70 protein-coding genes (1 of these 70 cut by a window edge) are annotated in these 56,797 nt (G+C 34.9%); 65 read left to right on the forward strand and 5 right to left on the reverse strand.

Annotated features, from left to right (window positions below):
• Positions 1-75: 75 nt before the first annotated feature.
• Positions 76-1,374, forward strand: a complete 1,299-nt coding sequence (locus Q0F04_RS01300; RefSeq protein ID WP_295749239.1) for an AAA family ATPase — start codon at positions 76-78, stop codon at positions 1,372-1,374.
• A 203-nt stretch (positions 1,375-1,577) separates the two neighbouring features.
• Here Q0F04_RS01300 and Q0F04_RS01305 read toward each other — a convergent pair whose 3' ends face one another.
• Positions 1,578-2,237 (reverse strand): alpha/beta fold hydrolase, encoded by a 660-nt coding sequence (locus Q0F04_RS01305; protein WP_295749241.1) that lies wholly within the window; start codon positions 2,235-2,237, stop codon positions 1,578-1,580.
• A 59-nt stretch (positions 2,238-2,296) separates the two neighbouring features.
• On the opposite strand from Q0F04_RS01305, the gene Q0F04_RS01310 reads away from it, so the two are divergent.
• Positions 2,297-3,022 carry a hypothetical protein gene (locus Q0F04_RS01310; RefSeq protein WP_295749244.1) on the forward strand — a complete coding sequence of 242 codons (726 nt, stop codon included), beginning with the start codon at positions 2,297-2,299 and terminating at the stop codon, positions 3,020-3,022.
• Positions 3,023-3,068: 46 nt separating this feature from the next.
• Here Q0F04_RS01310 and Q0F04_RS01315 read toward each other — a convergent pair whose 3' ends face one another.
• Positions 3,069-3,941, reverse strand: a complete 873-nt coding sequence (locus tag Q0F04_RS01315) for a class I SAM-dependent methyltransferase (protein ID WP_117570886.1) — start codon at positions 3,939-3,941, stop codon at positions 3,069-3,071.
• Positions 3,942-4,027: 86 nt separating this feature from the next.
• On the opposite strand from Q0F04_RS01315, the gene Q0F04_RS01320 reads away from it, so the two are divergent.
• From Q0F04_RS01320 to Q0F04_RS01360, 9 genes are all read left to right on the forward strand, one after another.
• Complete coding sequence (locus Q0F04_RS01320; protein WP_295749246.1) at positions 4,028-5,209, forward strand: hypothetical protein; 1,182 nt, start codon at positions 4,028-4,030, stop codon at positions 5,207-5,209.
• Between the two features lie 241 nt (positions 5,210-5,450).
• The gene (locus Q0F04_RS01325) at positions 5,451-7,628 is read left to right on the forward strand and encodes a UvrD-helicase domain-containing protein (RefSeq protein WP_295749249.1); all 2,178 of its coding nucleotides are present in this window, start codon (positions 5,451-5,453) and stop codon (positions 7,626-7,628) included.
• A gap of 9 nt (positions 7,629-7,637) precedes the next feature.
• A complete protein-coding gene (gene ligA, locus Q0F04_RS01330; protein ID WP_295749433.1) occupies positions 7,638-9,632 on the forward strand; it encodes an NAD-dependent DNA ligase LigA in 1,995 nt (664 codons plus the stop codon).
• Entirely contained in the window at positions 9,619-10,689 is a 1,071-nt protein-coding gene (locus tag Q0F04_RS01335; protein ID WP_117570890.1) for a CamS family sex pheromone protein, read from the forward strand. The genes ligA and Q0F04_RS01335 overlap by 14 nt, the downstream gene beginning before the upstream one ends.
• A 9-nt stretch (positions 10,690-10,698) precedes the next feature.
• Complete coding sequence (gene gatC, locus Q0F04_RS01340) at positions 10,699-10,992, forward strand: Asp-tRNA(Asn)/Glu-tRNA(Gln) amidotransferase subunit GatC (RefSeq protein ID WP_117923679.1); 294 nt, start codon at positions 10,699-10,701, stop codon at positions 10,990-10,992.
• Position 10,993: 1 nt separating this feature from the next.
• A complete protein-coding gene (locus tag Q0F04_RS01345) occupies positions 10,994-12,367 on the forward strand; it encodes an amidase family protein (RefSeq protein WP_295749252.1) in 1,374 nt (457 codons plus the stop codon).
• A gap of 2 nt (positions 12,368-12,369) precedes the next feature.
• Entirely contained in the window at positions 12,370-13,791 is a 1,422-nt protein-coding gene (gatB, locus tag Q0F04_RS01350; RefSeq protein ID WP_117570893.1) for an Asp-tRNA(Asn)/Glu-tRNA(Gln) amidotransferase subunit GatB, read from the forward strand.
• A 74-nt stretch (positions 13,792-13,865) separates the two neighbouring features.
• The gene (locus Q0F04_RS01355) at positions 13,866-14,504 is read left to right on the forward strand and encodes a hypothetical protein (protein WP_295749255.1); all 639 of its coding nucleotides are present in this window, start codon (positions 13,866-13,868) and stop codon (positions 14,502-14,504) included.
• Positions 14,505-14,536: 32 nt separating this feature from the next.
• Entirely contained in the window at positions 14,537-14,731 is a 195-nt protein-coding gene (locus Q0F04_RS01360; RefSeq protein ID WP_295749258.1) for a hypothetical protein, read from the forward strand.
• A 525-nt stretch (positions 14,732-15,256) separates the two neighbouring features.
• Here Q0F04_RS01360 and Q0F04_RS01365 read toward each other — a convergent pair.
• Together Q0F04_RS01365 and Q0F04_RS01370 are read right to left on the reverse strand one after the other, a co-directional pair.
• Positions 15,257-15,454: a hypothetical protein gene (locus Q0F04_RS01365; RefSeq protein WP_295749261.1), complete on the reverse strand. Its 198-nt coding sequence runs from the start codon at positions 15,452-15,454 to the stop codon at positions 15,257-15,259.
• Positions 15,455-16,013: 559 nt separating this feature from the next.
• Positions 16,014-16,472: a helix-turn-helix transcriptional regulator gene (locus Q0F04_RS01370; protein ID WP_295749263.1), complete on the reverse strand. Its 459-nt coding sequence runs from the start codon at positions 16,470-16,472 to the stop codon at positions 16,014-16,016.
• Positions 16,473-16,621: 149 nt separating this feature from the next.
• On the opposite strand from Q0F04_RS01370, the gene Q0F04_RS01375 reads away from it, so the two are divergent.
• The 53 genes from Q0F04_RS01375 (at position 16,622) to Q0F04_RS01635 (ending at position 55,076) form a co-directional block, all read left to right on the forward strand.
• Positions 16,622-16,831: a helix-turn-helix transcriptional regulator gene (locus Q0F04_RS01375; protein ID WP_295749267.1), complete on the forward strand. Its 210-nt coding sequence runs from the start codon at positions 16,622-16,624 to the stop codon at positions 16,829-16,831.
• A 2-nt stretch (positions 16,832-16,833) separates the two neighbouring features.
• The gene (locus Q0F04_RS01380) at positions 16,834-17,436 is read left to right on the forward strand and encodes a helix-turn-helix transcriptional regulator (protein ID WP_295749270.1); all 603 of its coding nucleotides are present in this window, start codon (positions 16,834-16,836) and stop codon (positions 17,434-17,436) included.
• Positions 17,437-17,509: 73 nt separating this feature from the next.
• Complete coding sequence (locus Q0F04_RS01385) at positions 17,510-19,438, forward strand: Mu transposase C-terminal domain-containing protein (RefSeq protein ID WP_295749273.1); 1,929 nt, start codon at positions 17,510-17,512, stop codon at positions 19,436-19,438.
• Positions 19,431-20,378, forward strand: coding sequence for an AAA family ATPase (locus Q0F04_RS01390; RefSeq protein WP_295749276.1), 948 nt, complete (start codon positions 19,431-19,433; stop codon positions 20,376-20,378). The genes Q0F04_RS01385 and Q0F04_RS01390 overlap by 8 nt, the downstream gene beginning before the upstream one ends.
• 85 nt (positions 20,379-20,463) lie before the next feature.
• Positions 20,464-20,721: a hypothetical protein gene (locus tag Q0F04_RS01395; protein ID WP_295749279.1), complete on the forward strand. Its 258-nt coding sequence runs from the start codon at positions 20,464-20,466 to the stop codon at positions 20,719-20,721.
• A gap of 68 nt (positions 20,722-20,789) precedes the next feature.
• Positions 20,790-21,053: a hypothetical protein gene (locus Q0F04_RS01400; protein ID WP_278464028.1), complete on the forward strand. Its 264-nt coding sequence runs from the start codon at positions 20,790-20,792 to the stop codon at positions 21,051-21,053.
• 21 nt (positions 21,054-21,074) lie between these two features.
• A complete protein-coding gene (locus tag Q0F04_RS01405) occupies positions 21,075-21,446 on the forward strand; it encodes a hypothetical protein (RefSeq protein WP_295749286.1) in 372 nt (123 codons plus the stop codon).
• Positions 21,447-21,456: 10 nt separating this feature from the next.
• The gene (locus Q0F04_RS01410) at positions 21,457-21,636 is read left to right on the forward strand and encodes a hypothetical protein (RefSeq protein ID WP_278464026.1); all 180 of its coding nucleotides are present in this window, start codon (positions 21,457-21,459) and stop codon (positions 21,634-21,636) included.
• Position 21,637: 1 nt separating this feature from the next.
• On the forward strand, positions 21,638-21,856 hold the full coding sequence (locus Q0F04_RS01415) for a hypothetical protein (protein WP_278464025.1): 219 nt from the start codon (positions 21,638-21,640) through the stop codon (positions 21,854-21,856).
• Between the two features lie 54 nt (positions 21,857-21,910).
• Positions 21,911-22,516, forward strand: coding sequence for a transglycosylase SLT domain-containing protein (locus Q0F04_RS01420; protein ID WP_295749292.1), 606 nt, complete (start codon positions 21,911-21,913; stop codon positions 22,514-22,516).
• Positions 22,476-22,643, forward strand: a complete 168-nt coding sequence (locus tag Q0F04_RS01425; RefSeq protein ID WP_295749295.1) for a hypothetical protein — start codon at positions 22,476-22,478, stop codon at positions 22,641-22,643. The genes Q0F04_RS01420 and Q0F04_RS01425 overlap by 41 nt, the downstream gene beginning before the upstream one ends.
• An 85-nt stretch (positions 22,644-22,728) precedes the next feature.
• Positions 22,729-22,986 (forward strand): AbrB/MazE/SpoVT family DNA-binding domain-containing protein, encoded by a 258-nt coding sequence (locus Q0F04_RS01430; protein WP_295749298.1) that lies wholly within the window; start codon positions 22,729-22,731, stop codon positions 22,984-22,986.
• The gene (locus tag Q0F04_RS01435) at positions 22,976-23,608 is read left to right on the forward strand and encodes a hypothetical protein (RefSeq protein WP_278464021.1); all 633 of its coding nucleotides are present in this window, start codon (positions 22,976-22,978) and stop codon (positions 23,606-23,608) included. Before Q0F04_RS01430 ends, Q0F04_RS01435 begins: the two co-directional genes overlap by 11 nt.
• Before the next feature lie 17 nt (positions 23,609-23,625).
• A complete protein-coding gene (locus tag Q0F04_RS01440) occupies positions 23,626-24,075 on the forward strand; it encodes a phage protein GemA/Gp16 family protein (RefSeq protein WP_295749301.1) in 450 nt (149 codons plus the stop codon).
• On the forward strand, positions 24,063-24,395 hold the full coding sequence (locus Q0F04_RS01445; RefSeq protein ID WP_256267945.1) for a Mor transcription activator family protein: 333 nt from the start codon (positions 24,063-24,065) through the stop codon (positions 24,393-24,395). Before Q0F04_RS01440 ends, Q0F04_RS01445 begins: the two co-directional genes overlap by 13 nt.
• A 106-nt stretch (positions 24,396-24,501) precedes the next feature.
• Positions 24,502-24,858, forward strand: a complete 357-nt coding sequence (locus tag Q0F04_RS01450) for a hypothetical protein (RefSeq protein ID WP_278464019.1) — start codon at positions 24,502-24,504, stop codon at positions 24,856-24,858.
• Between the two features lie 2 nt (positions 24,859-24,860).
• Complete coding sequence (locus Q0F04_RS01455; protein WP_256267943.1) at positions 24,861-25,202, forward strand: hypothetical protein; 342 nt, start codon at positions 24,861-24,863, stop codon at positions 25,200-25,202.
• Between the two features lie 4 nt (positions 25,203-25,206).
• Positions 25,207-25,755, forward strand: coding sequence for a phage protein Gp27 family protein (locus Q0F04_RS01460; RefSeq protein WP_278464018.1), 549 nt, complete (start codon positions 25,207-25,209; stop codon positions 25,753-25,755).
• Between the two features lie 2 nt (positions 25,756-25,757).
• Positions 25,758-26,273, forward strand: coding sequence for a transcription termination/antitermination NusG family protein (locus Q0F04_RS01465; RefSeq protein ID WP_295749309.1), 516 nt, complete (start codon positions 25,758-25,760; stop codon positions 26,271-26,273).
• 238 nt (positions 26,274-26,511) lie between these two features.
• Entirely contained in the window at positions 26,512-28,278 is a 1,767-nt protein-coding gene (terL, locus tag Q0F04_RS01470) for a phage terminase large subunit (protein WP_295749312.1), read from the forward strand.
• Between the two features lie 3 nt (positions 28,279-28,281).
• Positions 28,282-29,634, forward strand: coding sequence for a phage portal protein (locus Q0F04_RS01475; RefSeq protein WP_256267939.1), 1,353 nt, complete (start codon positions 28,282-28,284; stop codon positions 29,632-29,634).
• Positions 29,627-30,643 carry a minor capsid protein gene (locus tag Q0F04_RS01480; protein WP_295749319.1) on the forward strand — a complete coding sequence of 339 codons (1,017 nt, stop codon included), beginning with the start codon at positions 29,627-29,629 and terminating at the stop codon, positions 30,641-30,643. Before Q0F04_RS01475 ends, Q0F04_RS01480 begins: the two co-directional genes overlap by 8 nt.
• A gap of 38 nt (positions 30,644-30,681) precedes the next feature.
• Complete coding sequence (locus tag Q0F04_RS01485; protein ID WP_295749322.1) at positions 30,682-31,287, forward strand: DUF4355 domain-containing protein; 606 nt, start codon at positions 30,682-30,684, stop codon at positions 31,285-31,287.
• A gap of 15 nt (positions 31,288-31,302) precedes the next feature.
• Positions 31,303-32,163: a hypothetical protein gene (locus tag Q0F04_RS01490; protein ID WP_295749325.1), complete on the forward strand. Its 861-nt coding sequence runs from the start codon at positions 31,303-31,305 to the stop codon at positions 32,161-32,163.
• Positions 32,164-32,174: 11 nt separating this feature from the next.
• Positions 32,175-32,405: a hypothetical protein gene (locus Q0F04_RS01495; RefSeq protein WP_295749328.1), complete on the forward strand. Its 231-nt coding sequence runs from the start codon at positions 32,175-32,177 to the stop codon at positions 32,403-32,405.
• A complete protein-coding gene (locus tag Q0F04_RS01500; RefSeq protein WP_295749331.1) occupies positions 32,344-32,733 on the forward strand; it encodes a hypothetical protein in 390 nt (129 codons plus the stop codon). The genes Q0F04_RS01495 and Q0F04_RS01500 overlap by 62 nt, the downstream gene beginning before the upstream one ends.
• Positions 32,726-33,088: a hypothetical protein gene (locus Q0F04_RS01505; RefSeq protein ID WP_278736446.1), complete on the forward strand. Its 363-nt coding sequence runs from the start codon at positions 32,726-32,728 to the stop codon at positions 33,086-33,088. Before Q0F04_RS01500 ends, Q0F04_RS01505 begins: the two co-directional genes overlap by 8 nt.
• Positions 33,085-33,489, forward strand: a complete 405-nt coding sequence (locus Q0F04_RS01510) for an HK97 gp10 family phage protein (protein ID WP_295749339.1) — start codon at positions 33,085-33,087, stop codon at positions 33,487-33,489. The genes Q0F04_RS01505 and Q0F04_RS01510 overlap by 4 nt, the downstream gene beginning before the upstream one ends.
• Complete coding sequence (locus Q0F04_RS01515) at positions 33,482-33,937, forward strand: DUF6838 family protein (RefSeq protein ID WP_295749342.1); 456 nt, start codon at positions 33,482-33,484, stop codon at positions 33,935-33,937. Before Q0F04_RS01510 ends, Q0F04_RS01515 begins: the two co-directional genes overlap by 8 nt.
• Before the next feature lie 5 nt (positions 33,938-33,942).
• Positions 33,943-35,004 (forward strand): phage tail sheath subtilisin-like domain-containing protein, encoded by a 1,062-nt coding sequence (locus Q0F04_RS01520; protein ID WP_295749345.1) that lies wholly within the window; start codon positions 33,943-33,945, stop codon positions 35,002-35,004.
• An 18-nt stretch (positions 35,005-35,022) separates the two neighbouring features.
• Positions 35,023-35,457, forward strand: a complete 435-nt coding sequence (locus Q0F04_RS01525; RefSeq protein WP_295749348.1) for a phage tail tube protein — start codon at positions 35,023-35,025, stop codon at positions 35,455-35,457.
• 11 nt (positions 35,458-35,468) lie between these two features.
• Entirely contained in the window at positions 35,469-35,909 is a 441-nt protein-coding gene (locus Q0F04_RS01530) for a hypothetical protein (protein WP_295749351.1), read from the forward strand.
• Positions 35,910-36,137: 228 nt separating this feature from the next.
• Positions 36,138-38,396, forward strand: coding sequence for a hypothetical protein (locus Q0F04_RS01535; RefSeq protein ID WP_295749354.1), 2,259 nt, complete (start codon positions 36,138-36,140; stop codon positions 38,394-38,396).
• Between the two features lie 13 nt (positions 38,397-38,409).
• Positions 38,410-39,120, forward strand: coding sequence for a LysM peptidoglycan-binding domain-containing protein (locus Q0F04_RS01540; RefSeq protein WP_295749357.1), 711 nt, complete (start codon positions 38,410-38,412; stop codon positions 39,118-39,120).
• Positions 39,120-40,076 (forward strand): hypothetical protein, encoded by a 957-nt coding sequence (locus Q0F04_RS01545; RefSeq protein WP_295749359.1) that lies wholly within the window; start codon positions 39,120-39,122, stop codon positions 40,074-40,076. Before Q0F04_RS01540 ends, Q0F04_RS01545 begins: the two co-directional genes overlap by 1 nt.
• A gap of 12 nt (positions 40,077-40,088) precedes the next feature.
• Complete coding sequence (locus Q0F04_RS01550; protein WP_295749362.1) at positions 40,089-40,445, forward strand: DUF2577 family protein; 357 nt, start codon at positions 40,089-40,091, stop codon at positions 40,443-40,445.
• On the forward strand, positions 40,442-40,900 hold the full coding sequence (locus Q0F04_RS01555; protein ID WP_278736460.1) for a DUF2634 domain-containing protein: 459 nt from the start codon (positions 40,442-40,444) through the stop codon (positions 40,898-40,900). Before Q0F04_RS01550 ends, Q0F04_RS01555 begins: the two co-directional genes overlap by 4 nt.
• Positions 40,901-41,022: 122 nt before the next feature.
• Positions 41,023-41,997 carry a baseplate J/gp47 family protein gene (locus Q0F04_RS01560; RefSeq protein ID WP_295749366.1) on the forward strand — a complete coding sequence of 325 codons (975 nt, stop codon included), beginning with the start codon at positions 41,023-41,025 and terminating at the stop codon, positions 41,995-41,997.
• Positions 41,987-42,874 carry a putative phage tail protein gene (locus Q0F04_RS01565; RefSeq protein ID WP_295749369.1) on the forward strand — a complete coding sequence of 296 codons (888 nt, stop codon included), beginning with the start codon at positions 41,987-41,989 and terminating at the stop codon, positions 42,872-42,874. Before Q0F04_RS01560 ends, Q0F04_RS01565 begins: the two co-directional genes overlap by 11 nt.
• Positions 42,875-42,885: 11 nt before the next feature.
• Positions 42,886-43,194, forward strand: a complete 309-nt coding sequence (locus tag Q0F04_RS01570) for a hypothetical protein (RefSeq protein ID WP_295749371.1) — start codon at positions 42,886-42,888, stop codon at positions 43,192-43,194.
• A 1-nt stretch (position 43,195) separates the two neighbouring features.
• Complete coding sequence (locus Q0F04_RS01575) at positions 43,196-43,696, forward strand: hypothetical protein (RefSeq protein ID WP_295749373.1); 501 nt, start codon at positions 43,196-43,198, stop codon at positions 43,694-43,696.
• Complete coding sequence (locus tag Q0F04_RS01580) at positions 43,696-44,028, forward strand: hypothetical protein (protein WP_295749376.1); 333 nt, start codon at positions 43,696-43,698, stop codon at positions 44,026-44,028. Before Q0F04_RS01575 ends, Q0F04_RS01580 begins: the two co-directional genes overlap by 1 nt.
• Positions 44,028-45,107: an SUMF1/EgtB/PvdO family nonheme iron enzyme gene (locus Q0F04_RS01585; RefSeq protein ID WP_295749379.1), complete on the forward strand. Its 1,080-nt coding sequence runs from the start codon at positions 44,028-44,030 to the stop codon at positions 45,105-45,107. Before Q0F04_RS01580 ends, Q0F04_RS01585 begins: the two co-directional genes overlap by 1 nt.
• A gap of 128 nt (positions 45,108-45,235) precedes the next feature.
• The gene (gene avd, locus Q0F04_RS01590; protein WP_295749382.1) at positions 45,236-45,736 is read left to right on the forward strand and encodes a diversity-generating retroelement protein Avd; all 501 of its coding nucleotides are present in this window, start codon (positions 45,236-45,238) and stop codon (positions 45,734-45,736) included.
• A 492-nt stretch (positions 45,737-46,228) separates the two neighbouring features.
• Positions 46,229-47,383, forward strand: coding sequence for an RNA-directed DNA polymerase (locus Q0F04_RS01595; protein WP_295749385.1), 1,155 nt, complete (start codon positions 46,229-46,231; stop codon positions 47,381-47,383).
• Between the two features lie 90 nt (positions 47,384-47,473).
• The gene (locus Q0F04_RS01600; RefSeq protein ID WP_256267914.1) at positions 47,474-47,845 is read left to right on the forward strand and encodes a hypothetical protein; all 372 of its coding nucleotides are present in this window, start codon (positions 47,474-47,476) and stop codon (positions 47,843-47,845) included.
• A gap of 84 nt (positions 47,846-47,929) precedes the next feature.
• Entirely contained in the window at positions 47,930-48,907 is a 978-nt protein-coding gene (locus Q0F04_RS01605) for an N-acetylmuramoyl-L-alanine amidase (RefSeq protein WP_295749389.1), read from the forward strand.
• A gap of 76 nt (positions 48,908-48,983) precedes the next feature.
• Positions 48,984-49,739, forward strand: a complete 756-nt coding sequence (locus Q0F04_RS01610) for a DNA adenine methylase (protein ID WP_295749392.1) — start codon at positions 48,984-48,986, stop codon at positions 49,737-49,739.
• Positions 49,740-49,819: 80 nt separating this feature from the next.
• Positions 49,820-50,029 (forward strand): helix-turn-helix transcriptional regulator, encoded by a 210-nt coding sequence (locus tag Q0F04_RS01615; protein ID WP_256267911.1) that lies wholly within the window; start codon positions 49,820-49,822, stop codon positions 50,027-50,029.
• Between the two features lie 135 nt (positions 50,030-50,164).
• Positions 50,165-50,770, forward strand: a complete 606-nt coding sequence (locus Q0F04_RS01620; RefSeq protein ID WP_295749396.1) for a Type 1 glutamine amidotransferase-like domain-containing protein — start codon at positions 50,165-50,167, stop codon at positions 50,768-50,770.
• A gap of 156 nt (positions 50,771-50,926) precedes the next feature.
• A complete protein-coding gene (locus tag Q0F04_RS01625; RefSeq protein ID WP_117570896.1) occupies positions 50,927-51,445 on the forward strand; it encodes a winged helix-turn-helix domain-containing protein in 519 nt (172 codons plus the stop codon).
• A gap of 60 nt (positions 51,446-51,505) precedes the next feature.
• A complete protein-coding gene (locus Q0F04_RS01630) occupies positions 51,506-53,920 on the forward strand; it encodes a glycogen/starch/alpha-glucan phosphorylase (RefSeq protein ID WP_295749401.1) in 2,415 nt (804 codons plus the stop codon).
• A 67-nt stretch (positions 53,921-53,987) separates the two neighbouring features.
• Entirely contained in the window at positions 53,988-55,076 is a 1,089-nt protein-coding gene (locus tag Q0F04_RS01635; protein WP_295749404.1) for a GGDEF domain-containing protein, read from the forward strand.
• An 8-nt stretch (positions 55,077-55,084) separates the two neighbouring features.
• Here the strand turns inward: Q0F04_RS01635 and Q0F04_RS01640 are convergent, their stop codons facing one another.
• Positions 55,085-55,723, reverse strand: a complete 639-nt coding sequence (locus tag Q0F04_RS01640) for a cyclase family protein (RefSeq protein WP_295749406.1) — start codon at positions 55,721-55,723, stop codon at positions 55,085-55,087.
• Between the two features lie 75 nt (positions 55,724-55,798).
• On the opposite strand from Q0F04_RS01640, the gene dxr reads away from it, so the two are divergent.
• Positions 55,799-56,797: the 5' portion of a 1-deoxy-D-xylulose-5-phosphate reductoisomerase gene (dxr, locus tag Q0F04_RS01645; protein WP_295749409.1), read on the forward strand. It continues 138 nt past the right edge of the window; only the first 999 of its 1,137 coding nucleotides appear in the window; the start codon lies at positions 55,799-55,801; its stop codon lies beyond the right edge, outside the window.

Genomic DNA, 56,797 nt, shown 5'->3' on the forward strand with positions numbered 1-56,797 from the left:
AAAGTAATTTAGCCAAAGATCCTTTATTTATAAGGTTTATAAGCTTTACTTTACATTATTCTCAACTTTACATTATTGCCGTTATGTAAAGCTTTACATAATGGGAAAACATATCTTGTTAAGGATATATTTGCCGAAGAATATTATTCAAATTCTTATATATATATTGATTTTAAAATTGAAGATGAAATACGCGATTTTTGTGATCATACAGCTAATGCAGAAAAAATAATTGAATATATTTCCTTATATAAAGGTAAAGATATTACTAAGAATACACTTTTAATATTTGATGAAATACAAGAATGTCCGAATATTATTTCTTCTTTAAAATATTTTTGCCAGGATTTTAGAGAAATTCCAATCATTGCGACAGGTTCAATGGTACGAATTCGTCTTCAAAGAGAATTAACAAGAAATGGATCCACACAGAAGTTTATGTTTCCTGTTGGTAAGATTGAACAACTCACTATATATCCTTTAAGTTTTGATGAATTCTTATTGAATAGCAATGAAAAATTGTTTAATGTGACAAAAAAGGCATATGAGAGTAGAACTCCATTAAATAGTAGTATACATGAATTAGTATTAAATGAGTTTTATAAATATTTGTTGATTGGAGGTATGCCTGAAGCAGTGAATACATACTTTGAATCCAATAGTTTTCTAGAATCAAGAAGAGTATTAAAGGATTTGTACGATAACTATTTATCGGATATGGAATTGTATCAGGCAAGTCGAGAATCTTGTTTACGTTCAAAGAATTTATTTTCAAATATATATGGACAGCTAAATAAAGAATCTAAGAATTTTTCACCCGGATTTATCGAAGAAAAGACGAAAACGAGAGATTATTTCCATCCAATTCAATGGTTGACTTTAGCTCATATTGTGAATCAATCTTTCCAATTAAAACAACATGTCACAATGCCTCTGATTCCAGATGGTGAAGGTAAATTCAGATTGTTTTTGGGAGATATTGGTATGTTCTCATATCAAAGTGGAATTAATGCATCTTCTTTTGTTGCTCCAAATAAAGAGAATACTTTATCTGGTATATTTTACGAAAACTATGTTGCGAATGAATTAGTCGCAAAAGGAATCGGACTATATTATTGGCGTGGAAAAAATGATGCAGAATTAGAATTCATTATTGAATCCGATAACAAACTGTATCCTTTAGATGTGAAAAAGGGTAAGGGTGTTTTAAATTCTTTAGATAAATTTTCAAATCAAAATTCATTTGAAATGGCGATTAAAGTATCAAAGAATAATTATGGGTATGATCATGAAAAGAAATTGGTTACGATTCCATTTTACTTTATGCCTTTCTTAGCAGAAGATTTGAAAAACGGATCATTTAAAATAGACTAGTCAAATTTGATTGGTCTTTTCTTGGATTCGTGTGAAAAAATGGTTTGTTTATCTTTTCAAATCGGGACATTTTAAACTGGCTTTATTATTTTACAAAAAAAAGGAAGCAGTGTCGCTAACAAGACTGCCTCCTCAAAACGTATGTTTTTCCTAGCAAATGTAGTTTAACACAAATTGATCATTGATTCAATTGAGTGAGTTTTTTAAAATATTTTACCTTCAAGCATTTGTTCAATCAAAGTAAAAACAGTCTGTTCCATTCTTCCATCATACAACATTCTATGTTTGGCATCCTCAATATAAATCAGGCGTTTCTTTTGTGCTGGAATCTTTTTATAGGCATGTGTTGAGCTTGATGGAGCAATCACTTCATCACTTGTTCCGTGCAACATAAGGATTGGACATTCAATTTGAGAAATGGATTCTTTATATTGAGAAACAATCTTCGTGAAGGTTTGGTATTGCTTTGAGCTTGGACCTTTCTTTTCTTTGTCGGATTTTTTAAATAATCCTGTTACTTTTTTGATGTCTAGATATTCAAAGGCAGGAGCACATAGAATTAATGATTGTACTTTATAAATGCTTGCCAAATAACTGGCAATTACGCCTCCCATGGAAAAACCAATTAGAATCACGTTGGGATTTTCTTTGATGGCAAGACTTAATTTAGCTTCACATCTTTGAACCCAATCTTTGTAGTTGGCGTCATTTGGATTGTTTAAATCATACATATCAAATTGGATTACTTCATATTTTCTAGCCTTTAAATAGCGAGCCAATGGATCGAATTCATGACTTAGATTTCTTCCAAATCCATGGATTGTTACTATTATGGGTTTCTTTCTTCGATTAAATAAAGACATTCGCATCACCTCGTTGTATAATTATTATAGCATCTATTGAAAGGAAGGTCACATGTATCATGAAGGCAACTTTACTGATTAAAAATATTGAAAACTTATATACATGTGATAAGGATTTTACAATCTTGCATCATGCCTTTATTGCGTGTCACCATAATAAGATTATTGAAATCAATACAGGTTCATATAAGGAATGGTTAGATCCGGCAACTCGTGTCATTGATGCACAGGGAGAGTGTGTTGTACCGGCTTTTATTGATTGTCAATATAAAAGTTTTATGCATGTTCGTTTGGGGGATCAATTAAGACAGGATATCAATGCGTTATATGCGATGCGTCAAAATGGAATCTTAACTTTGATTTGTGACAATCCAAATTCGCAAAGAATGAAATTAGAGCAGGATGTTTTTTATAAAAAGAATCAGCCTAAGCTTCCAGTTTTACATCGCTTAAGTGAATTAAAAAATGAAATTCCAGAAACTTTTTTAATGAGTTGTGGATTTGGACTTCCAAACTCCTATGTATATAGTATGGCACCCATGAGTTATGTGTTGTTTCAAACACATCGAGTATGTTCTAGAAAATTACTAGAAAGTATGACATCTTTACCAGCTAAAGAATTTAATTTAGCGGATCGTGGTTCGATTGAAATTGGGAAAACGGCAGATCTTTTAGTTTTACAAGTTACAACGATTGAACATTATTTCCAGACTTTGGGAAGGCCTTTGATTCATCGTATGATTAAAAATGGGATTCAATTTTATCCAGAGTGGATGGTTTGTTAGGAAGAGTTTTCTTCCTTTTTTCTTTTTCTAAACAAAAAAAGATGGACTAGTCGTTAGTCCATCTTCCAAAGATTCCACATGGTAATACACTGTTGTTTGTCGTAACAGGAAGTAGGTTTTCACCACATTCAATGTGCCCGCCTTTTTCTTTTTGAATTGATCTAGATAAGGCTTCATTTAGTGTTGAACAACTAAATCCAGTTGTATAACAGTTCACAATAAAGAATAGCGCATCGTCACTTAAGATTTTCATACATTCTTGAATTAATGGGAATAATTCTTCTTCAAGTTTCCAAAGTTCGCCATTTGGACCTCTACCATAACTAGGTGGATCCATGACGATACCGTCGTATTTTCTTCCTCTTCTTTGTTCTCTTTTTACAAATTTAATACAGTCATCTACAATGAAACGAATTGTATGATCTTGTAAATTAGAAAGCTGCATGTTTTCTTTTGCCCATTGAATCATACCTTTTGAGGCATCTACATGCACAACTTCTTTAGCCCCAGCTTTTGAGCAAGCCATGGTAGCACCGCCTGTATAGGCAAATAGGTTTAAGATTCTTAGATCATCGCGTTTTGATTCTTTGATCTTATTGGCCATAAAATCCCAGTTGCTAGCTTGTTCAGGGAATAGTCCTGTATGTTTAAATCCAGTTGGACTGATTTTAAAGCGCAATCCCTTATATCCAATTGTCCAGAATTCTTTAACAGGCTTTTTCATTTCCCAATGACCACCACCCGATTTAGAACGGTGATATACAGCATCCGCCTTATTCCATGCACGCTCATCTTCAATTGGCCAGATTGCCACAGGATCCGGTCTTCTTAGAATCGTTTGATTCCATCTTTCTAGTTTTTCTTTATTTCCAGTATCAATAACTTCATAGTCTTGCCATTCTTTAGCAATTTGATTCATACTTAGTTCTCCTTTAACTGTATAATTATAACATACATTTGCCAACTATGATATAATAGAGTGTGACTCTAGAAGGAGGTTTTAACATGTTTGTTCAAATGATTTGTAAAGATCGAAATGAAAAAGAAATGAATGAATTGTATGAAGTTTTAGGCCTTATCGCAAGACGTGAAGAAGTGCAAATTGAAGATCGTTATGATCATGTTGATATCTTAGTTTGTCCACAAGGAAAGATTGTTGTGACAGAAGAAGATGGCGACATGGTTTTACGTGCCAATACACGTCATGCAGGTCCTGGATTTCATGCGTTTGTGGTAGATATATTTAAAGATATTCAGGAAGAAGTTCCTGGTGAATATGAATTGATGGATGATATGGAATTCGATAAGGATGAAGATTTTGATCGATTGAGTTCTATGTATGAGGATGAAATGGATTATATTCGTGGAGTTCTTTTGGAAAATGAAGTGATGCGCCAACAAAATTATATGTATGATGAAACATATTTCTTGCCTCTACAAAAAGAAAATCGCATTCTTACAAGTCAGGGCGATTTGGATTTAAAAGAATTCAAACATATGAATACTCGTGACTTAATGGATGCCTTCTATGTATGGAATGATTGGGAAAGAGATGCCAAATTCTATAAGAATTGTGCATTAACTTTACTTGCCAAAGAGGGTGTTGGAAAGTATACATTAATGAATGAAACAACAATTAAGCATGCCAATGATATTTGCGAATATATCGAAGCAGCTTATGAAAAAGATCATAATGTAGATCTTCCTTTGGATGCATATGCGGATCTATGTGAAAAGCTGGGTAGAGAAAATAAATTGTCTGATGCCAAAAATATGGAGCAGGAGGCCATTCAATATCGTATTCGTGAAGTGTATCACTTATTTGAAGATGCAAGAGTGGTTGCCAGTGGTGCCGCTGAAAGAAGTTATGATCCAGTCAATCAAGCCTTGTGTTTAATGTCACCATATACAGATGAAGCACAATGGGACTGGTTGATTCAGGCTAGTAAACAACCGGGTATTGTCACAAACTTAGATAACATTATGGAACAAGATCCAATCCAATATGATAAGAAAACGATTTGGATGGATTCATGGCAAGAAGATGGTATCTATGTATTGGAGGCTGTGCTTCGTTATAAAGAAAAATTCTTATATTTCCACGATGTATGTGCTAAAGAAAAAGACTTGGCTTTCTTAGAACAATGCATTAAGGAATCTGGTTTCACAAAGACACAGGAAGACTAGATAAAGTGTTAGAAAAGACAGCGAAAGTAAATGGCTATGCATCTGTTGATGGATTATAGATTTATTCCTACTGTTTTAACACCAAAACAGAAAAAGATAGAAATCGTCAAAGCAATCATGAAGAGTTTTACCAATAAATATAGTAAATACGAAGATATTCGTTTTCTGAGGTTTTGAGTGCTCATATTTCTGAGCACTTTTTTTGTGTTTTATGGTAAAATTGATACGGTGATTAAAAATTATGAGTAACTCAATATTAGATACATTAAATGAAAATCAAAGAACTGCCGCAACGACAATCAATGAACACGTTCGTATTATTGCGGGTGCAGGTAGTGGTAAAACGCGTGTCTTAATGGCACGTATTGTTTATTTAGTCCAAGATTGTGGTATTTTACCAAACCGCATCTTGGCTATTACATTCACGAATAAAGCAGCGAATGAAATGAAAACACGACTTACTGCACAATTAGGCAGTATGGCAAGTGTAGTGCGCATTTCAACCATTCACTCTTTATGTGTAAGAATGCTTAGAGAAGATGCCGACTTGATTGGGTATCCAAAAACATTCGCAATTATGGATCCAGAAGATCAAAAGGCCATCTTAAAGCCAATCTATAAAGCATTAGAAGTGGATAAAACAACGATTTCTTATAATCGTGCATTAGGTGCTATTAGTGCTTATAAGACAAACTATATCGATCCACAAATGGCAGGTAATATGGCAATGGATGATGTCAGCATTACTTTAGCTAAAATCTATGCAGGCTATGAAAAGCGTCGTAACGAAATGAAGGCTATGGACTTCGATGATTTATTATTAGAAGGACATCGCTTATTAAATAGCGTATCTTCTGTTCGTGAGAAGTGGCAAAATCGTTTAGACTACATTCATGTTGACGAGTTCCAGGACGTGGACCCTATTCAGTATGGAATTATTAAACTACTAACTGGAAAGAATACACATTTATGTGTTGTAGGAGATCCAGACCAGACCATCTATACTTGGCGTGGAGCAAGTGTTGACATTATTTTGAAATTTAATAAAGATTTTGAACCATGTAAAACTGTAATTTTGAATGAAAACTATCGTTCAACACAACCTATTCTAGACGCAAGTAATGCCGTTATTAAATACAATAAGGAACGTATTGATAAAGATCTATACACAAAACTTCCTGGTGATGAAAAGATTACGATGTTTGAAGGAAAAGAAGATAGTGAAGAACCAATCTTTGTAGCTCGTCAAATCAATGAAAAACATAAAAAAGGTTTAGAGTATAAAGATATGGCGATTCTTTATCGTTCAAACTATTCTTCACGTGCTTTTGAACGTATCTTTAAATCGGTAGGCATTCCATATGTAATCTATGGCGGAATTCGTTTCTATGAAAGACAAGAGATCAAAGATGCCCTATGTTATTTAAGATTATGTACAAACCGCAACGAAGAAGATCCAGACCAAATGGCATTAGATTTAGCTGTGCTTCGCGTTATCAATGTGCCACGCCGTGGTATTGGTGCACGTACAATTGAAAATCTTCAAAAACAAGCTGCCGAAAGACACATGAATCTATATGATGTCATGAAAGATCCAATCGGATTAAGTACAGCCGTTACGAAGAAATGTGAAATGTTTGTAGACTTGATTGAAGATCTACGTGAAAATAGAGAACATTATGCCTTAGAAGATTTCTTAGACTATGTATTAGATACAACTGGCTATATTTCGATGTTGAAAGAAGATCGCGAAAGTGGTCAAGACCGTATCGATAACTTAAAAGAATTAAAAGAAGACATTGCCCAAAGTATGATTGAAGATCCAGAAATGACTTTGGAATCTTATTTGCAAGACATTGCCTTATTTACAGATAAAACACAGGAAACAAGCGAAAATACAGTCAGCTTAATGACGGTACATGCCGCAAAAGGACTAGAATTTGACACAGTATTCTTAGTTAACTTTAACGATGGTGTATTCCCAAGTTCTAGAGCCTGTGATGAAGGTGGCATGAAGGCATTAGAAGAAGAAAGACGACTTCTATATGTTGCGATGACACGTGCTAAAAAAACACTATATATTACATGGAATACAGGCTTTAGCTATATGCAGGATGCGTTTAAAACACCAAGTCGTTTTAGAGCTGAAATCCCAATGGAATATATTGAACAAGAAGAAAAAGAAGAAGCACCAAAACAACCAAAGACTGTTGTGTCTCAATCCTTAACAGGAAGACCATCTAAGCTTGGTGCGAATAAAAAGAAAATACGTTTACGTAAAGGGGATGCCGTTGAACATACGATCTATGGTCAAGGTGTTGTGCTTGAAATTCGTGGAGATGTCGCAACCATTGCCTTTGGTCATACGATTGGTGTGAAAAAGCTAAATGCATCACATCCTTCTTTAAAGAAAGCCTAGGTGAGTATGATGGATGAAAAGGCAAGAATTTTAGACTTACGTAAAGAATTAGAAAAGTATTCTATTGAATATTATGTATATGATAATCCGAGTGTGTCTGATCAAGAGTACGATCGTTTGATGCAGGAATTAATGGCATTAGAAGAAAAACATCCAGAAATGTTTGATGCGAATAGTCCGAGTCAAAGAATCATTGGATCTGTACTTGAGGGATTTGAAAAGGTTACGCACGATTCACAAATGTTGTCCTTAGGCAATGTGTTTAATAAAGAAGAAATTGAAGAGTTTGTTCAAAGAATATCCGAAAGTGTTTCAAACCCAGAATTTGTCGTAGAATGCAAATACGACGGACTTGCGATGGCATTACTATATGATGATGGTAACTTTACTCGAGCTGTGACCAGGGGTGATGGAATTGTTGGAGAAGATGTTTCAAACAATGTTAAAACGATTCTTTCTATTCCTATGCACATCCCTGAAACGCGACATGTTGAGGTTCGTGGTGAAGTATATATGCCTAAGGCAAGCTTTGAACAATTAAATAAAAGACAAGAAGAAAAAGGGCTAGCCCCTTTTGCGAACCCAAGAAATGCAGCTGCAGGAAGCATTCGACAATTGGATTCAAGTGTATGTGCAAGCCGTAAACTCGATGCTTATTGGTATTATTTCCAGAATGCGTCTGATTTTGCGGTACAAACACAAGAAGAAGCTTTGGAAGCCATGTCCAAGATGCATTTTAGAACAAATCCATTGCGTAAAGTTTGCACAACCGTAGATGAGATATGGCAATTTATCCAAGAAATTCAAGAACAACGTGAGGACCTACCTTATGAAATCGATGGTATGGTCATTAAATTAAATAATTTAGCTGATCAAAGAAGGCTTGGAAGCACCGTAAAGGTTCCTCGTTATGCGACAGCCTATAAATTTCCTGCACAAGAAGTCTTAACACGATTAAAAGATATTGTGATTACAGTAGGACGTACAGGAAAAATTACACCGAATGCGGTATTAGAACCCGTTCGTGTTGCCGGAACAACAGTAAGTGCAGCTCAGTTACATAATGAAGATATGATTGTGAATAAAGATCTTCGTATTGGTGATATTGTTGTGGTCAGAAAAGCAGGAGAAATCATTCCTGAAGTTGTGACAAGCGTACCTGAAAGAAGAGATGGAACACAAGTGCCATATCATTTCCCAACGACATGTCCAATTTGTGGTTCCCATTTAGTGCGACTACCCGATGAAGCAGCCCACTATTGTATCAACCAGGATTGTCCGGCTCGTGTTGTCGAAAGCATGATTCATTTTGCCTCAAGAGATGCGATGAATATCGATACTTTAGGTGATAAGAAAATTGAACAATTACACGAATGGGGTTATTTAAATTCGATTGAAGATATTTATTTCTTAGCTCGTTATTATGATGAATTGATTGAAAAACCAGGCTATCAAAAGAAATCTGTGGATAAGCTACTTGAATCCATTGAAAATAGTAAAAAGCAGCCATTGGGTGTCATCTTATATGGTCTTGGAATTCGTCAAGTTGGTAAAAAAGCAGCTATGATCTTAGCTGAACAATTTGGTGATATCGATACTTTAATGCATGCAAGTATGGATGATTTAGTTACGATTCATGATATTGGTTTGATTACAGCCCAAAGTGTTGTAGCTTTCTTTAAAGAAGAAAAGAATCTTCATTTAATTGAAGTCTTAAAACAGGCTGGATGTAATTTCACACAAGAAAAGAAACAAGTTGTACAAAGTCGTTTCACAAATAAAACATGCGTATTAACGGGTACTCTAGAACATTATACGCGTAATGAGGCGAAAGCTATTTTAGAATCTTTAGGCGCGAATGTGTCGGGTTCTGTATCTAAAAAAACAGATTATGTCATTTATGGTACGGCAGCTGGTTCAAAACTTACAAAAGCCCAGAGTCTAGGTGTTATGACAATGAGTGAAGAAGAGTTTGTGCAGGAGGTAGAAAATGCGAAAGAATAAATTAGTATTGGGTTTACTCGCTTTATGTTTATGCGCTTGTTCTACCGGAAATAAGAATCAGGCAAATGCCTTAGATGACGATTCATATCAAGCTATTTTGCCTTATGAATCCAGTGATACAAGAAGTAAACATGTAGGTTTGATCCAAGATACAGATTTACGTGTAGAAATGGAAAGTGGATTGATGGATCTATCAAAAAAGTATTTTTCACCTACTACAGTAGGCTATAAGACACATCAATTCTTAGATTATGATGAATTGGATGCGACAGACGGATCTAGAGGATTATTGGGAACGGTTCGTGATGGAAATCCAAATGGATTAAATCCAAGTGCCGATGAAGAATTTGATACGGGAAATGGAATTGTGACAAATGCGACAATTTTAGTTGATTTGTATGAATTGGATTGGTACACAAACGATAATCTAAAAGGAATTTCATTAGGCCTTGTCGTGAATGGAGAATTAAACGCATCGGATGGTTCAAGTGTAGAAATTACGGATGAGAAGATGAAAAACTATTTGGAGGTTACTTTTTCTAAATTAGCTTCCTATATGCATGAGCGTTTCAATGAAATCAATAAGAATATTCCAATCTTTATAGCAGCTTATCGCTTGGATGATTCAAATACAACCGGTAAAGGTGGCTATATCTATGAAGGATATTATAAGGGTGGACAAGGAAGCTTTACTTCTTTAAATCAAGAGTGGACATTGGTTCCAAGTTCACGCTTTACAGAATTGGATTCATCGGCCGCAACGGAATTTGCGTCTTTTAAAGAAGAGATTTCAAGAGTTCTTCCAGATAACACGTATATTACGGGTGAAGCTAAGTTTGAATCTAAAAAATTAAAGAAATTAAATTTGACAATTACAGCACACGGAAAGACAGCCGGAGAAATCTTGGCTGTGATTGAAGATGTAAAAGATCAGATGGATACATTTAGTTCAAAAAAATGCGACTATTTGATTACCATTCTAAATGATGATACAGTGTATGCATTAATAGAGAGAGCATCTGGTTCAAGTGAATGTAATGTGATCAGTAAGATATAGGAGGAAAGTATGGAAAAGTTCAGTACAGAATATTTTCACAAATTGGCAAACGACTTGAAGTTTGATTTGAGCGATGAAGAAATCGAAGAATTGAAAAAAGATTTCGTTGCCGTAGAAGAACAAGTATCCCTTTTTGAAAAAGTGGACACAGAAGGTGTAGAACCTATGGTTTATCCTTTTGAAGCACCTACAACATTCTTAAGAGAGGACGTTGTAAGTGATGTATTAACGCAAGAAGAAGCATTGAAGAATGTAAAAGATGCGCGTATGGGACATGTTCACGTTCCAAAGGTGGTGAAGTAAGATGGAAATTTCAAATTGTGCAAATAAAACAGCCGTTATTGAAAAAATCAATGCGGTTCAACCAAAATTAAATGCCGTAGTAACTATGATCGATGAGGATACAAATACAAATACTGGAAAACTTTCTGGTGTTAGTGTTGCCTTAAAAGATAACATCTCTACTTGTGGTATTCGTACAACCGCAAGCAGCCGTATTTTAGATAACTATGTTCCTGTTTATGATGCGACAATTGTAAAAAAATTAAGAGAAGCAGGAGCTGACTTTGTATGTAAGGCAAGCATGGATGAACTTGGTATGGGTGGAACCAACAAGAATGCTTACACAGGTGTTGTACACAACCCTTATGATCTAGACCGCATTCCAGGTGGATCAAGCGGTGGATGTGCTGCTTTAGTTGCCGCAGGATGTGTACCATTGGCCATTGGTACAGATACAGGTGATAGTGTTCGAAAACCAGCAGCATATTGTGGTGTTGTTGGGGTTAAACCAACATATGGACGTATTTCACGTTATGGTATTATTCCTTATGCGAGTTCATTAGATCACGTTGGATATTTCACAACGAATGTAAAAGATGCTGCATTAGCTTTAGAAGTACTTGCAGGTCGTGATGATCATGATATGACTTCAAGTTATGAAGCTGTTGGTGAATATTCTAAATTATTGAATAGTGATCTTACAAATAAAACGATTGGTGTATTTAAAACGGTAATCGATGAAGTTGAAAACGAAGAATTAAAGGCTCAATTCAACGCTTTAGTTTCTAAATTAGAAGAAAAAGGAGCTAAGATCGTTGAAGTGGAAATGCCAAAAGAATATATGGAATTGATTGCACCTGTCTATAAGACAATTGCGAATGCAGAAGCAACAGCCAATCATTCAAATCTAGATGGTATTCGTTTTGGTATGCGTGAAGATGGTCAAGATTTAGAAGAAGTCATGACAAATACACGTACAAAAGGTTTCTCAAGCTATGTTCGTGCTCGTTTCGTGATTGGTTCATATTCTTTGTTTGAAGAAAATCAAGATCGTTTATTTAGAAAAGCCCAAAAGATTCGTCGTTTGATCGTTCAAGCTTACGCGAAGATGTTTGAAGAATGTGATGCTGTATTAAGTGTTGCAGCACCAACAATTGCACCATTAATCAATGAAAGTTCAGATGTTCGTTTTGGCGTATCTAGTTTTGCCGAAGAACATATGCAGTTACAAAATTTCTCTGGTTATCCAAGTATTACACTTCCGCTAGGAAAAGTAGATTCTATGCCTGTGGCTGTGAATTTAACTTGTAAGCCTTTTGAAGAACAAAAAATGTTTGATGTATCTAGTGCGATTGAAGAATGCACTGGCTTAAAAGGACAATGTTTGGAGGGATAATAATGAATTATTTTGTAACGATTGGTATTGAAATTCACTGTGAATTAAAGACAAATACAAAAATGTTCTCTGGTGCACCTGTGCGCTTTGGAGAAGTCGCAAATACATGTACAAGTGTTGTGGATCTAGGTCATCCTGGATGCTTACCATGTGTAAATAAAGAGGCTGTAGCCTTGGCTATCAAGGCATGTACAGCTATGCATTGTGATCTTGAAACATTGGTTCGTTTTGATCGTAAAAACTATTACTATTCAGATTTACCAAAAGGATTCCAGATTACACAACAATTTCATCCTATTGGAACAAATGGATATGTAGAAATTGATGTGGATGGAGAAAAGAAACAAATTCGCATCGAGCGTATTCATATGGAAGAGGATACCGCAAAACAGTTCCATAAAGATACAGGTACATATATTGACTTCAACCGTGCTGGAACACCATTGATTGAAATTGTATCAAAACCAGATATGCATAGTGCTAAAGAAGCAGCTGCTTATGTGGAAACACTTCGTAAAAATCTTTTATATCTAAATGTCAGTGATGTTAAGATGGAAGAAGGAAGTATGCGTTGTGATGTCAATATTTCTTTGAGTAAAGATAAAGATACTTTAGGAACAAAGACAGAAATCAAAAACTTGAACTCCATTGCGAATGTTCAAAAAGCAGTTCAAGCAGAAATTGAACGTCAATCTGCATTATTAGATGCAGGTGAAAAAGTAGAACAGGCGACTCGTCGTTATGATGAAGCACAAAAGACTACAATTCTAATGCGTAAAAAAGAAGGAAATGTTGACTATAAATATTTCCCAGAACCAAATATTTTTCCTATCCAATTGGATCTTGACTGGGTTAAATCCATTCAGGATAATCTAGAAGAGCTTCCTGATGCTCGTTTAGCTCGTTTCATGAAAGATTATGAATTAAGTGAATATGATGCAGGTGTATTGGTTTCTGATCGAGAAATGGCAGATTTCTTTGAAGAAGTATTAAAATCGACAAAATTTGCGAAAAAAGCATGCAACTGGATTATTGGAGATGTTTCAGCTTATTTAAACAAAAACAACTTAAGCTTTGCGAAGGTGCCTTGTACAAGTGAAAACTTGGCTAGCTTGATCAATGTGATCGAGGCTGGAGAAATCAGTGGTAAACAAGGTAAAGTTGTATTTGAAGAGGTTATGCAAGGAAAAGATCCTAAGAAGGTCATCGAAGAAAAGGGTATGAAACAAGTAAGTGATGATGGTGCTATTTTAGCTATCGTTAACAGTGTTTTAGATGCCAACCCACAATCGATTGAAGACTTCAAGAATGGTAAGGATCGTGCCGTTGGATTCTTAGTAGGTCAGGTCATGAAGGCAAGTCGTGGTCAGGCAAATCCTAAGCGTACAAATGAGTTGATTCAAGAAGAATTAAAGAAAAGATAAAAGTCTGATTCATTCAGACTTTTAATGTTTTTGTGTACTGTGTTATAATAAGTACGTTATTAGGAGGTTTTTTAATGGCCAAGATGAAGCGTAGAAGACATACGTCCAATAAACCTACAGGCCAAGGACACAAGCTTGTATGGTTTACTGTTATTATAATTATGATTCCTGTTGTGATTGTAGGATATGTATTATTGACAAGTTTAGGTGGACAAAATCGACCTGTAGAAGGTAGTCGTTTTTCAAAAACGGATTTAGATCCTGCCATCACAAAAGACAATATCTCATCTCTTGAGAGTGCTTTAGGAAACATTGATAATGTAGAAAAGGTAAGTGTGAATTTATTAAGTGCAACACTACGTGTGCATATTGATCTAGTTGATAGTGCAACGGATGATGTGGCAAATGCAGCACTTGATAGTGCATATAATATTGTGAATGAACAATTGCCAATTGATACATATTTTACAAATAAAGATAGCTCAAAGATGTATGATCTAGAAATTGATTCTTATAATTATTTGATTGATGATACACATACGGCCGATGGCTGGACATATTTAAAATTGACAAAAACCGGAGCTGGTGATGGTCCTGTTACGGATAATATGACAAGTGCGAAAGATCCTGATCTTTCAAATCAATTAAAAGCGGCAAGTGAACAGATTCAACAAAATATCGCAAATGCGCAAAACGAAGATGATGGACAATAAGAGTCCATCTTTTTTCTTGAAAGGAGCCAAAAATGAAATTATATATTGATGAGAATAATAGAGTTGTCACTATGCATGAGGCAACGAGTGATATGAAGTGTTTTGAAGAGTTTGAAAATAAGAAGCCATATACTTTTGATGGAGTAAAAGAAGTTGAAAATAGTATTCATCCTGTTCATGTCTTATTAAATACGAGTATGATCGATGTGAGTTATCAAATAGAATAGAAAAGATTTACAGTGAGAAATTAAGCTGAAAAAATCCGTAAAAACCCGTAAAAAGTTTAAAAAAGCCCATAAAATCGTGCAATTTCGAGTGAAATTACTGTAATACTATGAAAAACAGTAATTTTTATTTTGCAACAAAAAAATCATAAAAAAAGAGCATTTTTGAAGAATAGTCGAATTTTAAAAAAATAATGAAAAATGAACTTTTAAAAACCTTTTACTACCTTTTAAACAAAAATAAAAAAAGTCAATAATCGCCGATAAATAAAGGCTTTTATGACTTTTAAAAGGTAAGTTTTAAGGTTTTAAAAGAATTAAAAATCTGTATATATAAATTTAATTTTAAGAGGTAAAAAAAGAAATCTCACTGTAAGTTTTTAGGATTTTCACTGTAAATTCTCAAAAACCCCCATTTTATCGGCTTTTTTATAGTTTTCAACAACCTTTTAATAAAAATGGATTTACAGTGAGATTTTCAAAAAAAGACTAATTTTTTTACGTTTCTTAAAAGGTGATTTTAAGCTATTATTTTTTACTAATTTCATCAGCTTTTTGAATAGTATTATTCATGGCTTCACGAATAGCGTCTGCTTGACTAATTCCAAGAATTTTACATGCCTCTTTGAATTGATCTACGAAGTCTTTTTTAAAGCTCGCACGAACAGGTTTCATGTTCTCTTTTCTCCATTCTCGTTTATATTCATTTTCATTAAATTCAGTCATTTAAATCACCTCTTTTTCTGTAGTTGATATAGCATGCAATCATTGCTATACAGCTGATCCATTTCGTAATATCAAAAATAGTAGGATTGGCAAACTCTCCTTCGAAGCCTTCAATAATAACAACTAAGGATAATGCGCATACAATAATATCTAAGATTTTCATTGATGATGATAGACGAACATGTTATATTATAATTGAAATAGGGAGATGAGGTTTCCCTCATCTTTTAACCCTTTTTCGAGATTTGGATTTGGACTTCTTGGATTTTTTTCTAGCAGTAATAATGGTAGTAATGATTAAGCAGATCGAACTAACAATTGCTAGGAAAGCTTCTGAGAGGTCTTTTATAATCTCGCTAATATGTTCATCCATCTTAACACCTCCTTCCCTCTTTACATTATTATTATAACATAGTATACCTACTATGTCAATGAAAACATAAAAAAGATGCAGATTTTATAATGGAATTTGCATCTTTTTTTTATAAAAATATCGTATTTTGATATATCCTATCGCACTTGGATATAAGGGAAGATAAAGTCTAATATATGTAGTATTTTAGTCGTGGGTTTTATTAACTTTTAATGTATCGTTAATTGTTTTTAAATTAAGCATTGCCATGTAAAGAACTTTCTTTTTCTCTTCTTTTTTATTAGACATTAAGATACTTTGCAATTCAGAAATTATTGTAAAAATTGCATGTTGGTTATCTTCGTCTTCTTGTTCAAATATATTTAATACTCTTTTAAGCATTTGAGGGAATTCGTTATTTATAGAATTTAGAACATCTAAATCATCCCATATCATAGGCTCTCTTATATCTGTTTCTCCACGCAAAAAAGATCCACTCACATTAAAAAATTTTTCTAGTGCAACCATATTCTGTGAGCTAGGTTCTCTTACGCCACGTTCCCAATTCATAATTGTTCTAAATGGAATATTTAATTGTTCACCCATTTGTTTTTGCGTTAAACCTTTTTCTTTTCTTAAAAGTCTTATGTTGTCAGCGAGCTTCACGCTTATCACCTCTTTTATAGTATAGCAATTATGTAACCACTTGGATAGAAAAAACACATCTAATAAATAAAAAAACGTCTTGACCTAACCATGTGGGTATCTTATAATATAACTAATGTAGCCATATGGATACATTTGGAGGTGATTATATGTATTTAATACCAAATATTGACGAAATCAAAAAGAAGAGAAAAGCTAAAGGTTTGTCTAAATGCAAATTATCTATTGAGGCAGGCTTAGGTAATCAAGCTCTAAGCAGAATTGAAAGGCAAGAAACAAAAAAGATACATCCGTTAAGAGCTAAAGAAATTGCAAGAGTATTGGAATGTAATGTAAATGATATTTTTAAGGAGGAATAATAATGATTATTTTCTATTATAACGATAACAAACAAAACAATAACAAGGGTGTTAAAACCGAAGAAATAGATCGCATATTTTCTCACATAGAAAGGGCATCCGAATCCAACATAGACGTTGAACAATGTGAAATAGACACATTAGTTGAAGAAACGAGTGAACATAAAACAAATAATTTTAGTAAAAATCTTCGTTTATTAAGAAAATCTTTCAAACTTAAACAAGAAGATATTGAAGAAAAAACTAATATTTCTCATCACACAATTGCAAGTTATGAAATTGGTAGACGTGAACCTACAGCTAAAAACCTTTGCTTGCTTGCAAAACTCTTCAATGTAAATCCTATGTACTTAATGGAGAATGACTTATCTAAACACAAATATTTGCATGTTGTTAGTAAGAGCAATAGTTTTGCAGAGAATTTAAAAATAATAAGAAATTCTTTAAAAATGACACAAAAAGAATTTGCTTATTACACTGGCTTAACTCTCAAATCAGTTATTAATTATGAAAATAAAGTTCATTTACCTGATTATTCAAGTTTAAAAATACTAGCTGAGAAGCTGGTTATAGATCCATTTGAATTAGTGGGTACTGGTAAATAATGACCAGTCCTTCTTAATGCAGCCAACGGAGGTCACAAGCCCTCGTAATAATGCAGAGTGAGGAGGTGGTTAAATGGAGACGCTAACACTTCAAGAATTAGCAGAATTAAAAGGATGTCACAGAGTTAGAATTCAACAACTTGTCACAGAAGGATTTTATAAATCTGTACAAGTTAAAAATTCAAGAGGTAGATTAGTTCATGCCATACCTCTAGATCAACTGACAGAAGAGGAACAACAAAAATACTACCAATCTAAGGGTATCTTAAACACTAACATTGAAGTACAGAATGCTGAAAAGCTGGAGCTTATGAGCACCCAAGAAAGAGAGGAATGTGTTTTTTGGGAAAACGTTATTAATGAATGGCAATCCTTCAGGAATAAAGAAAACGCAAGAAATAAGAGTGAAGTTGATGAACTATTCATCACAAAGATGAAGTTAGAACATCCTGAGCTTAATTTCTCTACAAGTATTCTTTACCGCAAGTTTAAAGCTTTAAAAAATGGAGATCTAGAAGGCTTGATTGATAAACGAGGAAAAAAGAAAAAAGGCTACACGAAAATTGATGAACATGTGTGGCAAGTATTCTTGAGCTTCTTGTTAGATCAAGCAAAGCATCCACTTAGAAAATGCTATCAATATACTCAACTATATATTCAAAATACAGCACCTGAGTTATATGAGGATATACCAGCTTATTGTACTTTTACAAGACATGTAAAAGCCGATATTCCTGATGCAATCTTAACTCTTGGAAGAGATGGAGATAAGGCATTTGATGATAGATGTGCGCCATACATACGAAGAACTTATGACAACATGGATTCGAATGACTACTGGATTGGAGACAACCATACAATCGATGTAATTGTTGGGGATGGCGAAAAGACGTTCAGACTTTACCTAACAGCCTTTATGGATGCACGAAGCGGAATTATGACATGTATCTACATTACAGATACCCCATCATCGCAAGCTTCAATTTATTCATTAAGACGAGGTATCAAGAAGTATGGAATACCTAAAAATGTTTACTTAGATAATGGTCGAGAGTTCTTAACATTTGACTTTGGCGGTTCAGGACACAGAAAAAAGAAAAAGGACGAAGATAAATTTACTCCTCCTCCGATTCTTGAACGCTTAGGAATCAATATGGTCAATGCACTCGTTAGAAACGCAAAAGCTAAGATTATTGAACGAAGATTCTTAGATTTCAAAAATAGTATTTCTAGATTATTTGCAACTTATACAGGTGGAAATGTAGTTGAAAAGCCTGAGATCTTAAAAGTTGAACTTAAAAACGGAAATATACCTGAAAAACAAGCATTTATCAAAGAAATAGAAGAGCTGATTGAATATTACTTGAATTATGAAGAATACAACGGTGCAGTTGCAGCGGATAAAGGTAAAAGAAAGATTGATGTTTATCAGGAAAACCTACATACGAAGACAACCGCAACCGAAGAGCAGTTAAATCTTATGATGTTAAGATCCACTCGAGCTCAAAAAGTGACAAGACGTGGCGTTAGTTTGAAGATTGGTGGAACTCAGCTGGATTACTTCAACAATGAATTAATCATGCAGATGCTGAATAAGAAAGTTTATCTAAGATATGATCCAGATGATTTATCCAGAGTTAGAGTATATGACCTTGATGATAGATTCATCATGGAAGTTGAAGCAGACAATGTCGCAGTACTTGAATACGGCGCAAGTAAGGACGAAGTAAAACTTGCGATGGCTAAAACTAGAGAACTTAAGAAAGTTGCGAAGGAAGCAATCAAGGATTCAATCATTGCTAATATCGATAGAAATACTGCACTTGAATTGTTGCTGAAATCTGCTAAAGACAACAAAGACAGTGATGTTTCTAAACCAAACTACGATTTAGAGATCTTAAATGCGGATGAAAAGCCAATGTTATACAAAGTGCATGATGTGGATTTAGACAAGATGAATATAAACTCAATTAAGCGACAAGGAGGAGATTATTATGCTTAACGTTGCAGTAAAAGAAAGACTTGAGAAATACATGAAAGAAGCTGGTGTTTCTCAAGCGAAGATTGCGCCACTGATTGGCGTGAGTATGACAGCTCTTTCGCAGTATAGAGGTGGTAAATACAAAGGCGATGTAACAGCAGTAGAAGCTAAAATCGTTGAATATTTAGACACTATTACTGAACAAAAGGAAATCAAAGAAAAGGTTCAAACATATAAACCAATGGAAGATTACATTCCTATTTCTATCAGCGAAGATATTTATAAGATGATTAGATATGCTCAATTAAATGGAGGTATCGCAATCGCCCATGGTGATGCAGGAATTGGCAAAACAAAAGCGGCGCAGAAGTATGTAAGAGAAAATCCAACGCAAGCAATCTATATGGAAATGAGTCCTGTAGCTGGAACTCTAGGCAATATGCTTAGACTTCTAGCTAGGACACTTAAAATTCCTGAAAGTAGAAACAAGATGGAGTTGATGCTTTCGATTAGAGATAAGCTTGAAGGAACAAACAGAGTGATCATCATCGATGAAGCTCAACACTTGAAATTATCGGCTCTTGAACAGATAAGAACACTTGCTGATCCAAACTCAATCACAGGAACAAAGGGTGTTGGAATCGTGTTGATTGGTAATACAGAGGTCTATTCAAAGATGAAAGGAAAACAGGAAGCACAATTCGCTCAGCTATTTTCAAGAATCAAGATGAGCCGATATTATTCAACATCCAATGTTACGGATGATGATGTAGAAAAATTATTCCCAGCGTTAAAACAACAAGGATTGAATAAAGAATTGAACTTCTTAAAAGGTGTTTGTAAATCAAAATGGGGCATTCGTGGAGCAACCAATGTTTATGAAAATAGCATTAACAATGATGATGTTTCAGTCAACGGACTCTTTGCCATGGCTAGAACATTAGGAATAGAGGTTATTTAACAAATGATCTATAAAATCTGCACTGCCATAGTTGTATATGCAATCTATGTAAGTATAAAAAACAATAAAAAGGAGAGAAATGAAAGTGCGAAAGAGAAAAATTAAAAAAACATTGATTAGCGTTGTAATCGGAGTGATTTTAGGTGTTTTGCTTAGTCAAGTAACTTCTAAGCTAAGCATACAAGACTGTTTGTTATTAGCATCTATTCTATTGATTCTTGTGATTGTAACTGCAGCTATTATGGCTGAAGATCTAGAGATTAGAATTAAAAAAGCCTATTTAGAAGGAAAACAAACGCTAAATTGTAAATGCACACACACATTCAAAACTGAGGACGAATAAAGTCCTCCTTAATGCAGCCAACGGAGGTCACAAGCCCTCGAATAATGCAGAGTGAGGAGGTGAAGCTAATGAGATTAGAAAAAGATTCTCTATACTTTGAAGCTAGAGTTATCACTATGGTCGGCTCATTGCATTGGTTTGGTGATACTTATCTTGCTGAAGAATTGTTAAAGCTGGCAACGAAAACAGTTTATATCCGAGATGACAGACGATATCTATATGTTTATCGAATCAAAGAAGATGCATTGTTTAATGTAGAAAAGATACAAACGACTTTTGAATTAGTATGCAAGTTGAAAAAACATGACGATAAAAGAAGATATGGTAACTAGTTCTTAAAGTAGGAGGAGTATATGGCAGCGAAGAAATATAAACGTATGACCAATCGTGAAAAAGACGAAAGAAAACGTTTCAAAAAGGATTTACAGGAAAAAGGGATTATCCCGCCTGATAAGCCAAGACTAAACAGAAAGAAGTTTGCTCAAGAAGTTTGTGATGAATGGAAAGATTACAGCTTAGTAGAATATGCAAAACTGAACACATTTATGATCGTTTTAGGAATGATGACGAATTCAGGTCGATATGGAAATGTAAGTAAAGAAGATCTTGGCATTTTAAAACTTAAGAAATGTGCGATAGTTTTAGATCAAAAGTTTCAAGAGAACGATAATAAGATGACATATGAACAGATCATTGAAGTTCTTAAACCTATATGGGAATTGTGAGGTGATAAAAATGGAATATCAGAATATGACCAATGAACAAATCAAAAGAAGAATTGAATGGATTGACAGAGAGTTGTTCTGTATCGATATGAAAGACCGATGGGATGCTTGTGATTGGAGTTTAGTGCACGAGTATGAAAAGGAAAAAAGAGAGCTTCAGGCAAAATTGGAAGCTAGAATCGAAAAATAGTATGACTGGACAAGAATTCTTTGAAAAAGTAACTAAAAACCCAAGATACAAGCACTTATATGAAGAAAATATACACTTCAATACGCAAATGCAATATCTCAAGTCAAAGCCCAAAGTCCTCACTTCAACCTTGCTAGGTTCAATTGCATACTTAAGCGTACTTCTTATGTATCAAGATCTAGAAAAAATAAGAGAAAGTGACAATGAAATAGGAGTTTAACATGGATAAAAAAGTGGTTTTAAACAAACTTAAAAAATGCAAGAGGATGAAGCAATGAAAAGATCTCTTCTGATGGTTTCACTAATAATCACTATCATAGTAACGAATAAGATATATGCATTGACAATTACTCCTGCGAATAAACCAATAGAAGTCGAAACACAAATTGTTGAAACTAAAGCTAAGGAGTTAAAAACAGAGGTCAAAACATACTACAATGTCCCTCTTGATATGGATTTGCAAGATTATATAAGAGAAGAGTGCATAGATGCAGGATTAGATATGAAATTAGTACTTGCGATTATGAAAGTAGAAAGTAATTTCAATCCAGAAGATATATCATGCACAGATGATTTTGGACTTATGCAAGTCAATAAAGTCAATTTTGAAGAGGTAGAAAGAGAGTTAGGACTAACAAATATGCTTGATCCATACCAAGGCGCTAAGGCTGGCATCTTCTTATTAAGCAAGTTGAAATGGAACGAAAGCGAACATCAAATGCTTATGGCTTATAACATTGGTTTTGCAGGAGCTCAAAAGTTATGGGAACAAGGCATTTATGAAACAGACTACTCTAAAAAAGTATTAAAAGCAAAAGAACTGATAGGAGGTACTCAATATGAAATCACAGTATTTTGTGATCAAGAATCTGAACGGTGAAAAGCGATTTGTCGAGATTGATGAAGAGCTAACAGAGGAAGAGTTTATGGCTTACTTTTCTTTATATGTTAAAGAAGCCTATCCGATTACAGAAGATGAATACAAAAAATGCACTGGGGATAAATAACCCATTGCTCTAATGCAGCCAACGGAGGTCACAAGCCCTCGGATAATGCAGAGTGGAGCATAGGAAAACAAAGGAGGAAAAACAGATGGAAAACAAACTATTTAAAAAGATTTCTAGAACTGGTGGAATTACGATTCCTGCACAGATTAGACATCAGATGAACATTCCAAAAGGTGCAGCAGTAGAAATCGTTCAAACGGAAGACAATAGCCTTCTCATCAAAAAGCATATTCCCACATGCATGTGTTGTGGAACTGCTGACCATGTAAAAGTATTTAATAATGTAGAACTATGCACTACATGTGCTAGTAAGTTTGCTGGAGGTGGCGAACATGGAAATTAGAGAGAAAGTTGATCGCTACGCTGAATTAGATGCACAATTGGCTGGCATCAAAAATGAAATGGAAAATTTAAAGGCTGATTTTGAAGAATACGCCGAAAAAGATCTGCAGGATACAAAACTAAAAACCGTAGAAATCTATGGAAATAATGGTGCTAAAGTCATCGTACAAAATGCGGCTACAGTAAAACCAATTTCGTGGGTAGTTATCAAAGAGGTTTTAGGAAAGACTGTTCCTGATTTTATTAAAGAAGAAACAAAGCTCTCATTGACCGATGTTGCCAAAACAATGTTGGCGAATATGTTCAAAGGAGATTATATTGAAGACACATTATCTAATGTTGTCACTCATATGACTCCTGATCAGAAGAAACAAGCGCTTCTTATGAAACGTTTAAAAGGAAAATACAAGCAAGATCAAAAGAACATCTTGAAGTACACAGACCTTAGCGAAAAAGAAGCGAGTGATAATGCATTCCTTGTACAGGATGTTATGGCTTATCAAAATATCTTGAGAATCATTGAAGCTTCGGGATTTGATGGAACGGTTGAAGAAGCAGTTGCTAAAATCAAGAGTTCATTGATTGTTGAAGATTCAATCAAGGTAACGCTAGAAGCGGAATAACGGAAAGGAGCAATCTTATGAAAACTGTTGAGAGATGGCAGACCAAAAAAATATATGCTATTGCAAATGCATTAGGATATGTTGATCGCCAAGATAAAGATAATGACATCTTGCATATGATTATTTTTAGTCAGACATGTAAACATTCAACTAAGGAACTAACGTATCGTGAAGCCAATGAAATCATCGCCTACTTGGAAAAACAACAGAATAATAAGATTGATGAAGTTATGACAGCAGGACAAAAGAAGAAATGCTGGTCATTGATGTATGAGCTTCAATCTTTGGATAGAGAACCAAATAATGCTCCTGTAGGCGAAAGATTGGCGGGTATTATAGAAAGACAGTTCCAAGTAAAATCAACCCCACAACGCATATTTAATCGTCTTTCAAGAGATGATGGAAACAAACTGATTGAAATTTTAAAAAACTACGTTAGGACGGCTGAAAGAAAATGGATGAATTAATGACAGAAAGTGCAGATGTAACATTAGATGATTTAAATGAAGAACAGTTACAAGTCGTTGAAGTCATTGGTTTAGAAGCCTATAAGAGGTTGATTCACTATTATGCAGGAACAAGCATTTATATTCCTAAGTTCAGTGAAATCGAGCGAAGAAAACGTAATGAGAAAATACGCATTGAGTATGAAAAAAATGGGGATATCAAAGCACTCGCATTGAAGTATGGCTTATCAGAAATACAGATACGAACAATCATCGGCGATTTGTTCAAAAACAAAAAAATCGATCCATACGAAGGACAAGTCACATTGTTTGATTTATAGAAAATTTAAAGAAAGTAGTAAAGTTTAACTATAAAGTAGTTTATTTTACCACTTTCTTTTTTTTATCTAAAATTTGCCTTGTAATAACGAGCAAGGAGGTATAGAAATGGATTATTTTTTAGAATTGGCAATTGGTACAGTAATTACAATTATCACTTACTTTTTAAAAAAGACTATGGACAAGATTGATAAAACAGATTATAAAATTCAGCAAATTGAAAAAGATTATCTTACCGAAGTTGCTCATGAAAAAATCATTAAAGAAGTCAAGAAAGATATTCAAGATATTAAAACTGACTACACGCCTAAAACCGAATTCAAAGAATCGGTCAAAGAATTCAGAAACGATTTAAAAGAAGCACAAAAACAGTTCTTAACGAAAGAAGACTTTATTCGTGAACAACGAAAAACAGAAAATAAACTAGATGAAATCTATAAATTACTATTGAAAGAGAGGGTATAGAAATGGCAGATAAAGAAACATTAAAGAAGCGACTAGAAGCTGCAAACTTTATCAGCAACAATGGTCGCGTGTTAAGAACGATTAATGTTCTTAGATACAAGTACAACGAACTTAAAAGCGTTGAAACAGTGTTAGAAATGGATGGAGTTGAAAAATGGGAGTTTTTAGACTGCATCAACTATTTGACTGAAGAAAAATATATTCGCTTAAGAGATATCGCTACAAGAAATGAAGTGTTGGAGCTATCTCAGGATGTCAACTACAGAAACCTTGAAGCTAAACTTACTAGCAAAGGAATAAAGCTTTTAGCAAGAAACATTGTAGACGATATGATCGAGGTTTAAACCTATGGCCAATCGGAAACACAGTAAGATTGACAACTTGCCTGAAGATCTTAAATCTGTAGTTGAAACTATGCTTCAGTCTGATGCAACTTATACTGAAATTGTAGATTTTCTAAAAGAAAATGAACAATCGGTATCTGTAGCTAGTGTGTGTAGATATGCTCGTTCGTTCAATGCCAATATGGAAGCATTGAAGATGACACATCAGAACTTCAAGTTAGTAAAAGAAGAATTGGATCGTAATCCTGATTTAGATATGGCAGAAGCGATCATCCGTATCACATCAGGTAACGTGTTTAATCGCTTAGCAAGCACGAAAGAAGAAGATTGGGATGAAGTAGATTTAGCGAAACTTATGAAGGAGTCAAATGCACTTATTCGTGCGACTGCTTATAAGAAAAGAGTTGAAATCCAAAACCAAGATGTTAAGGATGCAGCGATTGAAGAATTTAAAACATTACTGTTCTCTTCCATGGCGAAGGAAAAACCTGAGCTATACAAGGAACTTGTCCAGTATTTAAACACAAAGAAAACAGAAGAAATGGAGGGATAGATATGTGGTGTGTGATACAAGTGAAAGGAAGCCAAGAGCTTCAAATACAGAAGCAATTAGAGTTGGCTGGGTATCAAGCTCTTGTTCCAAGAGAAAGTCGCTTGATTCGTTCAGGAGGCGCTTGGATGCAAAGAGAATACATATTATTTCCTAACTATGTTTTCGTACAAACCAAATTCAAAGCCGAAGACTTTTACAAAATCAAAGGTATTAATGGGGTTCAACGTTTCTTGGGGGACAAAACTTCTCCATCCACTCTTACCTTCCTGGAAGAAGAATGGGTAAAAATTTTAAACAACGATGGTCATCCGTTAGAACCAACTGAGGTAACGGTAGATGAAGATGGAAATGTCATCATTTTAAAAGGTATCCTTTTAAAATTTAAAAGCAGAATAAAAAGTTTTAATAAAAGACAAAGAAAAGCAACATTTGAAATTACTGTATGTAATGAAATTAAAGAAATCACGTTGAGTTTGAATGTGATTGATACTACAAAGCCAACAGAAACAAACGGTTGATTCGTCCTGTAAGCGGAAATTGGTGGTTAAATAGCATGAACCATCCTAGAAAATAAAATATCTAGGATGGCGAAGCACACCCTAATGTTCGTAAAGGGCGCATTACCTTTTAATTCGCGCAAAAACCCCTTTAAAAAACGAATTAGGCATAAAGTTGAGTAATTGTGGGGTACAAGAAAAAACAACGCTTAAAATCGCTTTATAGCGATTTTTTTATACAACGAAAGGAGATGATAGAATGGGAAGACTCAAAAAAAGAAGTTTAGACATGCTTTTGGAAGGAATTTTGGAAGCTGAAAATCAAATAGCAGATAGTGAAGCATATGATACGCAAGAATATACAACCTATTTGAACGACCTTTTAAAAGAGTTTTTAAAAAAGGACAACAACCTTTTAAGAAAACAACTTCTTGATGATTTTGAAAGAGGAGCTCCTCTTACTGGAAAGAATGGAATACGAAAAAAACTGGCTTCGTTTGATATGGAATTTTTTGGAAGAGCCTACCTTCCTCATTACTTTGTCAGAAAGTCTCCCCACTTTCATGAAGAGCTCGATAACATTTGGAAGCATGGCGTTATGAAAGACGAAGTACCACTTTCAAAAAGCGTTCAAAAGAAGATAAGCAGAATGGCAGGTTGCAAAAGAGCGATTGCTGCACCTCGTGGTCATGCTAAATCAACGAACCTTACATTCAAAGGATCACTTCATGCAGCATTATATGAGTATAAGCACTACATCATTATCTTGTCCGATAGTTCAGAACAGGCTGAGAGTTTCTTAGATTCTATTAAAACCGAGATGGAAGAAAATGAACATATCATCGAAGATTTTGGGAAACTAGATGGTAAGGTATGGCGTTCGAACGTTTTATTAACAAAGACAAACATAAAAATTGAAGCTATTGGTTCAGGCAAAAAGATTCGTGGTAGAAAGCACAAGAATTGGAGGCCTGATTTATTGGTTCTTGATGATATTGAGAATGATGAAAATGTAAGAACGGTTGACCAGCGAAAGAAACTATCCGACTGGTTTTATAAGGCAGTATCGAAAGCTGGTGATGATTACACCGATATTATTTATATTGGAACAATGCTTCATTATGATTCGTTGCTTGCTAATGTGTTGAAAAATCCAAGCTATAAAAGCATTAAATATCAAGCAGTCCTTTCTTTTTCATCTGCAGTTGATCTATGGGATGAATGGGAAAAGATATATACCGACCTTGATGAACCTGAACATGAAGCTAAAGCGTTGCATTTCTTTGAACAACATAAAAAAGAAATGCTGGAAGGTACAAAAGTGTTATGGGAAGACAAACTTTCCTATTACAACCTTATGTGCATCAAGGTGTCTGAAGGTGATGCCTCATTCAATTCAGAATTACAGAATGAACCAATCAGCCCTGATGATTGCTTGTTCCAGGAAGAATGGTTTGATTACTACAACGAATTTGAAATGAACTTTAATTCGAAGGATTTTGAATTCTATGGAGCAGTAGATCCATCGCTTGGTAAGAATAAGAAATCAGACTATTCAGCCATTATCACTATCGCCAAACAAAAGGCAACTGGATATATGTATGTTATTGATGCCGATGTGATGCGTAGACATCCTGATCGCATCATTAACGATGTGCTCGAAAAAGAAAGATGGCTTAGAAAGACTTATGGAAAAGGTTTTAAAAAACTTGGCTGTGAAACTGTACAGTTCCAATGGTTCTTGAAAGAGGAAATTTCCAAAGCTTCTGCTAAAGCTGGGCTCTACTTGCCAATCGAAGAAATCAATTCAACTGGTGACAAGGTGCTGCGTATTCAATCGCTGCAACCTGACATCAAGAATAAATACATCAAGTTCAATCGTAGACACAAATTGCTTTTAGAACAGCTTATGCATTTTCCTATGGCAAGCCATGATGATGCGCCTGATGCATTGGAAATGGCACGAACGATTGCTAAAAAAGGAAAGAGATTCAGAATATTAGACCGTTCGCTTTTTGGAGGATAGAAAATGGCAGTAATTTATATGGATAAAGAGAGTTTTAACTCTTTGGATGAAAATGATATCAAAAGAATCTATATGGAAAACCGATATTTAAACAGTACATATAGAACTCTTGATAACTACTATGCTGGGAAGCATAAAATCGTGTACAAGCAAAAATACAACGCAAACGATCCCAATAATAAGATTGTCAACAACATGTGTAAGTACATTACTGATAGTATGGTTGGTTATTTTGTTGGAGATCCTATCAAATACAACTCACAGAATGATGAGTATATGGAAAAGATACAGAATGTACTTGAATACAACGATGAACAGGACGAAAACACAGAAATTGCTAAAAAAGCATCCATTCATGGCGATTGCTTTGAAATTTTATATATTGACGAAGATGCCAATATTCGTTTTACCAAAGTGCCAGCGAACGAAGGTATCTTGATTCGTGATTCAGGTGGCGAAGATAACTATTTAGGTTTTATTCGTATTATTCGTTCATATACCAAGCGAAAGGTCGAAATATTGAAGTTGGAATTCAGCACAAGTGAAAGCACCTGGTATTTTGAATCAAGAGCTGGTGGAAGCTTACAGTTGAAAGATATTGTTGATCATTACTGGAAAGATGTTCCAGTAGTTGAGTTTGTCAACAATGAAGAGCGAATTGGTGATTTTGAAGGCATCATCAGTATTGTGGATGCCTATAACACAGTCCAATCGAATACAGCAAATTTATTCCAATATAACGATGAGGCGTTGATGAAGATTTCTAAGCTTGGAGATGTAACAACAACCGACATTCAAGAGATGCGAAAAAAAGGAGCAATCATTCTTGACGATGGCGGTGATGTATCTTGGATGTTAAAAGAAATTAATGATACAGCTTTAGAAAACTATAAGAACCGCCTAGTAAGTGACATGCATTTGTTTAGTTCAGTTCCGAATATGACAGATAATGCTTTTGCATCTAATCTTTCAGGTGTGGCTATTTCTTACAAGATGTGGTCAATGGATCAAGTCGTTGCAATCAAAGAAAGAAAATTTAAAAAATCGCTTCAAAGAAGGATTGAATTGATTACCAATATTTTGAATTTATTCGGCGGCAATTATGACTATCGAGATATCAATGTCGTATTTAATCGAAATCGACCTCAAAACAAGCTAGAGAACGCTCAAATTGCTCAAATGATTTCACCGTTCATTTCTCATCAAACACTACTTTCTAAATTGGACGATATCGAAAATGTTCAAGAAGAATTGGAAAATATCAAAGAAGAAAATGAAGATGAAGAGGTCAAGCAAGGTGTTTATCAAAATCTAGTCAAAGCATTTAAGCTTAGCGAGGATGAATTGGATGAATAAGAATGAAAAAGAAAAACAGTTAGCAATTGCTAAAGATTGTCTATTGGATGAGCTAGAAGAAATAGATGACATTGTAGAAGATCTACTGGATGTCTATGATGAAGCAGCTGAACGCTTAAAAGCAGATATTCAACGATCCTTGATTCGATTTGCCGAAAACAATGAAATATCTATCGAGGAAGCAAAAGGGCTACTAAGCAGCCAAGAATTTACTAAGTGGAAAAAAAGTATTGAAGAATACATTGAACAAATAGAAAAAGAAGCTGATGGAACAAAGATGTTAATGGAATTAAATACTTTATCAGCTAAGACAAGCCTTTCAAGAAAGGAAGAACTGCTTTCGCAGATTGATAAAGAAATGATGAATTTAGCTAATAAAACCACAAGAAGTATTAAAAAGCATCTTGGCATCGTACTTGTCAACAACTATTATCGTGGTTTCTATTCTGTTCAAAAAACAGTCGGCTTGGGATTTAATGTTGCAAGATTTAATCCTCAACTGGTTAAAAGTGTTCTTGAATACCCATGGTCAACGAAAGTGTATTCCAAAACGATTTGGGATAACATTGACAAATTGACCGAAACCTTAAGAAAAGAACTGGCAACGGGGTTTGTGGATGGAAGTTCTATTCAGAAGATGACAAAGCGAATTGATGATGTTCTTGGTAAAGGTAAATATGTTACGGAGCGTGTGGTTAGAACAGAAGCAAAGTATTTTGCTCAACAAGCGCAATTGATGTCATATAAAAAAATGAAGATTGATGAATATATGTACAGAGGCGCTGGATGTCCCAAATGCATACCATTGAATGGTAAAAAGTTCAAAATCGAAGATGCAATAGTCGGTGTCAATTGTCCGCCAATGCATCCGAATTGCAAATGCCGAGTAATCGCAGTTCACGCAATGAGTATTTTTGATCAAGAACGAAATGTCGTTCCGTTGGAAAAGAATATCAACTATCAAAAATGGAAAGAAAGATTTGTTAAAAATGGTAATAAAGCGAAATAAGGCTTTGTTATAGAGAGTGGTTAAAGGAGGAAAACAAAATGGAAGAAGCTCAAGAAACAAAACAAGAAAAAACAATCGGAGAAAAAATCAAAGAAGTTATTTTTGGCAAAAAGAGTGATGAAGAACCATCGGAGGTAGAAACAACAGTTGAAGCAGAACCAACTGCTGAAGAACCAAAGGAGGATGAGGCTCAAGAAGGCGCTTTATCAAAGGAAGATATGGATGCAGCCATTGAAAAAGCGAAAGCAGATGCTATTGAAGAATATAAAAAAGCACAGGCTGAAAAAGAAAGAAAAGCATCCTTGACGCCTGAAGAATTAAAAGCAGAAGAAGATGCTGAAAAAGACAAGAAGATTCAGGCGTTGGAACATGAGATTATGGTCAACAATTCTAAAAACGATGCAATCAAAAAATTAGATGAAGCTGGTTTACCAGTAAAATTGGCAGATATTATTAACTATTCAACAAAAGAAACTGCTGAAGCATCGTTGGATCATATTATTAAAACTTATAGTGAGTGTCTTGAAAATGGAATTAAAGAGAAGTTAAAAGGTAAGACACCTGAAGGACTTCATTCAAATGCCGCAATCAATGATATGCAGGATAAACAAAATAAAATCAGAAAATATATGGGAATTAAGTAATAGGAGGAAAGAAAAATGGAAAATGTAATTGATTATGCTACTTTATTTGCACCTTTGATGGATGAACTTTATAAACAGGAAGCTAAGACTTCTATCCTTGAAGGTGATGAAACCACTGTTTTAAAAGGAGCACATGGTGAAATCAAGGTTGCAAAAATTGACATGGATGCACTTGGTGACTATGACCGTAAATCGGGTTATACAAAAGGAGGAACAAAATTTGCTTGGGAAACAGTCAAATATGACAAAGAACGTTCTCAAGAGTTAAACATCGACCGAATGGATAACGAAGAAGCATTAGAAATGCCTGCATCTAAACTATTAAGCGAATTCATTCGTACAAAGGTTATTCCTGAAACGGATGCAGCTCGTATTGCTAAAATTTGTGGAACTACTGGTATTACAGTAAAAGAAGAAAAATTAGCTGACGGAGCAGCTGTTGTTAAAGCATTAAGAGCAGCATCGGACAAAATGGATAACGATGAAGTGCCTGAAGAATCACGTATCCTGTTCATTGTCGGTTCTTACCTTTCATTGATTGAAGATATGGATACAACCAAATCTAAAAAGATTTTAGATAAGTTCTCAACAATCATCAAAATGCCACAATCTAGAATGTACACTCAAATCACATTGGCAGATGGAAAAAGTGAATATGGTTATAAGAAAACACCAACAACTGGTAAAAACGTCAACTTTGTTGTGATTGAAAAATCAGCTGCAGTATCAGCGATGGAACAATGGATCAAGTATTTTTCACCTGATGAAAACCAGAATGGCGATTCTCATAAGTGGGATTATCGAAACAACAACTTATACGCGCACGTTTATGAAAATAAATTAGCTGGAGTTTATTGCTCACACGATTCTGAATAGGAGAACAAGATATGGAAACAAAAGGAACAGTAATTGGTTTAGGCACTGAAAAGCCTGGAAGTGAATTGGAAGAATTAAAAAAAGAAATTTCTAAAAAAGATGGTGAAATCAAAAAACTATCAGAAGAAAACACTTCTTTGAAAAAGAAGATTAATGAACTTGAAAAAGGAGGCTCTACAGATGGAACAAATGACAAAGATACTGAAGGAAGTTCTGGAACATCCAAAGGTAAGAAATCTTAGTGATGAACAAAAAGAACAGTTAGAACCGATTATCACACGATATGCAAACCGTGTTAGATTAAAGGTTTTAGCGCATTGCAATCGTAATGATTTACCTGAAGCACTGGAATCAGTTGTAGCAGAAATCACTGAAGAAATGCTGATGGCTGACAAAGTTGTTGCTACCGATAACAAGGAAGTTGCCAGCGTGAGTCGAGGTGATACAAGCATTACCTACAAAGATCCTGCTTCAGCCTATAACAATGCAATTGACTTTATGAAAGATTATTCATGTCAATTAGTCCACTTTAAAAGAATGAGGCTTCCAAGAGATCCTAATGATGAGTGAAGCTGAAATTCTAGCATTAACTTATTATGATAAAATGAGCGTTTATCGACCTTTTAAAGACACTTTACCGACTGGCGAAAGTGTCTTTTATAAAGGCCTAGATGGCAAAAAAATATATGATGATATACCATGCGCCTTGTCTAGCTTTTCTAATGGCAAGTCAAATAAAAATGATGTAAACGTTAAAATCGAAAGTGATTATAAGTTGTTTTATGATCCAAAAATAAATGTTGAAAAGAATGACACAATCGTTTGTACACACGAAGGCACACGCTATGTATTGGTGGCTGGAAAACAATATACTTTACCAAGTCATGCAGAGCTTCCAGTCTTGGAGGGTAAGAATACAGCATGAGTCAAACGGATATTGTAATTGAAGGTTTAGATGAATTTGAAAAGAAACTTGTACAAATCATTTCGCACGATTATCCGCACGAGTTTGAACAGATGGTCATTCAAGTTGCAAACGATCTTCAAGCTGCTACTGCTGATGCTACTCCAGTACGCACGAGCCATCTTCAAGAAAATTGGTTTGTCGGAGAACTGGTCAAACGAGGGAACAACTATTACATCGAGGTATATAACAATGTTGAGTATGCTGAACCTGTCGAGTATGGACATAGAACAAAAAGTGGTGGTTTTGTTGAAGGAGCTCATATGATGGAGATATCAGTTGAACTTTTAAAAATACAGTTACCTTCTTATTTAAGAGACTGGTTGAGTGATTTTATAAATAAGCATGATCTAAATGATTAAGATTACAGAAATTAAAACAGCCATAACCAGCCTTTTAAAAAAAGCGGAAAACATTGATGTATTTTTTACAAATGTCAGCAAAACAGATTCAAGTGTTGAAGAAAACCAAATTTATAAGTATTTCCATGTTTCTTTGATTCCAATCAGTACAGCGCTATTTGGAAAGTATTTAAGAGATAGAGCGTTGTTTGTTGATGTTGCTTATATCAATGATGAAGCAGATAGCAACACTTTCTATAATTGGATGGAAACAATGGATCAAAACTTTTTGCCTTATGTTCAAATTGGCGAACGCTCAATCACAATTGAAAACAGTTCTTTTAAAATCGTGGACAATATAGGACATTACACTTTCACATTGAGGTTTAGAGATGTGATTGCGATTGATTATAAAGAGCAAGGTGTACTTGCAGAAAATCTAAACATTAACTTTGTACAGGAGGATTAAATTTTATGAATTTACCACAAATTTTGATTGAGTTTAAAAGCAAAGCTCAATCTATTATTCAACGAAGCGAGCGTGGAGTTGTTGCAGTCATTCTAAAAGACAATACTGCAGGTGCGATTCCATTTAGTATTTATAAAAGTTTGAGTGATGTAGAATTTGAAAAAATGAGTGAGAAGAACTATCGCTATTTGAAATTGATTTTTGATGGAGCACCATACAAAGTCATGGTTGCGGTAATTCCAGAAGAAGACAACAACTATAGTAAGGCATTAAAAGTTTTAGAAAACTATAAATGGAACTATTTAGTTGTCCCATCCGCAAATGAAGAAAGCACTCCAGTTATTAGTTCATGGATTAAAGAGCAAAGAACTAATAACAAGAAAACATTTAAAGCAGTACTTGCCAATCATGCTGCGGATTGCGAAGGGATTATTAATTTCACAACTGGGAATATTGTTTCAACAATCACAGGAAATGAAGTGAAGCTAACAGCTGCTGAATATTGTGCTCGTATTGCTGGTATTGTTGCTGGGCTAAGTTTATCTCGAAGTTTAACATACTATGTTCTAACAGATATTATCTCAGCTGACATTCCTAGTAATCCTGAAGAATTAGTCAATAAAGGCGAATTGGTTATTTTGTTCGATGGAGAAAAATACAAAATCGCAAGAGGTATCAATAGTTATACTTCAGGGAACAATGAAGATCTTAAAAAGATTAAGGTTATTGAAAGTAAAGATACCGTCTATCAAGATATCAAGACTACATTTGAAGAAAAGTATGTGGGCAAGGTTATTAACGATTACGACAATAAACAAAATCTAGTAGCAGCGATTGTTACATATTTCAAAAGCATGGAAGGAGATGTATTAGATCGTACTTACAATAACAGTTGTGCAATTTCGCTCGAAGACCAACGCAGTTATTTATTAAGTCAAGGCGAAGATACTGAAGCTATGAGTGATATTGAAATTTTACAAGCCAATACAGGAAGTTTGGTTTTTTTAACTGCGGCAATCAAGTTTGTTGATGCAATGGAAGATTTAAAAATGGAAATCAATATGTAGGAATAGGAGGATACAACGATGAGTATAAGAGGAAACAAAGTCCTTTCAGGGACATGGGGTGAAATTTGGGTAGATGGTGTTCCAATTATCGAATTCAAAAAAATTGAAGCGAAAGTATCAGCCAATCGAGAAGAAGTTCAGATGGGTATTGATATCGACAGCAAGATGACAGGCCTCAAAGGAGAAATCTCAATCACAATTAATAAAACATACAGCAATTACAATGACGTTATGAAGAATTATGTTCAAGGTAAGGATGTACGTTCTCAAGTAATTGCAAAGTTAGCAGATCCTGATGCAGTGGACGCTCAACAAGAGCGCTGGTCATTCGATAATGTATGGTGGAATGATATTCCATTATTCGTTGCCGAAAAAGGAGCGCTTATTGAAGAAGAATTAACTGGAGGCTTTACACCAAGCGATGCAGTTAACTTAGATACGATCAAACGATAAGGAGGATTTACATGGAAAAGAAATCAACATTAGAAATATTTGCTGCGAAAGCTTCAGCAGCTATGAAAAGAAAAAAATCATTCGTGCAATACACTTTAAGCTTCCCTTCTTTTGAAAAGCTAGAAGATGAAAATGGTGAAGGACAACCGTTGGAAATTAAATTCAGAACTTTATCCGATGCTGAAATCAATGATTGCTTGGCGTATGAAAGTGATGATCCAAACGGAGCAGATAAATATGCTATGTATATTGCGTCAGTTGAACCATCATTGAAAAAATTAGGCCAAGCCTTAAAAGAAGCTGGTGATATTGTTCATCCTATGGAAGTAATGGAAATGTTTGAACGACACGAAATTACGGAAGCTGCCATGATCATCATGGAAAAATCAGGCGTACTAAGTAAAAACAAAGTTACAGTCGTTGATAAAGGACTAGAAAATTTAAAAAACTAATTCGAACTAATGGTGATTTTAATCTGCTACATCATTATGTTCAATTAGGATGGAAAATAGAGGAGTTTGTAGAATTGCCGAATTACTACAAACTTTTTTATAAAGCTTCTATGGATGTAGCAATAGAAGATATGCAAAAAGTAGCGCAGATTAAGATTGGAGGTGGCAAGAATGGCAATTGTTGAAAAGATTAAGATTTCAGATGAAGGTATAGCAACGCTTAAAAAGTTGAAAGATGAGCATAAGACTTTCAAGGATGAAGTCAAATCAACAAGAGATGAGTTGAAAAAAGCATGGGATCATAAATATAAGCCAGCTATTGAAACAACATCAGCCATGAAATCAATTCGAGCCATGCAATCCAAAGCAAATGAATTTAAGAATAACCTAAAAGCGAGGTTTCATTTAGAAGATAATGCAGCTTTAATCAAGTTAAATAGTATTTATAAAAGGATGTTAAAACTATCAACAATGGCAGTTGCGCCGATTGTTAAAATTAGAGATCATGCATTATCAAAACTGAAATCTACAAATAAATTGTTTGATGGTCTAAAAAATAAAGTGGTTTCCCCTATTGTCAAGATTAAGGATAACTTCACTTCAAAGGCTAGTAAAATCAAAACAGAAACAAAGTGGCTTTCAAAAACAGTTGCAAGACCAGCAGTGTTATTGAAGGACATGATAACCAGCAAGTTGTCTCCAATCAAGGTTGCTTTAAAGACGTTAACCCAAAAAGCCTTTAAGGCAACGATAACAGCAGTCAATAAAACAGCTAGTGGTATATCTTCTGCTATGAAGGGTTTGGCTAAAATAGGAAAGAAATTAGTTGTTCCTGTTACAGTAGTAGCTACAGGCACAGCTGCTGCACTTGGGGCTGCTGTCAAATCAGGAATGGCTTTAGAAAATCAACAAGTCAGCATTGAACATTTTATCGGGGCTACCAATAAAGACTATGGTGAATCACAGATAAAAGAAGCTGCAAAAACATTTACTAATCAGTTAAGACAAAATGCCAATGCGACACCATTCGAAACTGGCGAAGTCATTCAAGCAGGAAGTCGTGCAGTAGCGATTACACAGGGGAACACGAAATCAGCAATGTCCTTGGTTCGGTTGGCAGAAGATATGGCGGCTGCTTCAGGTGGAACAAAATCAGTCAGTGATGCTATGGAAGCCTTAGCCGATGCGAAACTTGGAGAAATGGAACGTTTAAAGGAATTTGGCTTTAAAGTATCGGCTGATGAATTTAAACAAAAAGGGTTTGAAGGTGTTTCCAAAGATTTAGAAGACTTCTATGGAGGTGCTGCAGCCAAACTGGCTACAACTGGTACAGGGTTATTATCTACAATTACTGGTAAGTTAAAGTCAGGAGTTGCTGATTTTGGATTGAATATTGTAGAACAACTAAAACCAGTCTTTACAAACATTATCGGTTTGATTGATAAAGCGATGCCTTATGTCCAAGAGTTCGGGGTAAAGTTTGGTGAAGGCCTTGGAAAAGGAATTCAATATATATCATCAATCATGCCATCGTTTATCAATGGTTTCAAAATGATGATGCCTGCAATCCAATCAATTATTTTAGGAGTTCAGCAGATGCTGCCACCAATTATGGCTTTTGGTGGAACGATTGTTACTACGATACAAAATGTAGTAATCAAGGCAACACCGATCATTGACCAGATTATTCAAGCGATTGCTCGTATCTTACCTGCAGTTCAGCCAATTTTTTCTACTCTCGTTACAACAATCGGAAACATAGTCACAACTGTATTGCCTCCACTTGGAACTGCTTTTTCAATGATTGCAGATGTTATCGTAGCGATAGCACCTATTATTTCAGATACATTCGCAGGAATCAGTGAGGTTGTAACGAATGCGATATCAGGTATTAGTTCGGTGATTCAAGGTGGACTTGATCTGATCAGTGCTATTTGGACAGGAAGCTGGCAAGGTGTCGTAGATGCCTTTGCATCAATCTTTGGTGGAATTGCTGAAATTTGTAAAGCTCCTATGAATGCAGTCATTGCGATTATCAATGGAGCAATTAGAGCAATTAATAGTATTTCAGTTGATATCCCTGCCTGGGTTCCAGGTGTTGGTGGTCAACACTGGGGATTAAACTTAGGGCAAATCCCATACCTTGCCAAAGGTGGTGTTGTCAACGAGGCAACAACAGCGGTCATTGGTGAAGCTGGTAAAGAAGTGGTTATGCCTCTTGAAAGAAATACAGGTTGGATTGGTCAGTTAGCAGGACAGATTATGAGTAGGATGGCTGGATTCAGTATCCAATTGCCTACTGTAGGTAAAGATATACCGATGACTAATGGAAACGCTATGTTTCCAGCTTCTAGTGGAAAGACTTTATCAGTAGTCATTACGATTGCGAAACTTGCTGACAGTATCATAGTCAAAGAAAAAGATGATATTGATGATATTGCTGAAGAAGTTGCTGATAAGATTTTAGAAGTTGTTGAAAATTTATAGGAAGGAGATTTGCATGAAAAGAAGAATAATTGAATTGAATGTGAATAACCGACAGGAATTTTTAAAGCTATCAGTAAATCCAGCTTCTATTGTTTTTACCGATATGCAAAATAACCAGCAGATTAATTTGTTGGAAGTGGGAACTGCACTTCTTTTAGGGAACAGAGGCTTGATAACAACAACACTTGAGAGTTTCTTCCCTTCTGAAAGTTCCCCTTTTTATAAAAGATATGGAGGAGCTAGGACACCACAGGAGTGCAAGGCTCTTATTAAAAAATGGAAAGATAAAAATATGATTGTGCGCTTGATCATATCAGATATGGATATCAATTTAGCCATGGCAATCAATAACTTCACAACAACACATCGTGAAGGAGATAATGATATTTATTACAGTATTGAGTTAGTTGAATACAAGACTTTAAACGTCCCAACCGTTAAGGTTTCGACCAAAGTGAAAAGTTCGATTCAAAGAAGACCTGCACCAACCGCTCCCACACAAGCCAAACCATCAGGTGGTTCATCTGCAGGAAGATCATACACGATCAAAAGTGGTGATACTTTATGGGCGATTGCTACAAGATACTATGGTAATGGCGCTCAATATTCGAAGATATATAACGCTAATAGTGGAACTATAGAGTCTGTAGCCCGAAGCCGAGGGTTTAGAAGCTCACAAAACGGACACTGGATTTTTCCAGGCACGAGTATAACGATTCCATAATGCAATTATTAACAGGTGGAAAAGATATCATTGAGCTTGTAAGGGAGATAACATGGTCAGGCGATACAAAAGAAGTATCAAGAAAGCTCAATTTCGTAATTTATCAAAACGACATAGATAAGTTAATGCCAGCAGTTTCTATCAACGAAGGAGATGACATCATCTTTAAGGATGATGCAGGAAAAGCTATCTTTGGTGGAGTTATTCATAAAAAAGATAGAAAAGCAGCAGAAAAGAGTTTCACTTTTCTAGCGTACGATTTACTGTTCTATGTCAATAAGTCAGAAATATCTAAGATATTCAATTCAACTCCTGAAGCAATTACAAGATCTATTTGTAACGATCTTAATATTCCAGTTGGAAGTCTAGCTTCAACAAATGTTAAGGTTTATTATCCTTGTCTTGGGAAAACCGCTTATGAAGCAATAATGATTGCTTATACACAAGCGGGCTATCAAACTGGAAATGTTTATATTCCTATCATGAAAGATATAAACAAATTGAGTATCATCCAAAAAGGTCAGTATTCAAATGTGGTTTTAGAAGGTACGTACAATCTTGAAGATAGCACTTATTCAGTTACTTCTGAAAATGTAGTCAATAAAGTGGTGATTACCGATAAAGAAGGAAATGCCATCAGAACATTAGAAGATATTGACTCGATGAATAAGTATGGAACAATTCAAAAGGTTTATAAAACACAAGATGGAAAAGATTCCAACGTTGAGGCAAAAGCTCTCATGCATGGAATTGATAAAAATGGTTCTGTTCTAGCTTTAGGTGATGTTCGTGCAATATCAGGATATTCAGTGGCGGTACAAGAAAGTAAATCTGGACTATACGGTCTTTTTTATATTGAAAGTGATTCTCACACATTTATGGATGGGAAACACGAAATGTCACTCACATTAGCATTCGAAAATATGATGGATGAAAAGGAACTTCCTACATCCTAGAAAGGAGCACCTATGAAAAAAACAGATAGAAAAATAGTGAATTTAGTGAACGCACTAAAGAGCAAATGTCAAAATAGCAACAATCTATATGTTGCTAAAGTAGTCAGTACTAGTCCGTTCAAGCTAAAACTGTATGATCAAATAATTACTGAACATATTTATGTCAATAATTCATTTTTAAAAACATCATCAAAAGCAATAGATTCCAATATTACTTGGGATATGAATCACAATTATGTTCCTAGCAGTTTACTTAGCTTTATAAGAAAGATGTTTAAAGCTGACCTATTAAATGCTGGTGATACTGTTATCGTTCTTTTAGATGGTGTTTCCTTTTATGTATTGGAAAGAGTTACGAAGGTTGCATGAACAATTCAATCTTTCCTTTTATCGATACAAGCAAGTACGAAGATGTTATTGAGAGTGATAAATTAGAAGAATTATGCGAGTATGCGTTTGATTTCAAAAATAATTGTCTTTTAGCGAACAGTGCGGGACAAAACTATTATGTATATCGAAACGAGGCTTTGAAAGTGTGGATATATAAGGCATTGATGACTCCACGCTATCAGCATCTAGCCTATACGGAAGATTATGGAAATGAGATGTTTTCTATGATTTCTCAAGCGATAGACCAAGAAGTCATGCTTCTTGAATTGAAGAGATACATTACAGAGGCATTGATGTATAACCCTTATATTCAGGAATTGAATAGTTTTGAATTTGAAGTAAAAGGCTCGGAAGTGTTGATTCGATTTACTGTAATTTCTATATATGGACAAATGCAGTATGAACAGATAATGAAAGAAGGTGTTGGACAATGAAAAGAGATTATCAAGAAGTGATAGATGCTATGAGTAATGGCGAATACACAGCTGAAGAAATCAAAAGTCGTATTAGATCATACTTGAATAATCCAGCATCTAAAATCGAAGGTTCATTCGCTATGGATAGCATACAGGCAGTAGCTCAGGAAATGGCAAGAGCTATCAACATGCGAATTATTGATTTTATTGATATGGCGATGCTAGACACAGCAGTATATGAATTTTTAGATCGAAAAGGATTGGATTATGGATTGGCAAGAAATCTAGCAACTGCATCTAGTGGTTATGTTAAATTCACTGGAGCACAAGGAACAATCATCCCAAAAGGAACGACCCTTTTGTCAGACACCTGTACGTTTACAACTGATTTTGAAGCGATCATCTCTTCTTCAGGAACAACTAGTGTTAGAGCAACATGTACAGAACTCGGAATTGCTGGAAACGTTCTAGCAGGTGCGATTACTGGAATTAGGGCTACAGAAGGAATTGATGGGGTACAAGTAACCAATGAAGAACCTTTTGAAGGTGGAACTGAAGAAGAAACGGATGATTCTTACCGAAAAAGGATTTACGAAAAGATACAAATGCCGATTGCTTCAGGAAATGCCAATTCTTATATATATTGGGCAAAACAGGTTTCAGGCGTTGGAAACGCTCGATGTATTCCTTTATGGAATGGAGCTGGGACTGTCAAGGTCGTAATTTTATCTTCAAACGGAACTGCCCCTGATGATACAGTGATAAAAAATGTTGCGGACTACATTGAAGCACAAAGACCGATAGGTGCTAAAGTAACAGTTTCAAAAGCTGAAGCAAAAGAAATTATTATTGATTGCACAATTAAAGTTTCAGCTGGTTATAGGCTTGCTGATGTTCAAACAGAAGCCAATCGCATTATCCGTGAATATCTAACAGGAATTGCTTACGAGGAAGAAAGCAAAGTGTTATCTTACTTCAAGATAAGCGACTTGATATTTAACGTTGAAGGAGTTGCAGACGTCTTGGATTATACGGTTAACGGTAGGAAACAATCCATCACGGCAGAAGCTGCAGAATTCTTTTCTCTATCGGAGATAACACTTCATGAGAATTGATTCAGTTAACTATCTTCCTCAATTTATACTTGATATTCCTGAAATGAAGGAACTTTTATATGCCGAACAAAAAGGCCTGGATGAGTTCTTTGACTATATTGAATTGATGCGGAATCAAACTTCGATCAGTACAGCCAGTATCTACCTTTCAAGATATGAGAAAATGTTCGGATTGAATGTCAGTCCTGCTCTTACCGATTCAGAAAGAATAGGAAGAATTCTTGCAAAGCTAAATACAAGAACAAATTCAACTGTAGATGCCATCAAAACAGTTGTTTCATCTATTACTGAATGCGATACGGAAATAGAAGAATACTACGGTAAGTATGCTTTTATGATTGATGTCTTAAGAGATAACGACCAATTAATCAATATCGAAGATATCAAAGCAGCGGTGGAAATTATTAAACCAGCACATCTTGCTTTTACAGTTATGATGTGCTGGAAATGGACAATCGGAATTAAAGTCAGTTCAACCATTTACAAAGTAGCTCATGATGTATGTGGTGGTCTTGGCAATGATTTTGATTATTGTGGAGAAACACCTGAACTAAGCTATATAGGAAAGATAGAAAAACCAGGAATACAAGTTCAAGCAAGAAATGAAAGTCATTCATTCCCTTATGTGTATACAGGTCAATATCCAATAATTTCTACTTTAGGAAGTGTAGAGGATGGAGATATTAAAGTTAACGCGGTACATGAAACACATGGATATGATTATGACTTTACATCTTTTGAAGCGGGGATAATCCCTCATATTTCAACGCTGGGCGTTGGTAATGAAGAGAACGGACAAATAAACGTGGATATAGAAAACTACGCCACACCGCTTTTATTTGTCCAAGAGGATGGCGATTATTGTGGCGAAGATTAGGAGGTATGGATATGCCATTTAGTACGAAAGCATTTAAAGGTTTGGTATCTCATGCACATAGAGAAATTGTTTCAGCAAAGTATAAAATCCAAAATACCTATTATGAGGCAACGATTAACAGTATTGAAGAGAATGAATCGGAGTTAGTATTGCATTTACAATTTAACCCATCAATCAGTCAAGAAGTAACTGTATCTGAAATCGCCTTATATGACACATCAGGAGATCTATTTTATAAAAAGGCTGAAAACATTAAATTCAATCCTTTGAATGAAGGAATTATTGTAAAGATAACGATTAATTTTATGGAGGTAAGCTAGTATGGGATTATTGTATAAAGCAACAAAATGGCTCGATCACGTAACGCAATATCCAATGCGTAGACGAATTACAAACAATAAAGATGGAACTGCAGATATAGTTCGTGCAGAAGGTGATGTGATTCAACAAGGAACGCCAAGAAACGCTAAAAACTATAACAACATGGAAGAAGGGATTCTTGCAAATCAGATTCTTGCTCTGTTTTTGCAACAAGAAACGCTTCAGCTACAAAGAGCAGCTGCAGAAAATCATGGTGAATTTGGTGTAGTAACTATCAAAAATACAAATAAATATCCATTTTCATCTGGTTCGATAACAGTCCCAATTAAAGAAAAAAGGTCAAATCTTGATTATGTTGTTCAAATCGAAGTGTCGGAAACGGACGGGAATATTGAAACAATTGAAGTTTTTGACAAGCAGTTAAATGGATTTAAATTGGCGTTTAAAGGCAGTGCAAAAAATGTGAAATTAAAATATAAAGTAACAGGAGGACGATATTAATGAATGGTGTAAAGATAATCAATAAGAACGAAGGAACAAAGATTGACTATGAAATTATTGGAAATAAAATTATTTTCAATGATGAATTAATGTTGAATCTAGCTAAGTATGAACGTGATGATCCAATGCATATCGACATTTGCATGGATGAATTTGGATGTTTGCGCATGGGACTAGCTAATAATTATGTGGCTCAAATTGATATTTTAGCTAGAAAATACCAATTTGTAGAAGATGGTGTGGATGAAGAAGGCCACACAAAATACAACAAGGTAGCAGTTCCTTTTGATATTAAAAATGTAGACATTACATTATGGGGGGTTGAAGAATAATGGAAACAAATTTTGATGCGATCAAGTTAGCAGTTGAAGCAGCAACTGGCGGAAAAAATACAGTCTTATTTGATGATTTAGGAAATCCGTCAATCATGGTAAGAATTCCTAAATTTAAAATTTCAGATGTAATTCAAGGTGGTTCTAATTCCGTCCATCCAGCTTTTATTGTCAATGGTGTAGAAAAAGATGAGATTTTTATTAGCAAGTACCAAAATATCGTAGTGAATGATCGAGCATATTCTTTACCAATGCAAGATCCAAAAGTTTATGTTGATTTTGATACAGCAAGAAAAGCTTGTGAAAACAAAGGTAAAGGATGGCACTTAATGACGAACGCAGAATGGGCTGCAATTGCATTGTGGTGTAAAAAGAACGGATACTTCCCAAGAGGGAATAACAATTACGGAAGCGATGTATCATATCCGCATGAAAAAGGTGTTGAAACCTATAAATATGATGGAAAAACTGGAAGAACTGGAACAGGTTCAGGCCCAGTTACATGGGCACACGATGGTAGCAATTCAGGTATCTTTGACTTGAACGGAAATGTATGGGAATGGGTTGGAGGACTTCGCTTAGTCGATGGTGAAATCCAAGTAATTGCTGATAATAATGCAGCATGTGATGCAGATATGAGTGCAAATTCTAGCCATTGGAAAGCGATTGATAAGAGTGGAAACTTAGTTGCTCCAAAATCTGCTAATACATTAAAGCTTGACTATACAGTAGATCCAGGCACTGTAAATACAGGAAAAGGAGTTCCTAAATTAGTAACTGCTCTAGCACATCAACAAACTACTGATGATCCATATGCAGCAGGACAATTTGAAGATATGACAGCAGATGGAAGCATTACTCCGCCTGAAATCTTAAAGGCTTTAGCAATTTATCCTGATGGAACAAAAGCAAATCATGGTGATTATATCTATATGAGAAATAAGGGAGAGCGTTTGCCTTTTCGTGGTGGCGGCTTCAATAATTCTAGCAATGCAGGCGTGTTCGCTTTGACTTTGAGCAACCCACGCTCCTCTTCGTATCACAATGTAGGTTTTCGCTCCGCTTTTGTCGGTCAGTAATTTTGGTATCAGTGTTCTGTTTTTGCCACGTAAGTGGCAATCATTCCCACCAGCGATTAAGCTGGTGGGATTATTTTTTTTATTGTGTATATTCTTACACATGTTATAATTTACCAGAGGTGGTAACAATGGATAATCAATTAGGTTCGTATGAAACGCAGCTGATCATACAGCAGGAGGTTTATGATATGTTGCTATATGCCTATCCATTGTTGGATCATTTTCCAAAGAGTCAAAAATTTTCTTTAGTTCAAGATATTAAAAAAAAGATGGATTCAGTTCTTGAATATGCTATTGCTGCTAATAAAAAATACGCTAAGACTACAACACTCGAAAAAATGGATGTAGAACTAGCTGTATTAAAGGTTTATGTAAGATTAGCATTTGACTTGAAATATTTTAAAGGCGAAAACCACTATATGGAAATGTCTAGAAGATTAGATAAAGTCGGCAAGATGTTAGGTGGTTGGATTAAGGCTGAAAAAGAAAAATCAGGAAATAAAGCTGTTGATAAACCATATGTTTGTGAGAAATGTGGCACAAGAATAACTCCTAAGTCTTATGAATATTCAATGAAAAATTTTGGTAAATCTCTTTGTTATACATGTCAAAAAAGTCATAAGGTTTAGATGAATTGTGAGCCCTTTTTCGCTCCACTCTATTCTTTTATGCTATTTTGGGATTAGGCTATTAGCGTTTGCCTTTTCGTGGTGGCGGCTTCAATAATTCTAGCAATGCAGGCGTGTTCGCTTTGAATTTGAACAACCCACGCTCCATCTCTGACGATAATAGAGGTTTTCGCTCCGCTCTAACCCTATAAAGAGTAATGGGATTGGACTATATGATTTGCCTTTTCGTGGTGGCAATTGGAATAATGGTGGCAATGCAGGCGTGTTCGCTGTCTACTTGAATGACCCACGCTCCAATTCGAATCACAATGTAGGTTTTCGCTCCGCTCTGCTCTTGTAATTAGGTATATGATGGATACGTCTGTCATTTCAAATCAAGGGAATAAAGGAGTCTAATTCCATGCTGAATAAGCAAAAAAATTAAATAAAGATGAAAACCGATAGTAATGTTAAATGAACTCCGTTAAGCATCTTAAAAATTAGGTGATGATCATGGCGAAAATAAAGAATGTATATGACTATATCGTTAGTGATGAAAACATATACAAGGCTTATTTAAACGCTCGTAAAAACAAAAGATATAGAAAAGATGTACTCATATTTACCCAAAATCTAGAAGCAAATCTAGTTAAGATTCAAAATGAATTAAGAAGTGAAGTTGCTGATTATCCTAAATATAAAGAGTTCTATATTTACGAACCAAAGTGTCGTTTGATCCTTGCTCAAGACTTTCCTGAAGTGATAAAACAGTGGGCGTTTTATCAAGTTTTAAGCCCTATGTTTACTAGGATGTACATCAAGGATTCCTATGCTTGCATCAAAGGAAAAGGACAAATTGCAGCAGTTAAAAGACTTCATTATTGGCTTAAATTAGTCAATAGCACAAGATACAATAAGCTGAAACACGGTTTAGATGTATCCGATCTAAACAAGTGGTATTACTTGAAAATAGACTTTAGCAAATACTTTTATAGAGTAGATCATAAAGTCATGATTGATGTATTGAAGAAGAAAATTAAGGATAATCGTGTTGTTAGATGGCTTGCAACCCGCATAGAAAGCCCTGATATGCCTTTTGGTTTGCCTAGAGGCATGCGTCCTGAAGATGTTGAAATGAGCGAACGTTTATATGATAAAGGAATGCCAGTGGGCGCTTTGATTTCACAGATGTTAGCGAATGTTTATAATGATCAGATAGATCAATATGCTAAAAGGACATTAGGAATCAAGTGTTATATACGCTATCAGGATGATATTGTGGTGCTTTCTGATGATAAGAAACAAATAAAAGAATGGCATCAAAAACTAGAAAAGTTCGCAAATAATGTCATGAAAATGGAAATGAACCAAAAGACCTGTATTAGACCAATCAATCAAGGAATAGAATTTTGTGGTTTTCGCTTATGGGCTACACATATAAAAATAAGGAAGAGCACATCCTTGAGAATTAAAAGGAACTTAAAAGGCGTGATGAAACGATACAATGAAGGAGATTGCACTTTAGAACACGCTATGCAAGTAGTTAATTCATATTTTGGGCTGTTGAAACATTGTAATAGTTACGCATTAAAAACAGAAATATTTGGTGATTATGAAAAAGGAATAGATGGTTGGTTTGTACTGACTAGAAATCAAGGTAACGATTAATTTCGTTACCTTTTAATTATGTTTTAAAGTTCTTTATTTTTCGACTTTATTTATTTTTTATAGAATGAGCGATGAAAGGAGGAATATGTAATGGATATTTCGAAAACAACATCATTACTATTATTATTGATCGTTTTTGCGGTGTTGATTCAATTTATCGTTGAACGCTTAAAAGTAGTCTTAGGTAATAAGGTAATGAAGTATCTACCAGCGGATGTGTTGGCTGCATTATTAGGCGTTTTGTTTGCGTTTATGTTTAGTATCGATGTATTTAAATACTTCGATATGAATGAAACAATTCCATATGTAGGCAATATCATTTCAGGTTTGATTATTTCAGCGGGAGCACCTGCTATTCATGAGTTTATTGCTAATATTCGTGAACAAAGAAAGTTGCTTCAAGATTCTATCTCTACTGGAGTGGAATTATTAGAAAAATCAGGAGGTGAAGAAAATGAATGAAGATGTAAAAGATATTGTAATTACTCCAGAAATGGAAGAAGAACTTAACGCCATGGGAAAAGGTGTGGAAGGAAGTGATGAGTAATGGATTGGAAAAACTTAAATGCTGATGTAAATAAAATCCTGAACACGCACTATACTAGTGGGCGTTCAGGACGAAAAATCAATAAAATTATCATTCATTATAACGCAGGCGATTTAACTGTAGAAGGATGTTATTCTGTATGGCAAAACAGACCAGCTTCAGCACACTATCAAGTTGAATCTTCAGGTCGTATTGGACAGTTGGTTTGGGATAGTGATACAGCATGGCATGCAAGCAACTGGGATGCTAACTGTTCAAGTATTGGAATTGAACATGCTAATAAAGAAGGCGGATATATTAGTGAAGCATGCTTAGATGCAGGAGCTCATTTAGTTGCAGCGCTATGTAAGTATTATGGATTGGGACGTCCTCAATGGAAAGTAAATGTATTCCCTCATAATCATTTCGCAGCTACATCTTGCCCTGGTCGTTTACAGGATGAGCAAAGAGATGCTTATATGCAAAAAGCTCAACAATGGTATGATCAAATGATGAATGGAACTGAATCTCCATCTACACCATCTACAGGTAACAAAAAATCCAGTGAGGAAGTTGCAAGAGAGGTGGTTGCTGGTAAGTGGGGAAACGGAGCTGATCGCAAGAACCGTTTAACTAGCGCAGGTTACGATTATAATGCTATTCAATCATTAGTAAATCAAATGGTAGGAAATTCAAGCCCTGCTCCAAAGCCAACAAAAACCATTGATCAGTTGGCAGATGAAGTCATCGCTGGTAAGTGGGGAAATGGAGCTGATCGTAAGAATCGTTTAACTAGCGCAGGTTACAATTACGATGTAGTACAAGCAAAAGTTGATGAAAAATTATATGGTTCAAAGCCTGGTAAATCCAACGAAGCAATTGCTAAAGAGGTTATTGCTGGTAATTGGGGAAACGGAGCTGATCGTAAGGCCCGTTTGACAGCTGCTGGGTATAACTATGATGCAATTCAAAGCATTGTAAATAGTTTGTGTAAGTAATTTGTAGGATAGTAGGAAATGCTATCCTACTCTCCTTTTCATAGCAATGCCCTTTGTGTGGAAGGAGAGATTAAAAATGAATAGTTTTATACCATGGATTGGCGGTAAAAAGTTACTTAGAAAAGAGATATTAAGCAGGTTTCCTAAAGAGCAACCATCACGCTATATCGAAGTGTTTGGAGGTGCAGGATGGGTATTATTTGCAAAAGAACAATACGGTAAGCAATTAGAGGTGTATAACGATCTAAATGGTGATTTAGTTAACCTATATAGATGCGTTAAATACCACGCTCAGGAAGTCCAAAGAGAATGCGAATTCTTATTAAATTCTAGAGAGATTTTTATTAACTATAAAGAACAAATGAATATCAATGGATTAACTGATATTCAAAGAGCAGCACGCTTTCTATATTTAATAAAGGTATCTTTTGGGGCTGACGGAAAAACATATGGAACAAACGCTAAAAATATATCGTATTCGGTGAATATGCTTCCTGAAATCAGTAAACGTTTAAATAGAGTTGTCATAGAAAATAAAAGCTATGATAATCTTATTAAAGTATATGATAGAAACAATGCTCTGTTTTATTTAGATCCACCATATTATAAGACTGAAAAATATTATGGTAACTTGTTTGACGAAGAAGATCATATTAAATTAAGAGATATTCTAAGAGATATAAAAGGTAGGTTTATTCTTTCCTATAATGATTGTGCATTCATAAGAGAGTTGTATTCAGACTTTTATATAGAAGAGGTTGAAAGAAATAACAATCTTGTTAAAGATGGCGATTCTAGATATAAAGAATTGATTATAAGAAATTACAAGTAAAATATCAAAATACGATATAAAATATCAATAATGTTATAGCAATGTTTGGGGTGATAAAATTCACTTAAAGGGGCGTTGCTATGGCGATTAAAATATACCTGTCTGAGCTATTAGGAAATAAGAAAATGACTCAGGCAGAACTTGCTAGAAAGACTGGTATTAGACCTAACACGATTAATGAAATATATTGGGAAATGGTGGATAGAATCAGTCTAGAACATATTGAAAAAATATGCTCAGTTTTGAATTGTGAAGTGTGTGATTTAATCAAAATAAGAAACAGAAAATAAGCATTAAAAAAGGACATTTATTTGGCGTTTAAAAGCCGTTTAAAATGTCTTTTTTTTAAACCTATTTTTTGCATTTTATTTGCAACATTTTTGCATTTTGCGCGCAACACTACAATCGATGAAAAGTGGATCTATATGAATTTAAAATCGTATATATCTAAAAATGATCGTGTTTGTATCCTTCCATTTAGCTTTTTTGATGATACAAAAAATGAATTGGATTGGAATAAACAATATGCGCCTGGACAAGGCATATGGTATCGCTCTAATCAAGATGTGTTCTACAAGTATGGAATTGGTAAGGAACAAATTGTATGGGTCAATTACTTTAAAGATTCGATGGATGAAATGAAGAAAAAGATTTTAAATAGTTCTGTTTTGATGTTGACGGGTGGAGCTCCAGATCTGATGATGAAGCGAATTAAAGAAAAGAAATTAAAGAAGCTGATTAAAAATTATAAGGGAATTATGATTGGATATAGTGCAGGAGCCATGATTCAGCTTGATTCTTATCACATAAGTCCAGATGAGGATTATCCAGAATTTTCATATCAGACCGGTTTAGGCTGTTTATCTGGTTTTGCGATTGAACCTCATTTTAGAAGAAGTAAAGTACAGATGCAAAGTATTGAAAAGGTGAATTCTGAAAAACAAATTCCTGTGTATGGCATCTATGAAGAGGGTGGAATGATTATAGATTCAAACATTAAATGTTTCGGTAAAATAGAGAAATTTGAGTGAAAAATCATAAAAAGGTACTATTTATTTGTACAAATTAATCGAAAGTTTGCACAAATTAACAAAAAGTTAGTTTTTAATGTTAAATTCACATAGATATGGGATACTATTGATACGAGCCAAATGTGAAATGGTTAGTTAAAGGAGAAAAGTATACATATGAAGTTTTGTAAATTGATTACGGAGGTCGATTTAGAACTGCTCGAAGAGTTAGTCGATAATGGATATCCTGTGGATCGTATTGAAGAAAACGGGCAGGTTTACTACAAAACACCAGCTATGTTATGCCAAAACTTAAAAGTGAATGATGAAGTGAGAAATTACAGTAACGGATTGATTTCAATGTCTATTGAAAATGTTCGAAAGAAAAAGGGGTTATATAGAACAGGAAATCTATTGATTGATATGGATTCTAACATTATCCAAAAGGGTAAAGAAAAGATCTTTATTCCTAAGGCAAGTTTTACCATTATTTCAACACTGATGGACGTTCCTCACAAAACAGTATCAAGATCGGCGTTGGTTTTTTACTTGGAACAGGCGTATCATCACGAAATTTTGGATAACACTTTGACGGTTCATATCGCCTCAATTCGTCGCCTTTTGGGTGATGAATACATCAAAACCCATAAAACTGTTGGCTATTTTTGGGATTTTGATGTTTTTAAAGTGGGATAAAGTTGAAAAATGGCTTGAAATAAAGGTATAATGTAAAAGTGTTGGAAGGAGATTTAGATTATGCCACATCTATTTGAGTCTAAAGATAGTTTTAAAGAAAGCTTTAAAGAAGCTGTTTCTGATGCCTATGGACGTGATTTTGAAGATACATATCCTGAAGAGAGATATATTGTCCTTGGTAACATGATTCGTGATTTTGCCGGAGAGCATTGGAGAGAAACTAAAAATGCGATCAAGAAAACAGAATCAAAACAGCTTTATTATTTTTCTATGGAATTCTTGATGGGTCGTTTAATGACAAGTAACCTAATGAACTTAAATATTTATGATATTGTTAAAGATGGTTTAAAAGATTTGGGTATGGACATCAATGACATGGAAAACATTGAAAGTGATGCAGGATTAGGAAATGGTGGTTTAGGAAGACTTGCCGCATGTTTCATGGATTCATTAGCATCTCTTGACTTACCAGGACATGGTAACTGTATTCGTTACCGTTATGGTTTATTCAAACAAAAAATTGAAAATAACCAACAGGTTGAATTACCAGACTGCTGGTTAAAGAATGGTAATGTTTGGGAAGTATGGAAACCTCAACATGCCGTAAAAGTTAAATTTGGTGGTTACGTAGATGGATATATGGATGGATATGGAAAATTCCATGCACAACATCATCCAGACTTTGTAGTACGTGCCGTACCTTATGATGAACCAATCGTTGGATATCATACAACAACTACAAATACACTTCGTTTATGGGATGCAGAAGTTGATGAAGATTCTGTAAACTCAGGTGGATTAAATGAATACTTAAATCAAGTAACAGCTATTACAGCTAACGTATATCCTGATGATTCAACAATCGAAGGAAAACGTTTGCGTTTAACACAAGAATATTTCTTCGTATGTGCTGGAATTGATCAAATTATTCGTTCACACTTACGTGTATATCCAAGCCTAGATAATTTAGGTGATAAAGTTGCGATTCAGTTAAACGATACACACCCTGTTTTAGTTATTCCTGAATTAATGCGTGTATTATTGGATGATTACTTCTATGACTGGGATGATGCTTGGAATATCGTAACTAAGACTGTTGCGTATACAAACCACACAGTTATGGCAGAGGCACTTGAAAAATGGTCTCAAGACATGGTTCGTTCATTGTTGCCACGTCTATACATGATCATTGAAGAAATCAACCGTCGTTTCAAATATGACGTAGATCACAGAGGATTATGTGGAATCTTCAACAATGTTTCTATTCTTAAAGAAGGACAAGTACACATGGCTAACTTGGCTGTTGTGGGTTCTCACAGTGTAAACGGTGTTGCGAAACTTCACTCTGAAATCTTAGTAAATGATGTATTCAAAGATTTTGTGACAATTTATCCAAATAAATTCAACAATAAGACAAATGGTATTACACACCGTAGATGGTTATTGTTCTCAAACCCTCAATTGACTCAATTATTAGAAGAAACAATTGGAGATGAGTTCAAGACAAATCCAGAAAAATTAGAAGATTTAATGGCACACGTTGAAGAAGAAGATTTACAAGCTAAATTCATGGATGTGAAATTAGAACGTAAAAAGATTTTGGCTGCCTATGTAAAAGAAAACTTAGGTATTGATATTGATGTGAATTCCATCTTTGATTGCCAAGCTAAACGTCTTCACGCATACAAACGTCAATTATTAAATATCTTCCACGTTATGTATTTATACTTAAGAATGAAACAGGATCCTTCATTTAGAATTTACCCTCGTACATTCTTCTATTCTGCAAAAGCAGCAGCAAGTTATGATTTAGCGAAGGAAATCATTAAATTGATCAACATGGTTGCAGGTGTTGTGAATAATGATCCAGAAATCTCTAAATATATGAAGGTTGTCTTCATTCCTAACTACTCAGTATCTATTGCTGAAATCTTATTAAATGCGGCCGATGTTTCTGAACAAATTTCTACAGCAGGTAAAGAAGCAAGTGGTACAGGAAACATGAAGTACATGATGAATGGCGCAATCACTCTTGGTACTCTTGATGGAGCTAACGTTGAAATCGTTGAGCGTGTTGGATACGAAAATGCTGAAATCTTTGGTTTACATGTAGAAGACATCAATGAACTTCGTCATGAAAACTCATATAATGCATGGAACTTATATAACAAAAGCTACAACATTCGTATGGTGGTTGATTCACTTAAGAATTGCACATGGTCAAATGATCCAAACGAATTCAAGTTGATCGACAACGACTTAATGATGCGTAATGATGAATTCTTTGTATTAGCTGACTTTGATGCTTATGTATATGCTCAAGAAAAAGTACAAGCACGTTACATGGACAAGAGTCGCTGGGCTAAGACAATGTTAGTCAACATCGCCAAATCAGGATACTTCTCAAGTGACCGTACAATTAGCGAATATGCTAAAGAAATCTGGGATTTAAAACCATTGTCATTTGAAGATTAATTCAAAAAACAGATCATATTTACCGAACAAAGGTGATATGATCTTTTTTTCGTGATAGAATTGTTGTATGAACGAAATTCTTTTTGCGGAAATCTATTATATATGTGTAGCTATCATGCTGATTTTAGGATTTAAAACCTATCGTTCTATGATGAAAAATACTCAAAAAGTCAGCTTTTTAGCTGTTGTCATTTTACATATATTATATTTTCAAACCGATTTAGTCCGAATGACGACAAATAGTCAGGACCTATTTCTAAATGAAATGTGCTTCCTGTTCTTTTCGTTATGTACACTTGCATGGTTTAACTATATTCAGACAATGCTTGATATTCATTATGCAAAGAAATCGCAAACGTTATTCGCAATGATTCCTGTGGTCGCAAGCGTTGTCCTTTTACTTGTGAATACATTGAATGGCTGTTTATTTCAAATCGATTCATATGGAAATTTTCGAGAAGGACCACTCTATATTTTGTATGTATTTATAAACGATCTCTATTTTATGGTTGGAGCTTATCAAGCTTATATTTATAGTCATAGGGCTAAGAATTATCAACAAAAGAAATCGAATCAGATATTAGGCATTTATATGGTGTCACTATTGTTGATTGGCACAATGCAAGATTTTTTCCGTGATATTCCTATTTTCTGCGTAGGAACCAGTCTTAGTATATTGATCGTATACATTAGTTTAGAAGAACAAATGATTTCTATTGACCCATTAACCCAATTAAACAACCGCAATCGTATGGAACAGCATTTGTTTGAATGTGTAAGAAGTCAAGATGTAAATATGCATTTGTTGGTGCTGGATGTGAATCGATTCAAAAAGATCAACGATGAGCATGGACATGCTCAAGGTGACTTAGCACTAAAATCCATTGCGAATTGTTTAAAAGAATCCTGCATTGAAAAGAGTGATTTTATTGCTCGTTATGGTGGGGATGAATTTGTGATTGTCTATAAGGGGAATGATGTAGAAGGTTTATGCCAAAGAATTCATGATTCGATTCAAAAATTAGCTTTTCCATTTGATCTAGATGTGAGTATTGGTTGCGCACCATATCATAAGGGTATACATAAATGGAGTGATTGGTTTATTGAAGCGGATAAACAACTATATAATGAAAAGAAGAAATTAAAAGACCGGTAATCCGGTCTTTATTCATTCCAGGCAATTGCTCGTATTGGTGAGCCATCGCTATCTTTGATTTTAAGTGGGAAACAACTAAACCAAAACAAATCCTCTCCACATTGATCTAAGTTAGCAAGGTTTTCGATATTCACAATATCTGTATCTTTAAATAATGCTTTGTGTCGAGTCAAATTTTCATCATGTATGGGATCCAATCCGATCACATCAAAGCCAATACCTTTAAAATTTCCTTGAAGTATGAATTCTAATACTTCTTCATCAATACAAGGATAGTCATTAAAATAAGTGTCTTTCTTCCAACGTTTGTCCCAACCAAGATTAAAGAGGAGAAAATCGGCCGATTTGGCTTTAACCATATTGATTTTATCGGTTGTGATGGCTTGTCCTTCCTTTAAATCTCTACAATCTACAACTAAAGCTTTACCGATGAATTGTTCTGGTGAAAATTGATCCAATGTGGTGCGATTTTCATAAATATGGGCTGGTGGATCCATATGCGTTCCGACATGAGAACAAATTTGGATGCATGTTTCTTTAAATCCATCTTTTGAATACGTATTGACTGTAGTGAGTTTAGGTTTTTCTGTACCCGGATAAACTGGCATATCTTCTGAAATGGTATGTGTTAAATCGATGACTTTCATAAGGTACCTCCTTATGATTATTTAACCACAATTCTATCTGTATTGTGTTAAAATTATAAGTACAGGTGATGAATTATGAAAAGAATATTATTATTAGGAGCTACAGGCTCTATCGGTTTACAAACAGTGGATGTGATTGAACAACATCCAGACCAATTTTGTCTAGTTGGTATTGCGGCTGGACATCAAGCAGATGTAATGCAGAAAATCATTGATAAACATCCAACCATTCAGGTGGCTGGTATTTCAGATGTTTCTAAGGCTAAAGAATTAAGTGGCGTTACTGTGTATAGTGGTGATGAAGCCATGGTTCAATGTATTGAAAACTGTGAATACGATTTGTTGGTGAATGCTGTTGTTGGATTTAGAGGTTTAAAACCGACACTTACATCCTTAAAGAAAGGGATCGATGTGGCATTGGCCAATAAAGAAAGCTTGGTTGCGGGTGGTGTTTTGGTGCGTCAGACATTGCAGGAAACAAACACCAAACTATATCCAATTGATTCAGAACACTCTGCCATCTTCCAATCTTTGCAGGGAAATCAAAGTGTTGATGTGAAGCGCTTAATTATTACGGCAAGTGGTGGTAGTTTTAGAGATAAGACAAGGGATGAGTTAAGTGATGTAACAGTAGAACAGACTTTAAAACATCCAAACTGGAATATGGGAAAACGAATCACTGTGGATAGTGCGACTATGGTGAATAAAGGTTTTGAAGTGATTGAGGCACACTATTTATTTGATTTGCCTTATGAAAAAATTGATACGGTATTGCACCGTCAAAGCATTGTGCATTCTATGGTTGAATACAATGACAACGCAATTATTGCACAACTTGGATCTGCTGATATGCGTTTACCAATTCAATATGCGTTATGTTATCCTGATCGTCCGGTATTAAAGGAGGATCATCCTTTGGATATGACAAAAACAATGGATTTGAACTTTAAAGAAATGGATTATGTTCGTTATCCGATGTTGAAGTTAGCATATTCCATTGGTAAAAAAGAAGGAAATCTAGGTGCTGTATTTAATGGAGCGGATGAACAGGCGGTACAGCTTTTCTTAGATAAA

Origin of the sequence: uncultured Holdemanella sp., from assembly GCF_934772795.1 — a bacterium.
In the GTDB taxonomy this organism is placed as follows: Bacteria; Bacillota_I; Bacilli_A; order Erysipelotrichales; family Erysipelotrichaceae; genus Holdemanella.

Coding starts and splice junctions, on each gene's coding strand:
- Q0F04_RS01305 (WP_295749241.1), bottom strand. CDS start 2,237: ATGTCTTTATTTAATCGAAGAAAGAAACCCATAATAGTAACAATCCAT.
- Q0F04_RS01310 (WP_295749244.1), top strand. CDS start 2,297: ATGAAGGCAACTTTACTGATTAAAAATATTGAAAACTTATATACATGT.
- Q0F04_RS01315 (WP_117570886.1), bottom strand. CDS start 3,941: ATGAATCAAATTGCTAAAGAATGGCAAGACTATGAAGTTATTGATACT.
- Q0F04_RS01320 (WP_295749246.1), top strand. CDS start 4,028: ATGTTTGTTCAAATGATTTGTAAAGATCGAAATGAAAAAGAAATGAAT.
- Q0F04_RS01325 (WP_295749249.1), top strand. CDS start 5,451: ATGAGTAACTCAATATTAGATACATTAAATGAAAATCAAAGAACTGCC.
- ligA (WP_295749433.1), top strand. CDS start 7,638: ATGGATGAAAAGGCAAGAATTTTAGACTTACGTAAAGAATTAGAAAAG.
- Q0F04_RS01335 (WP_117570890.1), top strand. CDS start 9,619: ATGCGAAAGAATAAATTAGTATTGGGTTTACTCGCTTTATGTTTATGC.
- gatC (WP_117923679.1), top strand. CDS start 10,699: ATGGAAAAGTTCAGTACAGAATATTTTCACAAATTGGCAAACGACTTG.
- Q0F04_RS01345 (WP_295749252.1), top strand. CDS start 10,994: ATGGAAATTTCAAATTGTGCAAATAAAACAGCCGTTATTGAAAAAATC.
- gatB (WP_117570893.1), top strand. CDS start 12,370: ATGAATTATTTTGTAACGATTGGTATTGAAATTCACTGTGAATTAAAG.
- Q0F04_RS01355 (WP_295749255.1), top strand. CDS start 13,866: ATGGCCAAGATGAAGCGTAGAAGACATACGTCCAATAAACCTACAGGC.
- Q0F04_RS01360 (WP_295749258.1), top strand. CDS start 14,537: ATGAAATTATATATTGATGAGAATAATAGAGTTGTCACTATGCATGAG.
- Q0F04_RS01365 (WP_295749261.1), bottom strand. CDS start 15,454: ATGACTGAATTTAATGAAAATGAATATAAACGAGAATGGAGAAAAGAG.
- Q0F04_RS01375 (WP_295749267.1), top strand. CDS start 16,622: ATGTATTTAATACCAAATATTGACGAAATCAAAAAGAAGAGAAAAGCT.
- Q0F04_RS01380 (WP_295749270.1), top strand. CDS start 16,834: ATGATTATTTTCTATTATAACGATAACAAACAAAACAATAACAAGGGT.
- Q0F04_RS01385 (WP_295749273.1), top strand. CDS start 17,510: ATGGAGACGCTAACACTTCAAGAATTAGCAGAATTAAAAGGATGTCAC.
- Q0F04_RS01390 (WP_295749276.1), top strand. CDS start 19,431: ATGCTTAACGTTGCAGTAAAAGAAAGACTTGAGAAATACATGAAAGAA.
- Q0F04_RS01400 (WP_278464028.1), top strand. CDS start 20,790: ATGAGATTAGAAAAAGATTCTCTATACTTTGAAGCTAGAGTTATCACT.
- Q0F04_RS01405 (WP_295749286.1), top strand. CDS start 21,075: ATGGCAGCGAAGAAATATAAACGTATGACCAATCGTGAAAAAGACGAA.
- Q0F04_RS01410 (WP_278464026.1), top strand. CDS start 21,457: ATGGAATATCAGAATATGACCAATGAACAAATCAAAAGAAGAATTGAA.
- Q0F04_RS01415 (WP_278464025.1), top strand. CDS start 21,638: ATGACTGGACAAGAATTCTTTGAAAAAGTAACTAAAAACCCAAGATAC.
- Q0F04_RS01420 (WP_295749292.1), top strand. CDS start 21,911: ATGAAAAGATCTCTTCTGATGGTTTCACTAATAATCACTATCATAGTA.
- Q0F04_RS01425 (WP_295749295.1), top strand. CDS start 22,476: ATGAAATCACAGTATTTTGTGATCAAGAATCTGAACGGTGAAAAGCGA.
- Q0F04_RS01430 (WP_295749298.1), top strand. CDS start 22,729: ATGGAAAACAAACTATTTAAAAAGATTTCTAGAACTGGTGGAATTACG.
- Q0F04_RS01435 (WP_278464021.1), top strand. CDS start 22,976: ATGGAAATTAGAGAGAAAGTTGATCGCTACGCTGAATTAGATGCACAA.
- Q0F04_RS01440 (WP_295749301.1), top strand. CDS start 23,626: ATGAAAACTGTTGAGAGATGGCAGACCAAAAAAATATATGCTATTGCA.
- Q0F04_RS01445 (WP_256267945.1), top strand. CDS start 24,063: ATGGATGAATTAATGACAGAAAGTGCAGATGTAACATTAGATGATTTA.
- Q0F04_RS01450 (WP_278464019.1), top strand. CDS start 24,502: ATGGATTATTTTTTAGAATTGGCAATTGGTACAGTAATTACAATTATC.
- Q0F04_RS01455 (WP_256267943.1), top strand. CDS start 24,861: ATGGCAGATAAAGAAACATTAAAGAAGCGACTAGAAGCTGCAAACTTT.
- Q0F04_RS01460 (WP_278464018.1), top strand. CDS start 25,207: ATGGCCAATCGGAAACACAGTAAGATTGACAACTTGCCTGAAGATCTT.
- Q0F04_RS01465 (WP_295749309.1), top strand. CDS start 25,758: ATGTGGTGTGTGATACAAGTGAAAGGAAGCCAAGAGCTTCAAATACAG.
- terL (WP_295749312.1), top strand. CDS start 26,512: ATGGGAAGACTCAAAAAAAGAAGTTTAGACATGCTTTTGGAAGGAATT.
- Q0F04_RS01475 (WP_256267939.1), top strand. CDS start 28,282: ATGGCAGTAATTTATATGGATAAAGAGAGTTTTAACTCTTTGGATGAA.
- Q0F04_RS01480 (WP_295749319.1), top strand. CDS start 29,627: ATGAATAAGAATGAAAAAGAAAAACAGTTAGCAATTGCTAAAGATTGT.
- Q0F04_RS01485 (WP_295749322.1), top strand. CDS start 30,682: ATGGAAGAAGCTCAAGAAACAAAACAAGAAAAAACAATCGGAGAAAAA.
- Q0F04_RS01490 (WP_295749325.1), top strand. CDS start 31,303: ATGGAAAATGTAATTGATTATGCTACTTTATTTGCACCTTTGATGGAT.
- Q0F04_RS01495 (WP_295749328.1), top strand. CDS start 32,175: ATGGAAACAAAAGGAACAGTAATTGGTTTAGGCACTGAAAAGCCTGGA.
- Q0F04_RS01500 (WP_295749331.1), top strand. CDS start 32,344: ATGGAACAAATGACAAAGATACTGAAGGAAGTTCTGGAACATCCAAAG.
- Q0F04_RS01505 (WP_278736446.1), top strand. CDS start 32,726: ATGAGTGAAGCTGAAATTCTAGCATTAACTTATTATGATAAAATGAGC.
- Q0F04_RS01510 (WP_295749339.1), top strand. CDS start 33,085: ATGAGTCAAACGGATATTGTAATTGAAGGTTTAGATGAATTTGAAAAG.
- Q0F04_RS01515 (WP_295749342.1), top strand. CDS start 33,482: ATGATTAAGATTACAGAAATTAAAACAGCCATAACCAGCCTTTTAAAA.
- Q0F04_RS01520 (WP_295749345.1), top strand. CDS start 33,943: ATGAATTTACCACAAATTTTGATTGAGTTTAAAAGCAAAGCTCAATCT.
- Q0F04_RS01525 (WP_295749348.1), top strand. CDS start 35,023: ATGAGTATAAGAGGAAACAAAGTCCTTTCAGGGACATGGGGTGAAATT.
- Q0F04_RS01530 (WP_295749351.1), top strand. CDS start 35,469: ATGGAAAAGAAATCAACATTAGAAATATTTGCTGCGAAAGCTTCAGCA.
- Q0F04_RS01540 (WP_295749357.1), top strand. CDS start 38,410: ATGAAAAGAAGAATAATTGAATTGAATGTGAATAACCGACAGGAATTT.
- Q0F04_RS01545 (WP_295749359.1), top strand. CDS start 39,120: ATGCAATTATTAACAGGTGGAAAAGATATCATTGAGCTTGTAAGGGAG.
- Q0F04_RS01550 (WP_295749362.1), top strand. CDS start 40,089: ATGAAAAAAACAGATAGAAAAATAGTGAATTTAGTGAACGCACTAAAG.
- Q0F04_RS01555 (WP_278736460.1), top strand. CDS start 40,442: ATGAACAATTCAATCTTTCCTTTTATCGATACAAGCAAGTACGAAGAT.
- Q0F04_RS01560 (WP_295749366.1), top strand. CDS start 41,023: ATGGATAGCATACAGGCAGTAGCTCAGGAAATGGCAAGAGCTATCAAC.
- Q0F04_RS01565 (WP_295749369.1), top strand. CDS start 41,987: ATGAGAATTGATTCAGTTAACTATCTTCCTCAATTTATACTTGATATT.
- Q0F04_RS01570 (WP_295749371.1), top strand. CDS start 42,886: ATGCCATTTAGTACGAAAGCATTTAAAGGTTTGGTATCTCATGCACAT.
- Q0F04_RS01575 (WP_295749373.1), top strand. CDS start 43,196: ATGGGATTATTGTATAAAGCAACAAAATGGCTCGATCACGTAACGCAA.
- Q0F04_RS01580 (WP_295749376.1), top strand. CDS start 43,696: ATGAATGGTGTAAAGATAATCAATAAGAACGAAGGAACAAAGATTGAC.
- Q0F04_RS01585 (WP_295749379.1), top strand. CDS start 44,028: ATGGAAACAAATTTTGATGCGATCAAGTTAGCAGTTGAAGCAGCAACT.
- avd (WP_295749382.1), top strand. CDS start 45,236: ATGGATAATCAATTAGGTTCGTATGAAACGCAGCTGATCATACAGCAG.
- Q0F04_RS01595 (WP_295749385.1), top strand. CDS start 46,229: ATGGCGAAAATAAAGAATGTATATGACTATATCGTTAGTGATGAAAAC.
- Q0F04_RS01600 (WP_256267914.1), top strand. CDS start 47,474: ATGGATATTTCGAAAACAACATCATTACTATTATTATTGATCGTTTTT.
- Q0F04_RS01605 (WP_295749389.1), top strand. CDS start 47,930: ATGGATTGGAAAAACTTAAATGCTGATGTAAATAAAATCCTGAACACG.
- Q0F04_RS01610 (WP_295749392.1), top strand. CDS start 48,984: ATGAATAGTTTTATACCATGGATTGGCGGTAAAAAGTTACTTAGAAAA.
- Q0F04_RS01615 (WP_256267911.1), top strand. CDS start 49,820: ATGGCGATTAAAATATACCTGTCTGAGCTATTAGGAAATAAGAAAATG.
- Q0F04_RS01620 (WP_295749396.1), top strand. CDS start 50,165: ATGAATTTAAAATCGTATATATCTAAAAATGATCGTGTTTGTATCCTT.
- Q0F04_RS01625 (WP_117570896.1), top strand. CDS start 50,927: ATGAAGTTTTGTAAATTGATTACGGAGGTCGATTTAGAACTGCTCGAA.
- Q0F04_RS01630 (WP_295749401.1), top strand. CDS start 51,506: ATGCCACATCTATTTGAGTCTAAAGATAGTTTTAAAGAAAGCTTTAAA.
- Q0F04_RS01635 (WP_295749404.1), top strand. CDS start 53,988: ATGAACGAAATTCTTTTTGCGGAAATCTATTATATATGTGTAGCTATC.
- Q0F04_RS01640 (WP_295749406.1), bottom strand. CDS start 55,723: ATGAAAGTCATCGATTTAACACATACCATTTCAGAAGATATGCCAGTT.